Origin of the sequence: Nocardia cerradoensis NBRC 101014 (assembly GCF_000308535.1) — a bacterium.
In the GTDB taxonomy this organism is placed as follows: Bacteria; Actinomycetota; Actinomycetes; order Mycobacteriales; family Mycobacteriaceae; genus Nocardia; species Nocardia cerradoensis.
Window position 1 is genome coordinate 1 of record NZ_BAFW01000200.1, and the last position, 57671, is coordinate 57671.

At 67.9% G+C, this 57671-nt stretch carries 55 protein-coding genes and 1 pseudogene (1 of these 56 running past the window's edge); 25 read left to right on the plus strand and 31 right to left on the minus strand.

Annotated features, from left to right (window positions below):
* Nucleotides 1-107 precede the first annotated feature (107 nt).
* The 3 genes from ON23_RS21205 to ON23_RS21215 form a co-directional block, all read right to left on the minus strand.
* Nucleotides 108-1469, minus strand: coding sequence for an NAD(P)/FAD-dependent oxidoreductase (locus ON23_RS21205; RefSeq protein WP_039780292.1), 1362 nt, complete (start codon nt 1467-1469; stop codon nt 108-110).
* A 134-nt stretch (nt 1470-1603) separates the two neighbouring features.
* Complete coding sequence (locus tag ON23_RS21210) at nt 1604-2242, minus strand: TetR/AcrR family transcriptional regulator (RefSeq protein WP_157170259.1); 639 nt, start codon at nt 2240-2242, stop codon at nt 1604-1606.
* Nucleotides 2243-2379: 137 nt separating this feature from the next.
* The gene (locus ON23_RS21215; RefSeq protein ID WP_039780294.1) at nt 2380-3342 is read right to left on the minus strand and encodes a zinc-binding dehydrogenase; all 963 of its coding nucleotides are present in this window, start codon (nt 3340-3342) and stop codon (nt 2380-2382) included.
* Nucleotides 3343-3441: 99 nt separating this feature from the next.
* On the opposite strand from ON23_RS21215, the gene ON23_RS21220 reads away from it, so the two are divergent.
* Both ON23_RS21220 and ON23_RS39815 read left to right on the plus strand, forming a co-directional pair.
* Nucleotides 3442-4065: a TetR/AcrR family transcriptional regulator gene (locus ON23_RS21220; protein ID WP_039780295.1), complete on the plus strand. Its 624-nt coding sequence runs from the start codon at nt 3442-3444 to the stop codon at nt 4063-4065.
* Nucleotides 4066-4220: 155 nt separating this feature from the next.
* The gene (locus tag ON23_RS39815) at nt 4221-4295 is read left to right on the plus strand and encodes a 50S ribosomal protein bL37 (RefSeq protein ID WP_369801531.1); all 75 of its coding nucleotides are present in this window, start codon (nt 4221-4223) and stop codon (nt 4293-4295) included.
* A 105-nt stretch (nt 4296-4400) separates the two neighbouring features.
* Here the strand turns inward: ON23_RS39815 and rsrA are convergent, their stop codons facing one another.
* Together rsrA and ON23_RS21230 are read right to left on the minus strand one after the other, a co-directional pair.
* The gene (rsrA, locus tag ON23_RS21225; protein WP_039780346.1) at nt 4401-4667 is read right to left on the minus strand and encodes a mycothiol system anti-sigma-R factor; all 267 of its coding nucleotides are present in this window, start codon (nt 4665-4667) and stop codon (nt 4401-4403) included.
* Nucleotides 4668-4711: 44 nt separating this feature from the next.
* A complete protein-coding gene (locus ON23_RS21230) occupies nt 4712-5344 on the minus strand; it encodes a sigma-70 family RNA polymerase sigma factor (RefSeq protein WP_039780347.1) in 633 nt (210 codons plus the stop codon).
* Between the two features lie 463 nt (nt 5345-5807).
* Between ON23_RS21230 and ybaK the strand changes: the two genes are divergently transcribed.
* The 4 genes and pseudogenes from ybaK to ON23_RS21250 all read left to right on the plus strand — a co-directional run bounded on the left by ybaK (nt 5808) and on the right by ON23_RS21250 (nt 9265).
* A complete protein-coding gene (ybaK, locus tag ON23_RS21235) occupies nt 5808-6296 on the plus strand; it encodes a Cys-tRNA(Pro) deacylase (RefSeq protein WP_039780296.1) in 489 nt (162 codons plus the stop codon).
* 358 nt (nt 6297-6654) lie between these two features.
* Nucleotides 6655-6744: pseudogene (locus ON23_RS39365) on the plus strand (MarR family transcriptional regulator); the annotation flags it as partial.
* 250 nt (nt 6745-6994) lie between these two features.
* Nucleotides 6995-8779, plus strand: a complete 1785-nt coding sequence (locus tag ON23_RS21245; RefSeq protein WP_051043012.1) for an MDR family MFS transporter — start codon at nt 6995-6997, stop codon at nt 8777-8779.
* 147 nt (nt 8780-8926) lie between these two features.
* Nucleotides 8927-9265, plus strand: a complete 339-nt coding sequence (locus tag ON23_RS21250; RefSeq protein WP_039780299.1) for a hypothetical protein — start codon at nt 8927-8929, stop codon at nt 9263-9265.
* 27 nt (nt 9266-9292) lie between these two features.
* Here the strand turns inward: ON23_RS21250 and ON23_RS21255 are convergent, their stop codons facing one another.
* Complete coding sequence (locus tag ON23_RS21255; protein ID WP_039780300.1) at nt 9293-10150, minus strand: SOS response-associated peptidase; 858 nt, start codon at nt 10148-10150, stop codon at nt 9293-9295.
* Between the two features lie 147 nt (nt 10151-10297).
* Between ON23_RS21255 and ON23_RS21260 the strand changes: the two genes are divergently transcribed.
* The 3 genes from ON23_RS21260 (at nt 10298) to rsgA (ending at nt 14322) form a co-directional block, all read left to right on the plus strand.
* The gene (locus ON23_RS21260; protein ID WP_039780301.1) at nt 10298-11833 is read left to right on the plus strand and encodes an aldehyde dehydrogenase family protein; all 1536 of its coding nucleotides are present in this window, start codon (nt 10298-10300) and stop codon (nt 11831-11833) included.
* 171 nt (nt 11834-12004) lie between these two features.
* The gene (aroA, locus tag ON23_RS21265; RefSeq protein WP_039780303.1) at nt 12005-13324 is read left to right on the plus strand and encodes a 3-phosphoshikimate 1-carboxyvinyltransferase; all 1320 of its coding nucleotides are present in this window, start codon (nt 12005-12007) and stop codon (nt 13322-13324) included.
* Nucleotides 13321-14322, plus strand: coding sequence for a ribosome small subunit-dependent GTPase A (rsgA, locus tag ON23_RS21270; RefSeq protein WP_039780305.1), 1002 nt, complete (start codon nt 13321-13323; stop codon nt 14320-14322). Before aroA ends, rsgA begins: the two co-directional genes overlap by 4 nt.
* A gap of 10 nt (nt 14323-14332) precedes the next feature.
* Here the strand turns inward: rsgA and ON23_RS21275 are convergent, their stop codons facing one another.
* Nucleotides 14333-15019 (minus strand): winged helix-turn-helix transcriptional regulator, encoded by a 687-nt coding sequence (locus tag ON23_RS21275; RefSeq protein WP_039780307.1) that lies wholly within the window; start codon nt 15017-15019, stop codon nt 14333-14335.
* Between the two features lie 80 nt (nt 15020-15099).
* Between ON23_RS21275 and ON23_RS21280 the strand changes: the two genes are divergently transcribed.
* Nucleotides 15100-15930: a class I SAM-dependent methyltransferase gene (locus tag ON23_RS21280; protein ID WP_039780309.1), complete on the plus strand. Its 831-nt coding sequence runs from the start codon at nt 15100-15102 to the stop codon at nt 15928-15930.
* Nucleotides 15931-15969: 39 nt separating this feature from the next.
* On the opposite strand, the gene ON23_RS21285 is transcribed toward ON23_RS21280, so the two are convergent.
* Nucleotides 15970-16485 (minus strand): DUF4254 domain-containing protein, encoded by a 516-nt coding sequence (locus ON23_RS21285; protein ID WP_157170260.1) that lies wholly within the window; start codon nt 16483-16485, stop codon nt 15970-15972.
* A gap of 249 nt (nt 16486-16734) precedes the next feature.
* Nucleotides 16735-17679 (minus strand): NADP-dependent oxidoreductase, encoded by a 945-nt coding sequence (locus ON23_RS21290; protein WP_039780351.1) that lies wholly within the window; start codon nt 17677-17679, stop codon nt 16735-16737.
* A gap of 77 nt (nt 17680-17756) precedes the next feature.
* Between ON23_RS21290 and ON23_RS21295 the strand changes: the two genes are divergently transcribed.
* On the plus strand, nt 17757-18188 hold the full coding sequence (locus ON23_RS21295) for a winged helix-turn-helix transcriptional regulator (protein WP_039780310.1): 432 nt from the start codon (nt 17757-17759) through the stop codon (nt 18186-18188).
* Nucleotides 18189-18218: 30 nt separating this feature from the next.
* On the opposite strand, the gene secA is transcribed toward ON23_RS21295, so the two are convergent.
* Together secA and ON23_RS21305 are read right to left on the minus strand one after the other, a co-directional pair.
* Nucleotides 18219-21056 carry a preprotein translocase subunit SecA gene (gene secA / locus ON23_RS21300; RefSeq protein WP_039780311.1) on the minus strand — a complete coding sequence of 946 codons (2838 nt, stop codon included), beginning with the start codon at nt 21054-21056 and terminating at the stop codon, nt 18219-18221.
* Between the two features lie 277 nt (nt 21057-21333).
* Nucleotides 21334-21756, minus strand: a complete 423-nt coding sequence (locus ON23_RS21305) for an Rv3235 family protein (RefSeq protein WP_039780312.1) — start codon at nt 21754-21756, stop codon at nt 21334-21336.
* Between the two features lie 309 nt (nt 21757-22065).
* On the opposite strand from ON23_RS21305, the gene ON23_RS21310 reads away from it, so the two are divergent.
* The 6 genes from ON23_RS21310 (at nt 22066) to bluB (ending at nt 29003) form a co-directional block, all read left to right on the plus strand.
* Complete coding sequence (locus ON23_RS21310) at nt 22066-23487, plus strand: WS/DGAT/MGAT family O-acyltransferase (RefSeq protein WP_039780313.1); 1422 nt, start codon at nt 22066-22068, stop codon at nt 23485-23487.
* 40 nt (nt 23488-23527) lie between these two features.
* Nucleotides 23528-24079, plus strand: coding sequence for a DUF6912 family protein (locus ON23_RS21315; RefSeq protein ID WP_039780314.1), 552 nt, complete (start codon nt 23528-23530; stop codon nt 24077-24079).
* A gap of 84 nt (nt 24080-24163) precedes the next feature.
* Nucleotides 24164-25333, plus strand: a complete 1170-nt coding sequence (locus tag ON23_RS21320; protein WP_039780352.1) for a ferredoxin reductase — start codon at nt 24164-24166, stop codon at nt 25331-25333.
* A gap of 196 nt (nt 25334-25529) precedes the next feature.
* The gene (locus ON23_RS21325; RefSeq protein ID WP_039780315.1) at nt 25530-26930 is read left to right on the plus strand and encodes a fatty acid desaturase family protein; all 1401 of its coding nucleotides are present in this window, start codon (nt 25530-25532) and stop codon (nt 26928-26930) included.
* 96 nt (nt 26931-27026) lie between these two features.
* Nucleotides 27027-28283 (plus strand): fatty acid desaturase family protein, encoded by a 1257-nt coding sequence (locus ON23_RS21330; RefSeq protein WP_036504532.1) that lies wholly within the window; start codon nt 27027-27029, stop codon nt 28281-28283.
* A gap of 90 nt (nt 28284-28373) precedes the next feature.
* Complete coding sequence (gene bluB / locus ON23_RS21335) at nt 28374-29003, plus strand: 5,6-dimethylbenzimidazole synthase (RefSeq protein ID WP_039780317.1); 630 nt, start codon at nt 28374-28376, stop codon at nt 29001-29003.
* 9 nt (nt 29004-29012) lie between these two features.
* Here bluB and ON23_RS21340 read toward each other — a convergent pair whose 3' ends face one another.
* The 7 genes from ON23_RS21340 to ON23_RS21370 all read right to left on the minus strand — a co-directional run bounded on the left by ON23_RS21340 (nt 29013) and on the right by ON23_RS21370 (nt 37242).
* Complete coding sequence (locus ON23_RS21340) at nt 29013-30305, minus strand: acetyl-CoA C-acyltransferase (RefSeq protein ID WP_039780318.1); 1293 nt, start codon at nt 30303-30305, stop codon at nt 29013-29015.
* Between the two features lie 117 nt (nt 30306-30422).
* Entirely contained in the window at nt 30423-31157 is a 735-nt protein-coding gene (gene hpf / locus ON23_RS21345) for a ribosome hibernation-promoting factor, HPF/YfiA family (protein WP_039780353.1), read from the minus strand.
* Between the two features lie 263 nt (nt 31158-31420).
* Nucleotides 31421-32065, minus strand: a complete 645-nt coding sequence (locus tag ON23_RS21350; RefSeq protein ID WP_039780319.1) for a ComF family protein — start codon at nt 32063-32065, stop codon at nt 31421-31423.
* Nucleotides 32066-32101: 36 nt separating this feature from the next.
* Entirely contained in the window at nt 32102-33907 is a 1806-nt protein-coding gene (gene lpqB / locus ON23_RS21355) for an MtrAB system accessory lipoprotein LpqB (RefSeq protein WP_039780321.1), read from the minus strand.
* Nucleotides 33904-35841, minus strand: a complete 1938-nt coding sequence (gene mtrB / locus ON23_RS21360; protein ID WP_083904139.1) for an MtrAB system histidine kinase MtrB — start codon at nt 35839-35841, stop codon at nt 33904-33906. The genes lpqB and mtrB overlap by 4 nt, the downstream gene beginning before the upstream one ends.
* On the minus strand, nt 35838-36515 hold the full coding sequence (gene mtrA, locus ON23_RS21365; protein ID WP_030515021.1) for an MtrAB system response regulator MtrA: 678 nt from the start codon (nt 36513-36515) through the stop codon (nt 35838-35840). Before mtrA ends, mtrB begins: the two co-directional genes overlap by 4 nt.
* Nucleotides 36516-36594: 79 nt before the next feature.
* A complete protein-coding gene (locus ON23_RS21370; RefSeq protein ID WP_039780322.1) occupies nt 36595-37242 on the minus strand; it encodes a dTMP kinase in 648 nt (215 codons plus the stop codon).
* A gap of 165 nt (nt 37243-37407) precedes the next feature.
* Between ON23_RS21370 and ON23_RS21375 the strand changes: the two genes are divergently transcribed.
* Entirely contained in the window at nt 37408-37785 is a 378-nt protein-coding gene (locus tag ON23_RS21375) for a hypothetical protein (RefSeq protein ID WP_039780323.1), read from the plus strand.
* 69 nt (nt 37786-37854) lie between these two features.
* Here the strand turns inward: ON23_RS21375 and ahcY are convergent, their stop codons facing one another.
* From ahcY to ON23_RS21390, 3 genes are all read right to left on the minus strand, one after another.
* The gene (gene ahcY / locus ON23_RS21380) at nt 37855-39336 is read right to left on the minus strand and encodes an adenosylhomocysteinase (RefSeq protein ID WP_039780325.1); all 1482 of its coding nucleotides are present in this window, start codon (nt 39334-39336) and stop codon (nt 37855-37857) included.
* Between the two features lie 103 nt (nt 39337-39439).
* The gene (locus tag ON23_RS21385; RefSeq protein ID WP_039780326.1) at nt 39440-40144 is read right to left on the minus strand and encodes a response regulator; all 705 of its coding nucleotides are present in this window, start codon (nt 40142-40144) and stop codon (nt 39440-39442) included.
* Nucleotides 40141-41673 (minus strand): sensor histidine kinase, encoded by a 1533-nt coding sequence (locus ON23_RS21390; RefSeq protein WP_039780328.1) that lies wholly within the window; start codon nt 41671-41673, stop codon nt 40141-40143. The genes ON23_RS21385 and ON23_RS21390 overlap by 4 nt, the downstream gene beginning before the upstream one ends.
* A gap of 158 nt (nt 41674-41831) precedes the next feature.
* Between ON23_RS21390 and ON23_RS21395 the strand changes: the two genes are divergently transcribed.
* The gene (locus ON23_RS21395; protein WP_039780329.1) at nt 41832-43190 is read left to right on the plus strand and encodes a cation:dicarboxylate symporter family transporter; all 1359 of its coding nucleotides are present in this window, start codon (nt 41832-41834) and stop codon (nt 43188-43190) included.
* A gap of 8 nt (nt 43191-43198) precedes the next feature.
* Here ON23_RS21395 and ON23_RS21400 read toward each other — a convergent pair whose 3' ends face one another.
* The 8 genes from ON23_RS21400 to cofD all read right to left on the minus strand — a co-directional run bounded on the left by ON23_RS21400 (nt 43199) and on the right by cofD (nt 50289).
* On the minus strand, nt 43199-44302 hold the full coding sequence (locus tag ON23_RS21400; RefSeq protein ID WP_051043023.1) for an alkane 1-monooxygenase: 1104 nt from the start codon (nt 44300-44302) through the stop codon (nt 43199-43201).
* Nucleotides 44303-44660: 358 nt separating this feature from the next.
* A complete protein-coding gene (locus ON23_RS21405; protein ID WP_051043025.1) occupies nt 44661-45290 on the minus strand; it encodes a TetR/AcrR family transcriptional regulator in 630 nt (209 codons plus the stop codon).
* 42 nt (nt 45291-45332) lie between these two features.
* Entirely contained in the window at nt 45333-45518 is a 186-nt protein-coding gene (locus tag ON23_RS21410) for a rubredoxin (protein WP_030515012.1), read from the minus strand.
* 67 nt (nt 45519-45585) lie between these two features.
* Nucleotides 45586-45750: a rubredoxin gene (locus ON23_RS37000; protein ID WP_083904141.1), complete on the minus strand. Its 165-nt coding sequence runs from the start codon at nt 45748-45750 to the stop codon at nt 45586-45588.
* Nucleotides 45751-45962: 212 nt separating this feature from the next.
* Complete coding sequence (locus ON23_RS21415) at nt 45963-47189, minus strand: alkane 1-monooxygenase (RefSeq protein WP_051043027.1); 1227 nt, start codon at nt 47187-47189, stop codon at nt 45963-45965.
* 183 nt (nt 47190-47372) lie between these two features.
* Nucleotides 47373-47891, minus strand: a complete 519-nt coding sequence (locus ON23_RS21420) for an NUDIX hydrolase (protein ID WP_039780332.1) — start codon at nt 47889-47891, stop codon at nt 47373-47375.
* A complete protein-coding gene (locus tag ON23_RS21425; RefSeq protein ID WP_039780333.1) occupies nt 47888-49246 on the minus strand; it encodes a coenzyme F420-0:L-glutamate ligase in 1359 nt (452 codons plus the stop codon). Before ON23_RS21425 ends, ON23_RS21420 begins: the two co-directional genes overlap by 4 nt.
* Nucleotides 49247-49317: 71 nt before the next feature.
* Nucleotides 49318-50289 (minus strand): 2-phospho-L-lactate transferase, encoded by a 972-nt coding sequence (gene cofD / locus ON23_RS21430; RefSeq protein WP_189595073.1) that lies wholly within the window; start codon nt 50287-50289, stop codon nt 49318-49320.
* A 624-nt stretch (nt 50290-50913) separates the two neighbouring features.
* Here cofD and ON23_RS21435 point away from each other — a divergent pair.
* Nucleotides 50914-51147 carry a WhiB family transcriptional regulator gene (locus ON23_RS21435; protein WP_030515006.1) on the plus strand — a complete coding sequence of 78 codons (234 nt, stop codon included), beginning with the start codon at nt 50914-50916 and terminating at the stop codon, nt 51145-51147.
* Between the two features lie 370 nt (nt 51148-51517).
* On the opposite strand, the gene ON23_RS21440 is transcribed toward ON23_RS21435, so the two are convergent.
* Nucleotides 51518-51994 (minus strand): metallopeptidase family protein, encoded by a 477-nt coding sequence (locus ON23_RS21440; protein WP_167331878.1) that lies wholly within the window; start codon nt 51992-51994, stop codon nt 51518-51520.
* A gap of 150 nt (nt 51995-52144) precedes the next feature.
* Here ON23_RS21440 and ON23_RS21445 point away from each other — a divergent pair, with 150 nt between their 5' ends.
* From ON23_RS21445 to ON23_RS21465, 5 genes are all read left to right on the plus strand, one after another.
* Nucleotides 52145-52534: a DUF3499 domain-containing protein gene (locus ON23_RS21445; protein WP_039780359.1), complete on the plus strand. Its 390-nt coding sequence runs from the start codon at nt 52145-52147 to the stop codon at nt 52532-52534.
* 75 nt (nt 52535-52609) lie between these two features.
* On the plus strand, nt 52610-53992 hold the full coding sequence (locus ON23_RS21450; protein WP_039780360.1) for a phosphomannomutase/phosphoglucomutase: 1383 nt from the start codon (nt 52610-52612) through the stop codon (nt 53990-53992).
* Nucleotides 53993-54084: 92 nt separating this feature from the next.
* Nucleotides 54085-55284: an amino acid adenylation domain-containing protein gene (locus tag ON23_RS21455; protein ID WP_039780335.1), complete on the plus strand. Its 1200-nt coding sequence runs from the start codon at nt 54085-54087 to the stop codon at nt 55282-55284.
* Nucleotides 55284-56519 (plus strand): mannose-6-phosphate isomerase, class I, encoded by a 1236-nt coding sequence (manA, locus tag ON23_RS21460; protein ID WP_039780336.1) that lies wholly within the window; start codon nt 55284-55286, stop codon nt 56517-56519. Before ON23_RS21455 ends, manA begins: the two co-directional genes overlap by 1 nt.
* Nucleotides 56520-56611: 92 nt before the next feature.
* On the plus strand, nt 56612-57532 hold the full coding sequence (locus ON23_RS21465; RefSeq protein ID WP_039780362.1) for a cation diffusion facilitator family transporter: 921 nt from the start codon (nt 56612-56614) through the stop codon (nt 57530-57532).
* 66 nt (nt 57533-57598) lie between these two features.
* On the opposite strand, the gene ON23_RS21470 is transcribed toward ON23_RS21465, so the two are convergent.
* Nucleotides 57599-57671 carry the final stretch of a phytoene desaturase family protein gene (locus ON23_RS21470; RefSeq protein WP_039780364.1) on the minus strand. The gene runs 1379 nt beyond the window's last position, so the window shows 73 of its 1452 coding nt (coding positions 1380-1452); its start codon lies beyond the right edge, outside the window; it ends in the stop codon at nt 57599-57601.

The following is a 57671-nucleotide window of genomic DNA, read 5'->3' on the forward strand; positions in this document are numbered from 1 at the left end:
GATCCGCGTCGCCCATCTGGAAGCCTTCGACGGGACTCCGGTTCTCGACATCAAGCCCGTTTTGACCGCGTCCGCGGCGAACCGGTGAGGTAGGTCGTCCGCCGCGGTCAGTCGCTGTCGCAGAGCGCTTTCAAGGTCCGCGGGACTTCTTCGGCCGGCAGATAGCATCCGGTCTGCTCGAAACCGCCGATGGTGTGGGTGGTGTAGTCGCCGTAGCCGATGCGCAGGAAGTCGTCGCCGCTGAGGCCGTGCACGGTCCAGTCGAAGGCCACCCGAGCTCGTGCGACGAGCGTACGCAGCGCCATCAGGTGATATCCGCGCGTAACGAATTGTGCTGGGACACCGCGCAATCCGATCTTCAGCGGGCGCGCTACGGCGTCGGCGCCGCCGAGGTCGACCACCATGCCGAGGTCCTGGTGCCGGTACGGCGTGGGCCGGCCGCCCCGCAGCGCGGCCACCAGATTCCTGCCGAGGTGACGGCCCTGGCGCATGGCGTGCTGCGCGGTGGGAGCACACAGCGTGCCCGCATCGGCGGTCAGGTCGGGAACTGCCGCCGCATCGCCACAGGCCCACACACCGTCGAGTCCCGGCACGGTGAACTCGGCGTCGGCGACGATTCGGCCCTTGGTCGTCGCCGCGCCCAGATGGCCGGCGAGGGGGCTGGGGACGACACCTGCGGTCCACAGCACCGTCCGCGTCGGGATGAAGCGTCCGTTGGTGAGCTGAACACCATGGGCGGTAACCTCTTTCGCCGACGCGCCGGTGATCAGTTCGATGCCGCGTTCGGCCAGATTCCGCTTGGCCTGTTCCCCGAGTCGCTGTCCGAGTTCGGGCATGATCCGGTCGCCGTGCGTGACCAGATGCCAGCGCACCATGCCGGATTCCAGCTTCGGGAAATATCGGCGCGCGGCGGCCCGGGTGACCTTGTTGAGTACCGCCGCGGTCTCGGTGCCGGCGTATCCGGCGCCGATGGTGACGAAGTTCAGGCGCTCCCGGTCTTCCTCCTCACCGCCGCGCACGGCCGCGATGTCCAGCTGCTGCAGGACGTGGTCACGCAGGAACATGGCCTCGGCGAGCGTCTTCATCCCGAATCCGTACTCGTCGAGTCCGGGCACGTCGAGGACGCGGGTGATGCTGCCCGGAACGAGCACCAGATGGTCGTAGTCGAGGGCACTTTCGGTGCCGGCCGAGCCGCGCACCACGACCTGCCGGGTATCCGGATGCACCCCGATCGCCATGCCGGGAACCACCTCGGTGCGGCGCAGCACCCGCCGCAGCGACACCGTGATCGACCGCGGATTCAGCACACCCGAGGCGACCTGCGGCAGCAGCGGCAGATACAGCAACCCCGCATCCGGTGTCACGAGTTGGATGAACGCTTCCTCCGCGCCGAGATGACGTTCCAGGTAACGGGCACATTCGACGCCGGAGAAACCACCGCCGATGATCACGATCTTCGCGGGACTCACGAATTCACTCTACTGATCGCACCGAAAACGCAGGCCGGGGTTCTCCGGCCGGGCCGAGGCCGTGGTCCCGGCGGCGAAAGTCGAATCGGCTCAACACATCACCGGCGACAGCCGATCGCCGGGCGGTTCGCCCGCTAGGCGGTGGCGTCCGGGACCGGGCGGGCCGGGGGCTGCGGCGCCAGTTGGACACCGGCCAGACCTGTCCAGCACAGGCTGGCGGTGGTGGCCACGGCCTCGTGTTTGGGCAGGGGTTTGCCGGTGGCGACCCAGTCCCGCGCACAGGACTGGGCGATCGCGACCAACTCGGCCGTGATCAGCCAGCCGTGTTCGGCGCGCGGCAGCGGATGCGGTGCCAGCGCCCGGGCGAGCGTCTCGATACAGATGGTGGCGGCCTGATGCGCGATGCGCTGCGCCGACGGTTCGTCGGCCACGGCGGCACCGGCCAGCAGGGCGGCGCTGCGTGGGCGGATGTCGGCGAAGTCGAACACCGCCGCTACCGAGGCCTCCACGATCGATCGCATGCCCTCGGCGGGTTCGAGTGCGGCGGTGAGCGTCTCCTCCAGCTCCTGCATCGCCTCGTGCAGCACGGCCAGATACAGTTCCAGCTTGCTCGAGAACGACTTGTACAGGACGGGCTTGCTGATCCCGGCCCGGCAGGCGATCTCCTCCATGCCCGCGGCCCGATACCCGCACGCGGCGAACAAACCCGCCGCCGCGGCCAGGATCACCCGCCGGCGTTGCTGCCCGGCCTGCGTCATCTGTCTGTCCACCACCTGGCACCTCCTGCGCCCACGGTACCGACGCCCCGGCCCGGCACAACCGCGGCCCGCACGATCACGCCGTTTCGCCCTCCTACGCCTCGAAGAGGCAGTCACTCGAGGGCGCGCGAGCAACGCCCGCCCGGCCGCGCCTACGGAGCGAGGACTATTCGCCCGAACACTTCGCCCGCATCCATCTTCCGGTGCGCGAGAACGGCATCGTCCAACGGCAGGATCTCGTGGACCACTGTGCGAAGTTCGCCGCGCCCGGCGGCGGCGAACTGTTCCGCACGAACGGCGCGGCGGTCGGATTCGGCGACGGTGTCCGCGCTGAAAGTGGCGAAGGACAACGACTTTCGGAACGCGGCCATCATCTGCATGCCGAAGTCCGCCGGTGGGTGGCCGCCCACGACACCGACCGCCACCATGCGGCCGTTCGGATTCAGATGGGCGAAGAACGAGGGCAGGTCCGCACCGGCTACGACATCGACGATGACGTCGTATCCCGCCGGAGCGTCCGCACCTCCCTTTCCCGAGCGGTCCAGGACGTGGGTCGCGCCGAGTCCGCGCAAACGATCGCCACGGTCGGCCGACGAGGTCGTCACCGCTACCGCGCCGGCGCCGCCCCGAGACGCGAGCTGAACGGCGGTGACGCCGATACTGCCGGCCGCACCCCGGATCAGGACCGACTCGCCGGGACAGAAACGGGCGTGCGCCAGGGCGAAATGGGCGACCACTCCGGAACTCCCGAGTGTCACGGCATCGACCGAGGACAGGTCCGGCGGCAGCGGGAGGACGTCCTGCACGCGGGCGCTCGCCTGCTCGGCATACCCGCCGCCGAATCCGGTGAAGGCCCACACCCGCCGGCCGGTCCAGGAGGGGTCCACCTCGTCGCCGACAGCGGTGACGATGCCCGCGACTTCGCTGCCGGGAACATGGCCGGCTTCGAACCCGTAACCGCCGATCGTGCCTCGGCGAATCACGGCGTCCACGCCGCCGACGCCGATCGCCTCGGTGGTGATCAGCACCTGCCCGGCGGCCGGCGCCGGCGCCGGGAGGTCGACCACGGCCAGTCCCTCGGCGGGTCCGAATGTGCGGATGACTACTGCCTTCACTCGTCTGTCCTCGCTTCGGGCGATTCCGGACCGGTCGAGCCGTCCGGGCTGTGCTCGACGCTAACGGACGCCCCCGTCCGTTTAGCTAAAGTGAGAGTGATGCCCGACGATTTGCCTCACCCCCTGCGCTCCGATGCCCGCGACAACCGCGAACGCATCCTGGAGGTGGCCCGCGCGCTGTTCGCGACCGAGGGCTTGGACGTGCCGATGCGCGAGGTCGCCCGGCGTGCGGGAGTCGGCCCGGCCACGCTGTACCGGCGCTTCCCGACCAAACAGATCCTGGCCACCGAGGCGTTCGCGGAACAGATGCACGCCTGCCGGGCCGTGGTGGACGCGGGACTCGCGGAGCCGGACGCGTGGCGGGGCTTCTGCCTCGTGATCGAGAAACTCTTCGCACTGCACGCTCGCAGCCGAGGCTTCACCGAAGCCTTCACGGCCACCTTCCCGCACGCGCTGGATTTCACCACCGAACGCGAATATGCGTTGAAAGCCGTTGCCGCGCTGGCACATCGAGCCAAGGACGCCGGCCGGCTCCGGCCCGACTTCGTCGTCGACGACCTGATCCTCATGCTCCTGGCCAACCGAGGCATGCACATCGGCTCGCCGGCCACCCGGGTCGCCGCCTCGCGCCGCTTCGCCGCCTTCGTGATCCGAGCCTTCGCCACCACCACGGACACCACACCACTTCCCCCTGTCGCCCGCGTAGCACCCGCGATCCTCTGACGCACGCCGATACTGGAGGTGGCGCGGGTCACTGCTGTCTGGCTGCTCACCGGCCGATTGCCGGGCGGGCGGGCGGCGCATGTAACCTTTCCTCCCAGGAACTCGCACCTGAGGCGGGTTCACCCCAGCCTGGTGTGGTCAGAAGGGAGATACCGATGGGTAAGCGTGGGCGTAAGAAGCGCAGCCGCCGTAAGAATGCGGCCAACCACGGCAAGCGGCCCAACTCCTGAGCCGTCGCGCCGTGCGCCCCGGGACCGCCCAGCGGACTCGGTGCACTGCTGAAAACGACAATGCGGCACGCCATCATGGATGGCGTGCCGCATTCGTCTGTGCGGTCAGGACTCGCGGTCGACCCGGGTTTCGGTGATGGTGATCGACCGCCGGATGTCGAGAGTGAGCCGCTCGCGCAGCGATTCGGGGGCACGATCCCCACCGCATTTACGGCTCAGCAGGCGCTTGAGCTTCTCTTCCAGACCGTATGCCTCGATACACGGCGAGCAGTGGTCCATGTGGTGCTGCAATCGCGCCCGCGTGGCCTCGTCGCATTCGCCGTCGAGAATCAGCCAGACGTCGGTGAGTACCGCCGAACAGTCCAGTTCCATCTCGTCCCCGGCGCCCCGATCGTCGTGCTCGTGCCCACTCGTGCTCACTGGGTTACCTCCTGACGCGCCCCGTTGCCCGTTCGGTTCCGGTCGAACCCCCGCTCGTGCGCGACATCGGCCAACAGCCCCTTGAGCTGTTTGCGCCCGCGGTGCAGCCGGGACATGACGGTGCCGATCGGAGTCCCCATGATGTCGGCAATCTCCTTGTAGGGGAAGCCCTCCACGTCGGCGTAGTACACCGCCATCCGGAATTCCTCCGGCAGCGACTGCAGTGCCGCCTTGATGTCGTCGTCGGGCAGCGCCTCCAGCGCCTCCATCTCCGCCGAGCGCAGACCGGTGGAGGTGTGCTCGGCCGTGGCGGCGAGCTGCCAGTCGGTGATCTCGTCGGTGGGGTACTGCGCGGGCTGGCGCTGCTTCTTGCGATAGGAGTTGATGTAGGTGTTGGTGAGGATCCGGTACAGCCAGGCCCGCAGGTTGGTGCCCTCCCGGAAGGACCGGAAGCCCTGGTATGCCTTGGCGAAGGTCTCCTGCACCAGATCCTCGGCGTCGGCCGGGTTGCGGGTCATCCGCAGGGCCGCGCCGTAGAGCTGATCCAGCAGGGGCAGCGCGTCACGCTCGAAGCGCCGCGCGAGTTCGGCCTCGTCCGCCGTGGAGCGTACGGTCGAACCGCCGTCGATCTCCGCGTCCTCGGCGTCGCGAGCCTCGGCATCCTCGGACGCCGGGTCGTCGTCCACCGGGTCGTCGGGGATCTCGATATCCTCCGGTCGGGAACCGCCCGCGGTGTCACCGCGGGGGCGATCGGCCGCCAGTTCGTCGTCGCTCGTCACGGAAGTCCCTTCGGTCGCCGTAGCATCTGAATCTACCGCGCGCGAGGGTCGCCGATCGAACCCGGTATCCGGGACGATGATGTCGATCAGCGGGTACGACAGCGAGTCGCCGGTCGTTACCGGGCGTTCGTCGACGAGGACGGTCACCGGCATCTCCTTCGAACTTTTCCGATCTCGAGCGGCTGCGAAGGCCGCTGCGCTGTGCTGGCGGAACAGTGCAACATGCACGACCCCCACTGTGTTCCCGAGGACGCGTCACACCCGGCGCATATGCGATTGCCGGGTGTGAACCGGCGCCGCTAGGGTGACCGGCATGGCCGCATCGACACCCGCGATCCGGGCGCTGACCCAGGCGAAGGTGCCCCATGCGGTGCATTCCTATCCGCACGATCCGCGCAGCGAGTCCTACGGCGACGAGGCCGTCACCGCCCTGTCGGAGCGGGTGGGTGTGACGGCCGCGCAGATCTTCAAGACACTGATCATCGAACTGTCGACCGGCACGCCCGCGGTGGCGGTACTCCCGGTTCCGCAGTCGCTGTCGTTGAAGGCGGCGGCCGCGGCGCTGGGCGCACCCAAGGCGGCCATGGCCGACAAGGCGAAGGCCCAGCGCATCACCGGTTACGTCCTGGGCGGCGTATCTCCGCTCGGTCAGAAGCGCGCACTGCCCACGGTGGTGGACGAATCCGCCCTGACCTGGGATCGCATCCTCTTCAGCGCCGGCAAGCGCGGGCTCGAAATCGAACTCGCCCCCGCCGAGCTGATCCGGCTGACCGGCGCGGTCACGGCGTCCGTCGTCGCCTGATTTCTCGCAGCCTGATTCCTCGCAGCCCGATTTCTCGCAGCCCGATTTCTCGCAGCCTGATTTCACGCAGCCTGGGAGATCCGACCGGCGTGATCGGAAATATTTGTGAGTAACAACTAGTTGGTGTATACAAATAGTTGATTGATACAAGTAGTTTTCGACCGGTACGCGGTCGAGCGGGCGCGAGCGGGAGGTCCGATATATGGACAGCGAGCAGGTGATCGATCAGATCGCCCAGCAGCTGATTCGCCTGGGGCGGATCCGGGAGCGGACGAACGCCCAGGTGGCGGCCACCTCACACGGCGACGTCGACCTCTCGGCCTACCGCATCATCTTCCGCCTGCTCTGGGACGGCCCGATGCGCTCCGGCGCGCTGGCCGAGGCCATGTACTCCGACGCCTCCACGATCAGCCGCCAGGTAGCGGCCCTGGTCAAGCGTGGCCTGTTGCGCCGCGAGGCCGACCCCGGCGACGGCCGCGCCAGCGTCCTGATCGTCACCGACGCCGGCAAGGAGATGGCCGCCCAGCTGCGCGCGCGGCGCAACGAGATGATCGGCCGCATCCTGACCGACTGGAACGACCCCGACCGCGAGCAGTTCGCGGTCCTGCTGCACCGCTTCGTCGACGACTACGAAGCCGCGCGACCGGCGATACTCACCCTCCCTCCCCCACGGAAGGCCGTGCGACGGAGAAGAATTCGTGACCACGACCACCACCCAGGCCGCAGCCGGCACCGCACCCGACGCCGCGGGCTTCACGCACCGGCAGGTGCTGGTGATCATGAGCGGCCTGATCCTCGGCATGCTGCTGGCCTCACTGGACCAGACCATCGTGTCCACGGCCATCCGCACCATTTCCGACGACCTCAGCGGATATTCGCTGCAGGCGTGGGTCACCACCGCCTATCTCATCACCGCCACCCTCAGCACGCCGCTGTACGGGAAACTGTCGGACATGTTCGGGCGCAAGCCCTTCTATCTGGCGGCGATCGCCATCTTCGTCGCCGGGTCGCTGCTGTGCACCATGGCGCAGTCGATGTACGAACTGGCCGCCTTCCGCGCATTCCAGGGGCTGGGCGCGGGTGGGCTGATGTCGCTGGCGCTGACCATCATGGGCGATATCGTCTCGCCGCGTGAGCGCGCCCGCTATCAGGGCTACTTCCTGGCCGTCTTCGGCACCTCGAGCGTCGTGGGGCCCGTGCTGGGCGGACTGTTCGCCGGTCAGCCGGCCATTCTGGGCATCGACGGCTGGCGCTGGGTGTTCCTGGTCAACGTGCCGATCGGGCTGCTCGCCTTCGCCGTGGTCACCAAGGTCCTGCACCTGCCGCGCCGCCCGCATCCCGGTGTGCGCATCGACTGGTGGGGCGTGCTGATGCTCGCGGTCGGCATAGTCCCGCTGCTGGTCGTGGCCGAGCAGGGCCGGGAATGGGGCTGGGGCAGCCCGGACGCCATCGCCTGCTATCTGATCGGCGTGGCCGGCGTCCTCGGCTTCGTCGTGGTCGAGGCGAAACTCGGCGATCTGGCCCTGATTCCGCTGCGGATGTTCAAGAATTCGACCTTCGCTCTGGGCGTGGTCATTTCGTTCGTGGTGGGCGCCGGCATGTTCGGCGGGATCTCCTTGCTGCCGCAGTATCTGCAGGTGGTGCGCGGATCGAGCCCGACCGTCGCCGGACTCCAGATGCTGCCCATGGTGCTCGGCATGATGACGGCCTCGGTGATCGCGGGCCAGACCATCTCCCGCACCGGCCGCTACCGCATCTTCCCGCTGATCGGCGCCGGCCTGCTGACCCTCGGACTGTTCCTGCTGCACCTGATCGGCGCCGACAGCCCACTGTGGCTGGTGATGATCTTCATGGCGATCGCCGGCTTCGGCCTCGGCAACCTCATGCAGCCGCTCACGCTGGCCTTGCAGAACGCATTGCCGCCGAAGGATATGGGTGTATCCACCGCCGCGGCCACCTTCTTCCGGCAGATCGGCGGCACCCTGGGGGTGGCGGTCTTCCTGTCCATTCTGTTCGCACAGCTGACACCGCATATCAGCGACGAATTACACAGTGCGGCAACCCGGCCGGCCTACCAGCAGGCCGTGATCGACGGTGCGCACAGTAGCAATCCGGCCGACGCGGCATTGTCGAAAGGCTTGCTGTCACATGATGTTTCGGCAGCGGGCCAGGTGATGAGCGACAGTTCGGTGATCCAGCAGTTGAATCCGACGCTGGCCCGCCCGTTCCAGGTCGGTTTCGCCGATTCGATGGACACCGTCTTCCTGGCCGTCGCGGCCATCGCCGGGATCGCGCTGCTACTGGTCGTGTTCTGGAAGGAAGTGCCGCTACGCACGGCGGGCGGACTGCAGGCCGGTGCGGAGACCAGCGGGCCGCGTGTCCTGGTCGATGCCGACTCCGCTCCGGTGGGCGGCGAGAAGGCCGAACCGACCGCGACAGCGGTGCGGGCGGAGCCGGATCCGGCGGCGACTACACAGAGGTGATCCGGCGCGGGCGGCAACACTCCGCCGGACACGCTGCGCCACACCCACGATTCCCGCGAATTACCCGAAGCTCACCTGTCTCTGTGCGTTACTGGTCGAGCAGTTCGTTCTCCCCCGATTCGTTCCGAACCGAGGATGTGATGCGAAATGACCCATCGTCCGCGCGTACGTAGCCTGCTCGCCGCGACCGCCGGCGCCGCAATGCTCGCTCTGGGATCCGGTCTGCTGGCGGCAGCGCCCGCCGGCGCCGCCCCGAATGCGCCGGTCCCCGTCCACGATCCGAACTATCCGCTCGGCGGCGACGCCCAACATCCGGGCACGCCGGAGCAGGACCCACAGGCGGAGAAGGCCGAGAAGCTGGGCGGCCACGCCACCACCGACATCATCGAACTGGCCACCGACACCACCACGAAGATCGTCGAGATGGGCGCCGACGTCCTGAAATGTGGACTGAATATCGCGATGCCATCCGTGAAATGTGACTAGTGGCAGGCGAACAGCGCCGGGCCGGGTTCAGATCAAGCTGATCTGCCCGGCCTGTTCGCTGCCCGCGCCCGGTACCGGATCCAGCAGCTGCGGACCGTTGTTGCGCACCGAATTCACCAGCGGCGAGACCGGCCGCGCGACGATCGACGAAATCACCTGCGGCTCCGGGGTTTCCAGCAGTTCGTGCGGCGCCGGATGGTCGGGGTCGAGCCAGGCGTCCCAGTGTTCGCGCGGCATCATCAGCGGCATCCGATCGTGGATACGGGTCAGATCGCCCACCGCGTCGGTGGTGAGAATGGTGCAGGACAGCAGCGGGGCCATGTCCCGCTGCGCCGGATCGCGCCACACCGACCACAGGCCGGCCATGTACAACCGGTTCCCCTCCGCATCCGACATGTAGTACGGCTGCTTCACGGCCTTCCCGGACCCGGTGGGATGCGGTTCCGTGAGCCACTCGTACCAGCCGTCCATCGGAACCAGACAGCGGCGCTTCTTCACCGAATCCCGGAACGAGGGTGCGGTGGCGGCACGGTCGGCGCGGGCATTGAACAGCGGCTTGCCCTTGGCCGGAATCCCGGGTTCGGCAGCCTTGGTCCACACCGGGATCAGACCCCAGCGCATACGACGGATGCGTAGCGCCGGATCGTCGTCGGGATGGTCGTGGTCGTGGCGGCGCACGACGGTGAGAATGCGATTCGTCGGGGCGACGTTGTAGTTGGCGCCGTTTCCGGATTCACCGCCGGCACTCGTGCCGCCATCACCGCCGGACGCCGGCTTTCCCGCGGCGGCGTCGCCACTCGGCGGCCCGTCGACGGTTTCGTCGAGGGCGTCGAGTTCGACCGCCAGCCTGGCGGGATTCGCCGTGGTCGCATATCTGCCGCACATATCTCCATGCTGCCATTCCGGACCGACAGAATCCGTAGGCTCGGCTATACCCACACAAACGAGACGAAGCCAACTGAAGGCGATTGACATCACATCGCGAATGTGAGAACTTTTTGCCACAACTCTCTCATTAGGGGTCGCCGCACCATGTCCACCACCGAGTCCACCGCCGGCACCGCGTCGGCGCAGGCAGCCGAATCCGCTCGGCCCACCGAGCTCTCCTCACTCAATCCGGCCACGGGCGAGGTCATCGCCACGCACCCCATCGCCGACGACGATGCGGTGCGCGCGGCCGTCGCCAAGGCCCGCGCGGCCGCCGCGACCTGGGGCGGCCTCAGCTTCGCCGACCGCAAACGGGCGCTGCTGCGCTGGTCCAGCCGCCTCGTCGCCCGTGCCGACGAATTCTGCGATCTGATCCACGCCGAGAACGGCAAACCGCGCGACGACGCGTACCTGGAATTGATGCTGGCCCTCGAACACATCGCCTGGGCCGCCAAGAACGCCGAGAAGGTCCTCAAACCGAAGAAGGTCTCCCCCGGCGCCCTGATGTCGAATTTCGCGGCGTCGATCGAACAGCGGCCGCTGGGCGTGGTCGGGGTGATCGGCCCGTGGAACTATCCCGTCTACACCCCCAACGGCTCGCTCGCCTACGCGCTGGCCGCCGGTAACACCGTGGTGTTCAAGCCGAGTGAATACTCCACCGCGATCGGTAATTTCGTCGGCCAGGCCTTCGTGGACGCCAACCCCGACCTGCCCGAGGGCGTTTTCGTCACGATCAACGGCTTCGGCGCGACCGGTGCCGCGCTGGTGCGCGCTGGGGTCGACAAGATCGCCTTCACCGGCTCCACCGCGACCGGTAAGAAGATCATGGCCGCCGCGGCCGAAACACTGACTCCCGTGTTGCTGGAATGCGGCGGCAAGGACGCGGTGATCGTCGCCGCCGATGCCGATATCGCGGCGGCCGCCGACGCCGTGGCCTACGGCGCGACGATGAACAGCGGCCAGACCTGCGCCGGCGTCGAACGCGTCTACGTCGACAAGTCGATTCGCGAGCCGTTCCTGGCCGAGGTGAAGAAGATCCTGTCGAACGTACACGCCGGATCCGACGACAAGGCCTCCTACGGTCCGATGACCATGCCGTCGCAGATCGACATCGTGCGCCGGCACATCGAATCGGCTCTGGCCAACGGCGGCACCGCGGTGCTGGGCGGCCCGGAATCGGTGCACGCGCCGTATATCGAGCCGGTCGTGCTGGTCGATGTCGACGAGAGCTCGGACGCCGTCTCCGAGGAGACCTTCGGCCCGACCGTCACCATTCGCACCGTCGAGAACATCGACGAGGCGGTCGACCTGGCGAACAACTCGAAGTACGGCCTGGGGTCGGCGGTGTACTCGCGCAAGCACGGCCTCGAGATCGCCCGCCGCCTGCGCGCCGGTGCGACCTCGGTCAACTCGGTGCTCGGCTTCGCCGCCATCGCGTCGCTGCCCTTCGGCGGCGTCGGCGACTCCGGTATCGGCCGCATCCACGGTGCGCCCGGTCTGCTGGAGTTCACCAGCCCGCATTCGATCGCGGTGCAGCGCTTCACCATTCCGGGTATGGCGCTGCTGAGCTACAAGCGCACCGACAGCACGATGAAGCTGCTGCGCAAGGTGGTTCCGCTGCTGCACGGTCGCAACAAATAGATGTCTCTCGATCGGGCCCGCACCCAATGGTGCGGGCCCTTTCGCGTGCCGAAATCGGCCGTGGCTACCGGTGAGATCCCGCATGAGGCCGCGAATGTCCGAATCCAGCAAATAAACGAGCATACGTCGGAGATCACAAAACCGCGCTCCCTGCACACAGGGGCAGCTCTCATGCGCGAAGATGGTCCGGTGAGTTTCTGGCCCGCGCCCCACATCGACCATGCCGTGCACGCGACCGTCACCCTGCCCGGGTCCAAATCGATCACCAACCGGGCATTGATTCTGGCCGCGCTCGCGGACCGCCCCTCGACGATCACCGGCGCCCTGCGCAGCCGGGACACCGAGCTGATGATCGCGGGCTTACGCGCGATGGGCACCGAAATCACCGGTGACGGCGACACCCTCGCCGTCACCCCGCCGACGCAATTGCACAACGCCACCGTCGATTGCGGACTGGCCGGCACCGTGATGCGGTTCCTGCCGCCGGTGGCCGCGCTCGCGCACGGCGATGTCGTGTTCTTCGGTGACGAGCAGGCGCGGCTGCGCCCGCTGCACACGATCCTCGACGCGCTGCGCAGCCTCGGCGTCGACATCGACGGCAACACCCTGCCCTTCGTCGTCCACGGCGCCGGGACGCTGCGCGGCGGGTCGGTCACCATCGACGCCTCCGGTTCCTCGCAGTTCGTCTCCGGGCTGCTGTTGTCGGCGGCGCGGTTCGAGACCGGGATCACCGTGCAGCACGAGGGCGCGCCGCTGCCGTCCATGCCGCATATCGAGATGACGGTGCAGATGCTGCAGCAGGCCGGGGTGCGGGTGCAGGCGCCGGCCGATCCGCGCAAGGAACAGGTCTGGACCGTCGAGCCCGGACCGATCCACGCCGTCGACTGGGACGTCGAACCGGATCTGTCCAACGCCACGCCCTTCCTGGCCGCGGCAGCGGTCACCGGTGGTGAGGTGACGATTCCGCACTGGCCGCAGCTGACCACCCAGGCCGGTGATGTGATCCGCGAAATCCTGGTCCGGATGGGCGCCGAGGCGCGGCGCTTCGACGGCAAACTGACCGTGCGTGGCCCGCAGTCCCTCGCCGGTATCGATATCGACCTGCACGATGTGGGCGAGCTGACGCCGACCGTGGCCGCCCTGGCCGCACTGGCAGACTCCCCGTCGCGGCTGCGCGGAATCGCCCATCTGCGCGGACACGAAACCGATCGGCTGGCCGCGCTGACCACCGAGATCAACCGCCTCGGCGGCAACGTCACCGAAACCGAGGACGGACTGAGCATCGAGCCGGCCCCGCTGCAGGGCGGCCAGTGGCATTCCTACGCCGATCACCGGATGGCCACGGCGGGAGCGATTCTCGGCCTGCGCGTACCCGGCGTGAGTATCGAGGACATCGGCACCACCGCCAAGACACTGCCCGAATTCGTCACCCTGTGGGAATCGATGCTGACGGGTGCCGGCGCCTTATCGGGTGAGGGAGCGGCCCACTGAGGCGCCGGGAGTACGACGAATCCGATGTCCGGGTCCGCCCGGGCAGGGGTTCGCGTCCCCGCACCAAGACCCGGCCGGAACATCGAGACGCGGTGTCGGCCATGGTGGTTTCGGTGGACCGGGGCCGCTGGGGGTGCGTGCTCGGCGACGATCCGGATCGCCGCGTGGTCGCGATGCGGGCGCGGGAACTGGGCCGCACGCCGATCGTCGTGGGCGATCAGGTGGATGTGGTCGGCGATCTGTCCGGCCGGCCCGACACCCTGGCGCGGATCGTGCGCGTCGCCGATCGCCGAACGGTATTGCGCCGCACCGCCGACGACACCGACCCCTTCGAACGCATCGTGGTGTCGAACGCCGAGCAGTTGTTCATCGTCGTCGCGCTGGCCGATCCGCCGCCCCGCACCGGCTTCGTCGAACGCGCCATGGTGGCCGCGTATGCCGGTGGGCTGCAACCGATTCTGTGTCTGACCAAACACGACCTCGCCGCCGATTCCGAATTCGCCTCGGAATTCGCGGATCTGGATCTGACCATCGTCTACGGCGGCCGCGACGATCCGCTCGAACCCATTCGCGAGCTCCTGCGGGATTCGCTGACCTGCCTGCTCGGCCACTCCGGCGTCGGTAAGTCGACACTGGTGAATCGTGTTGTCCCCGAAGCGGAACGAGCCGTGGGGACGGTCTCCGGCGTCGGCAAGGGCCGCCACACCTCGACCCAGTCCGTAGCACTGCCGCTGGAAGGCGGCGGCTGGGTCATCGACACCCCGGGCATCCGCTCCTTCGGCCTCGCCCACATCTCGCCCGACGACGTGATCGCCGCCTTCCCCGACCTGTCCGAGGCCATCGAGGACTGCCCCCGCGGCTGCACCCACCTCGGCCCACCCGCCGACCCGGAATGCGCACTGGACGCACTCCCCGGCAAAGAACGACGGGTCGCCGCGATCCGACTGCTGCTGACGGCACTGAATTCCAACGATCCGTGGGTGCTCGGCAACGGCTGAGGTACGGTGCTCACTCGGCGCGTCCCGGGCGCGGAGTCGCCGCCAGGCTCGCCTGCCCGATCCACTGCGGTACCTGCCGCCGGATCGACGCCGGGGCCACGATCTGGGTCGTTTCGTCCCGTAGCGCGGTCGCCCAGCTCCGGTCGCCCCGCCAGATCTCGGTGAACTGCCGCAACGTGCTGCGGACGGTCGCCGCGACCTCGAATCCGGGATCGTAGTCGCAGATCGCCGCAGTACCACGCTCGACCAACAGCCACCAGTGCGCCTCCTTGCCGGGGACATCGGTGAACTCGACCGCCAGAACCGTCCGCTCGTCGGGCCACGCCCGGATCGGGATCGTGCGACGGATATCCCACAGCAACAGGTGCGGATCCAGATCCCGGTCGCCGAGATCGCCGATCCAGCGCACCCCCCACGCTCCGAGCGCCTCTACGACGGTCGACAGCTCTCGTCCGGCGTCGGTCAGGATGTAGGCGGCGCGTCCATCGACACCGATCTCGCGACGCAGTACCCCGGACCGCTCCAGCGAGCGCAGACGACGGGAGAGCAGAGCGGGCGACATCTTCGGATTGCCCCGCCGGAGCTCGTTGAAATGTGTACTGCCCAAGAGCAATTCGCGTACGACCAGCAAAGTCCACCGCTCGTCGAGGACATCCATTGCCTTGGCGATCGGGCAGAACTCCCCGTAGCCGGACACACAACCAGTAGACCACTCGGCGCGCGCCGGGTACAGATGTTGTACTGGCCGACGCTACCTCCGCCGCCGATGCTAGCGATATGACAGCTATCCATCACACCCAGCAATCACCCGTCGGCCTCACCGAACGCACACACGCGCTCTGGGCCCTCGGCGACTATCCCCGCGTCGCGGACACCGTCATCCCCGGCCTGGGCCGGCGCCTGGTTCGAGCCTGCGATATCCGTCCCGGCCGGCGAGTGCTCGATATCGCCGCCGGAGCGGGGAATGCGGCCATTCCGGCGGCCGAAGCCGGAGCGGACGTCATCGCCAGTGACCTGACGCCGGAAATGTTCGACGCGGGCCGGGCCGCGGCGGCCGCCCGCGGTGTCCACCTCACCTGGGAGACCGCCGACGCCGAGGCGCTGCCGTACGACGACGGCCGATTCGACGTCGCCATGTCCTGCGTCGGCATCATGTTCGCCCCGTCGCACCGGGCGGCCGCCGACGAACTGCTCCGCGTGATCGCGCCGAAGGCGACGATCGGGCTGATCAACTGGACACCGGAGGGATTCATCGGCGAAATGTTCGCCATCGCGAAGCGGTTCGCACCGCCTCCGCCGCCCGGTGCGCAATCGCCGCTGCTCTGGGGCACCGCCGACCACCTCCGGGAGCTGTTCGGCGACCGCGTCACCGACCTGCACATCGAGCGCGAATTCGCGACGGTGGAATGTTTCGCCGACGGGGACCGCTTCCGTGACTTCTTCAAGGCCAATTACGGTCCGACGGTCGCCGTGTACAAAGCCCTGGCCGGCGACCCGGATCGCATCGCCGAACTGGACCGCGCCCTCGCCGACCTGGCCGCTCGCCACGACCTCGGCGGCGGGCGGATGCGCTGGGAGTACCTTCTGGTCACCGCCCGGCGGGCGTGACGTGGTTCCGATTCCGGCGAGGGCGGGGACCGGCCGCGTTCACGCCGAGGTCGGCAGCCGGCGCTCGCCGTGCGTGATGGCCGCGGCCAGATCGTCGAAGCCGTTGACCAGTTCCGCCACCCGGAACCACGCCGCGTGTACTGCCAGATCGTCGGTGGCGGTTTCCAGCAGGTGTGCGGCGCGGGCGTACGCCGCCATGAGCCGATCGATCACGGAGCCGACGGTTTCGGTGTGGATCGCGGTGCCGTGCCGATGCTGTGGCACGTGGGCTTCGATCCATCGGTCGATCACGCGCACGGTCTCGCGGCGCGATACGTCGGCCGCGCGGCGATACTCGGCATCGTGCGACTGGGCCGCACCGGTGTGCAGTTCCGCGAGTTGGCGCGCGAGCGGATCCAGGGGATGCGCGGCCGGGCGCGAATCACGCACCATCCGCAGCAGCATCTCGGCGGTGGGCAGCTCGCCGATCACCTCGGCGCCCCCTCCCTCCAGCACCAGCAGCGGCGATACCGTGGCCACCCGGGCGCCCTCGGTATCCGGGAGGTCACCGGTCACCGCGAGCACCGCCTCCGGGCGCGGTAGTGGATACCGCACCGGAGCCCGCCGTCCCGGCGGACTCGGTGACGCGGTGTGGTGAGAATGGCGGCGTCGAACACATGGGCAGCTCCTGGTCGGTGTCGGCCTTCCGATGAAACCGACCGTATGCCCCGGATTAGCTGTTCGCTTGCATCCCGGTTCCCTCTGTTGAGAAGTCACAGACGGGACCGGCGCGGGGTGCTGACGAAGCACATAACCAGGCAGTGACTACGGCGTGAGCACCAGCCGTCCGCGCAATCCACCGGCGGACAACCGCTCGTGCGCCTCGGCCGCGCGCTCGAGCGGAAGGACATCGGCGACCCGCAACGTCAGGCCGAGCGCCGCGAGTTCGGCGAGCGCGGTGCCGTCGGCTCTGATCCATTCCTGATGAATTCTCATGCCGCGCAACGGAACAGGGGCCGGACCACCGGCCACTCCGGCGTACGCGCCACCGTTGCGGACCGCCGCCGTGGCACGCACACCCAGACCCGCGCCGTCCAATGCGCCATCGACACCTCCGGGAACCAGCGCGCGTATCGCTTCGGCGAGGTCGGCGCAGCTACGAGGCACGGTCCATTCGGCGCCGAGCCCGCGAACGAACGCCGCATCCTCCTCGGCGACCTGCGCGACGACCCGCAGTCCGCTCCGCACGCCCAACTCGACCGCGAAGCCGCCGACCGCACCCGCGGCACCGGTCACCAGCAGGGTCTCACCGGCGCGAAGGTCGAGCAGCGCGAGCGCCTGCTGGGCGGTCAGCGCATTCAGCGGCAGGGTGGCCGCCTCGGTCGCATCGACGTCCGGTGGCGCCGGAGCGACCGCATCGGTATCGAGGACCAGATACTCGGCGTAGGCACCCAGCGACCGGTCGAGCAGATCACGCAGCCCGATAACCCGTTGCCCCACAACGAATGTCGTGACTCCGGGACCGATACTGTCGACGGTTCCCGCGACGTCCCAGCCGATTCCGATGGTGTCGCGCGGTGCCATCAGACCCGCGGCGATCAGGGCGCCGCTGCGGGTCGCGATATCGACCGGATTGACCGCGGCCGCCTCCACCCGGATCCGCACCTGCCGCGGTCCGGGCTCGGGCACCGGCGCCCGCACCACCTCGAGTGCCTCCGGGCCACCCACCCGCCGAACGACCACTGCCCGCATGCTGTTCCGAGAACTCATGCTGCACAACATATGGAGAGCTACTCTCCATGGGGAAGTACGCACTCGAAGGTGCGTATCCCACCCGGAGGAGACCCGTGACCACCCGAACCGCCGCCCAACGCCGAGCCCAGGCGAGCGCCGACTACGACGCGTACCTGGCGCAATGCCCCGCTCGGCAACTACTCGACCGCATCGCCGACAAATGGGTGAGCCTGGCCGTCAACGCCCTCGCCGACGGCCCCCAGCGCTACAGCGACCTGCAACGCCGCCTCGCCAGCATCAGCCAGAAGATGCTCACCCAAACCCTGCGCAACCTCGAACGCGACGGCCTGGTCTCCCGCACGGTTACCCCCGCGGTCCCGGTCCGCGTCGAATACGAGCTCACCCCCCTCGGCCACTCCCTGCTACCGGTGATGCGCGCGGTCAAGGACTGGGCCGAGCAGAACATGGACCGGGTCCACGCGGCCCGCGAACACTACGAGCAGCAGACCGGAACCGCGCCTCACGACAGCGGCCGGCCCACCTGATCGGTGGGCCGGCCGCTTCGTGTGCCGAAATTACCGGCGGCGCTTGGTCTTCGCCGGCTTGCCCTGCTTGGCGCGGTCGCGCTCGGCCTCGCGCCGCTCGCGGCGGGTCATGCCGGTGGCGGGGGTGTCACCGTATTCCTGGGCGGCGCTGCGGACTTCGGCGTGGCCGCCCTCGTCCGGGCCGGAGAAGCTCAGACCGCGCGGGCCGGATTCGTCGATTCCCTTGGCGCGCAGGGCCGCCGGGGCGTTCTCGGCGGCGCCGTTGCCCTGGGGCACGGCCGGAGCGGGATGCATCGCGCCCACCGGGGAACGCAGGCCGGGGTCGACCGCGGGCTGCTGTTCGGGGGCCTGCTGGACCTCCACCTGAAGGTTGAACAGGAAGCCGACCGACTCCTCCTTCAAGCCCTCGAGCATGGCGGCGAACATGTCGAAACCCTCGCGCTGGTATTCGACGAGCGGATCGCGCTGCGCCATCGCGCGCAGGCCGATGCCCTCCTTGAGGTAGTCCATCTCGTAGAGGTGTTCGCGCCACTTGCGGTCCAGGACCGACAGCAGGACCTGGCGCTCGAGGTTGCGCATACTGCCGGGACCGGCCAGATCGTCGATCTCCTTCTCACGCCGCGCATAGGCGTCGTGGGCGTCTTCGAGAATGGCCTCGAGCAGTTCCTCGCGGCTCAGTTCGCCGATCTCGCCGTCCCCGGTCTCACCGGTCAGATCCTGGTATTCGATGCCGACCGAGTACAGCGTCTTCAGCGCCGTCCACAGCTTGGCCAGATCCCAGTCCTCGACGTAGCCCTCGGAGGTGGCGCCGTCGACGTAGGCGGTGATCACATCGGTGATCATCGACTGAACCTGGCCCTCCATATCCTCGCCGGCCAGGATGCGCTGGCGCTCGGCGTAGATGACGGTGCGCTGCTGGTTCATCACCTCGTCGTACTTCAGAACGTTCTTGCGGATTTCGAAGTTCTGCTGCTCGACCTGGGTCTGGGCGCTCTTGATCGCGCGGGAGACCATCTTGGCCTCGATCGGCACGTCGTCGGGCAGGTTGAGCCGGGTCATGATCGACTCCAGGGCCGCACCGTTGAAGCGCCGCATCAACTCGTCGCCGAGCGAGAGGTAGAAGCGCGATTCGCCCGGGTCGCCCTGGCGGCCGGCACGACCGCGCAGCTGGTTGTCGATGCGCCGCGACTCGTGCCGCTCGGTGCCCAGCACGTAGAGGCCGCCGGCGTCGCGCACCAGATCGGCGTCGTCCTCGACCTGCCGCTTGACCTGCTCCAGCGCGGGCAGCCAGTTGGCCTCGTAGTCGTCCGGCGTCTCGACCGGATCCAGGCCCTGGCGGCGCAGCAGCGTATCGGTGATGATGTCGGGGTTACCGCCGAGCACGATGTCGGTACCACGACCGGCCATATTCGTCGCCACGGTGACCGCACCCGGGCGGCCGGCCTCGGCGATGATCTGCGCTTCCTGCTCGTGGAACTTGGCGTTCAGCACGTTGTGCGGGATACCGCGCTTGGTGAGCAGCTTCGACAGATACTCCGAGCGCTCCACCGAGGTGGTACCGATCAGCACCGGCTGGTTCTTCTCGTGCCGCTCGGCGATGTCGTCGGCGACCGCGGCGAATTTCGATTCCTCGGTCTTGTAGATCAGGTCCGCCTGATCCATGCGGATCATCGGCTTGTTGGTGGGGATCGGCACCACACCGAGGCCGTAGGTCTGGTGGAGCTCGGCCGCCTCGGTTTCGGCGGTACCGGTCATACCGGACAATTTGTCGTACAGGCGGAAATAGTTCTGCAGCGTGATGGTGGCCAGCGTCTGGTTCTCCGGCTGGATCTCCACACCCTCTTTGGCCTCGATGGCCTGGTGCATGCCCTCGTTGTAGCGGCGGCCGACCAGAATGCGGCCGGTGAATTCGTCGACGATGATGACCTCGCCGTTGCGGACGATGTAATCCTTGTCGCGAACGTAGAGTTCCTTGGCCTTGATCGCGTTGTTCAGATAGCTGACCAGCGGCGAGTTGGCGGCCTCGTACAGATTGTCGATGCCGAGCTGATCCTCGACGAATTCGACGCCGGCCTCGTGCACGCCGATGGTCCGCTTCTTGATGTCGACCTCGTAGTGCACATCCTTCTTCAGAAGCGGTGCAATACGGGCGAATTCGGCATACCACTTACTCGACGCGTCGGCCGGGCCGGAAATGATCAGCGGCGTGCGGGCCTCGTCGATCAGAATCGAGTCGACCTCGTCGACCACGGCGAAGTTGTGCCCGCGCTGGACCAGATCGTCCAGCGAATGGGTCATGTTGTCGCGCAGATAATCGAAGCCGAATTCGTTGTTCGTGCCGTAGGTGATGTCGGCGCTGTAGGCCGCACGCCGCTCGGCGGGGCTCATCCCGGACAGGATCGCGCCGACCTGCAGGCCGAGGAAACGGTGCACCCGGCCCATCCACTCGGAGTCACGGCGGGCCAGGTAGTCGTTGGTGGTGACGATGTGGACACCGTCGCCGCTGATCGCGTTGAGATAAGCGGGCAGCACCGAGGTGAGCGTCTTACCTTCACCGGTTTTCATCTCGGCGACATTGCCGATGTGCAGGGCCGCGCCACCCATCACCTGCACCTTGTAATGCTTCTGATTCAGCACGCGCCAGGAGGCCTCACGGGCGGCGGCGAAAGCCTCGAGCAGCAACTCGTCCAGGGTTTCGCCGTCGGCGTAGCGCTGTTTGAATTCGTCGGTCTTCGCGCGCAGTTCCGCGTCGGTGAGATCGGCGTACTCGTCGTCCAGACTGAGAACTTCGTCGGCCAGATGCGCGAGCCGCTTGACGGTGCGACCCTCACCAAAACGTAGCAACCTCGTCAGTGTCAGCGCAGGCACGGGTCTCGTCAGTCCTCTGGTCGATGTTGTCGTCTTGCAGTGCTACATCTTCGGCACACCGCACTACTCGCGGCATACCGAAGCCCCCGCCTCATCGTATGGGCGAAATTCCCGGCGCGCGGATAAGCGGCATCGTCCATGGTAATGCGGCCTCCATCGTAGGCGCCGCCGCGCCAGCACATCCACGGACAGCAACGGCCCCTCGGGGCCCGGCAGTGATCGATCACACTTCGGCACGACACGCGCCCGTCACACTCGGCACGACACGCGCCCGCGATCACCGCATGCGCAGGGCACTCATCCGCCAACGCCCGCGGCGCAGCACCAGCCGCGCGGCGACGGCGAAACGGCGCTGCCCCCGCTCGTATCCGCCGCACACCTCCGCAGCACTCGCGGTGACCTCGGCGAGCTTCACGGTGACGAGCACCGCCGTACCGAGGCGGCGCTCCGCGGCGGCGGTGCGGGCGAGCGTTTCGACGGCGGCCAGCACGGTCGGCTCCACCACCGGACGCAACTGCCCGAGCGGACGCCGCCCGTCGATGACCTCGAGCACCAGGCGCAGCGACCGCTCAGCGAACTGCGCTGCGGCCGTGCCGATTTCGTTGCCACAGCACGTGCCGGACGACGCCGGCACACCCGCGCCGGAGCCCGGCGAGCGGCCGTCGTGCGCGGACCGGCGCGGGGTCCGCAGCCGCGGCACAACGGGTGCGGACGTCCTCCGATCGAGCGACTTTCCCGCAGTCACGCCACCGGAACTTCGCGGATCCAACGGCGGTTCGAATACCGGCGCGCGGCGGGCGCGACGGGTGTATACCGGGCTTGCAGAAGACTCGAGCATTCGACACTCCCCCTGGTCGGCATGCTTGGGCACGGATCGAACCAGCATGCCATGCGCGGCGACGACGACGGCGGAATTCCGACGCCGACGCGACAAGTCCCACACAGTCACGCACGCAAGGTTTGTGTCACTCCACAATGGAGAGCGGCAACGGAGAGGAGCTCGGACAGCGTGATCACGAGACTGACGCCGCAGGACGCGTCGTTCTTCCGGCTCGAGTCGAGCAGCAATCCCATGCACATCGGCTCTCTCGCGATCGTGCGCGTCGCCCCCGAGGATCCCGGCGACGGCTCCGCGTGCGTGGACTACCAAACACTGCTGGACCTGGTCGACAGCCGGTTGTCGATGGTGCCGCGTTACCGCCGCAAAGTGCGCGAGGTGCCGTTCAAACTGGGGCGTCCGATCTGGGTCGAGGACAGTCGCTTCGACCTCACCTATCACGTGCGGCGTTCGGCGCTGCCGGCTCCGGGCTCCGACGAACAGCTCTACGAACTGGTCGGGCGGCTGTCCTCGCGACCACTCGACCCGAGCCGCCCGCTGTGGGAGATGTACCTGATCGAAGGCCTGTCCGACGGCCGCTGCGCGATCTTCACCAAAACCCATTCGGCGCTGGTGGACGGCGATACCGCGCTCGAGATCGGGCACGTCATCCTCGACTCGGGGCCCTCGCCGCGGGTGGTCGCGCCCGATACCTGGGTGGCCCTCCGCGAACCCGGCGAGGTGGAACTGCTGGGCATGTCGCTGGCCGAAATGGCGACCCAGCCCGCGGCGGCGTGGGAAGTCGTGCGCGACGCCGGCGCCAACGCGTCGGCGGTGGTGGCGGCCGCGGGTAAGGCCGTCGACGCCGCGGTCAGCCGGGTGCGCGCGGCCGGGCGGACGGCACCGGACAGCCCCTTCAACACCTCGATCTCGCGATGCCGCCGATTCGATATCGCACGGACCGACCTCGACGACTATCGCCGGATACGAAGACACTTCGACTGCTCGATCAACGACGCCATTCTGGCCGTGGTGACCGGCGCCTTGCGGATCTTTTTGCAGTCGCGGGGTGAGGTTCTGGTCGAATCGGCGGTGCTGCGGGCGGTGGTGCCGATGTCGGTCTACGTCGACGGGCCGCCCGACGACACGTTGCGCCCGGCCAGCGAGGTCTCCTCGTTCCTGATCGATCTGCCGGTGGGAGAGCAGAATCCGGTGATGCGGTTGTCGCACATCTCGCACGCCACGGCCGAGAATTCCCGGCACGGCCGCGCGGTACGGGCGCGCACCCTGGTTCACATGGCCGGCTTCGCCCCGGCAAGCCTGCACGCGATGAGTGTGCGGGCGGCGAGTACGTTCGCAGAACACACATTCAATCTGGTGATCACCAACGCGCCGGGTCCGCAGCGGCCGATGTACATCGGCGGCGCGCGGATGCTGGAGATGTATCCGGTATCGCCGTTGCTGCGCAATCAGGCGTCGAGCATCGGAATCACGTCCTACGACGGACGTGTGTTCTACGGTCTCAATGCCGACCGCGAGGCGATGGCCGATATCGCCGTACTGGCGGCGGCGGTGCGCGAATCCATGGAGGAGATGCTCGGTGCCTGCGTCTGATCAGGGCAAGCTACGCGTCTATGTCCCGGCCACCATCGCCATGCTCCGGGAGTTGGTGGCACAGCGCGAAATTCGCGCGGTGAACGACACCGCCTTCGCGGTCACCCCCGCGCTGCGCGAGGCATACGCCTCCGGCGACGACGAGGAACTGGCCGAGGTGGCGATGGGTGAGGCGGCGCGCGCATCGCTGCGCCTGCTGGCCGAGGAACGCGAATCCGCGCTGCTGCACGCCGACGACGGCGACGCCGAGCCCGCCGGCACCGATCCGGACGCCGCCGAAGACGGCGAATCGTCGTATTCGGCCCCGGTCTACCGCCGGGCCGTGATCGCCGCGGATGTGACGGGCACGACCCTGCGCCCGGATCTCGACGATGCGGTGGTCCGGCTGTCGGGGCCGATCACCTACCAGCGCATCGCCTCGGTGCACGTCGACCTGGCCGAGGCCGAACCGCAGGTCGCGAAGGCCGTCGACGTCGTCGACGCGGCCGATCTGGGCGATCCGGACGCGGAATTCGTGCTGGGCGACGCGGAGGACCACCAGCTGGCTTGGTACGCGGCACAAGAGTTGCCGTTCCTGCTCGACCTCCTCTGATCCGCCCGCTAACCTACGATGCCGTAACCTTGGCTCGAAGGGTGCGCCGCAGGCGCGTGATCACAGGAAATGAGCATTCGCACGATGGTGTCGAAATCGGTACAAGGCCTGCGGGCATGGCTCGAGGCCCCCGTCGCCGACGCGAAGATGGCCGGACGGACGCGCCTGGACGCGCTGCGCGGAGCGGCCGCCCGCATCACCACCCCGCTGCTGCCCGACGATTATCTGCATCTGGTGAATCCGCTGTGGTCGGCGCGGGAGCTGCGCGGACGGATCGTCGAGGTCCGCAAGGAGACCGCGGATTCGGTGACCCTGGTGATCAAGCCGGGCTGGGGTTTCGATTTCACCTTCACCCCCGGCCAGTACATCGGCATCGGTGTCCTGGTCGACGGACGCTGGCACTGGCGGTCGTATTCGCTGACCTGCCCGCCGGACTGGACCGCCCCGGACAACCGCGCCGAACGGGTGATCTCGATCGCGGTGAAGGCGATGCCGGAGGGCTTCCTGTCCAGCCACCTGGTCAACGGCGTGCCGCAGGGCACGGTCGTCCGCCTGGCCGCGCCGCAGGGCGGGTTCGTGCTGCCGGAACCGCCGCCGGCGAAGGTGTTGTTCATCACCGCGGGCAGCGGCATCACCCCGGTGATGGCCATGCTGCGGACCATGGATCGCCGCGCCGCCGACCGCACCGACGGCGACGCGATGGACGACATCGTGCACATCCATTCCGCCCGGACCGCCGAGGACGTCATGTTCGGCGCGGAACTGCGGGCGCTGCACGACAAGCATCCGGGCTTCACCGCCCATATCCACCTCACCGGTGAGCAGGGCAAATTCGATCTGGCCGACCTCGATGCGCGGTTCCCCGACTGGCGCGAGCGCGAGACCTGGGCCTGCGGTCCGGCCGGACTGCTCAACGATGTCGAAAAGCATTGGGCCGCCGCGGGTATCAGCGACAAACTGCATGTCGAGCGGTTCGAGGTGGAACGGTCGGCGGTCGGTGAGGGCGGCACCGTCACCTTCGCTCGCACCGATCGCAGCACCGAGGTCGACGGCGCCACCAGCCTGCTCGAGGCCGGTGAGGCCGCGGGCGTGCAGATGCCGTTCGGCTGCCGGATGGGTATCTGCCAGACCTGCGTGGTCACCCTGACCGACGGGCACGTGCGCGATCTGCGCAACGGCGCCGAACATCAGGCCGGGGAGAAGGTGCAGACCTGCATCTCGGCCGCGGCCGGAGACTGCACCCTGGACGTGTGAGACGCGTTCCGGTGGTGTTCACCCGCTCGCCCCGCGGCGGCGCGAGCGATCACCACCGGTAACCGATACCCTGAAGAGGACCAGACCGAGACCTCCCACCGAAGCGCAGCGGAGGCAATCCGATTCCGGCCCGCCGACGCTAGGCAGAGGCATTCATTTCGACACCGCCGGAGCGAAGCGGAGGCATTGCAGGACCGTGGCCATCACCGACATCAAGGCGTATTCGCATCTGACGGCTGCCGATATCGAGACACTGGGGCAGGAACTCGACACCATCCGCCGCACGGTCGAGCAATCGCTGGGTGAGCGCGACGCCGCCTACATCCGGCGCACCATTCGCGCCCAGCGCACGCTCGAGGCTGCGGGCAGGGCGGTCCTGTTCGCCGGCCGCAACAAATGGGCCTGGGTCGTCGGCACCGCGATGCTGTCGGTCGCCAAGATCATCGAGAACATGGAGCTCGGGCACAACATCAGCCACGGGCAATGGGACTGGATGAACGACCCGGAGATCCACTCCACCAGCTGGGAGTGGGATATGACCGGGACCTCCGGGCAATGGAAACGGGCGCACAACTTCTCGCACCACACCTATACCAACATCGTCGGCATGGACGACGACGTGGGCTTCGGCATCCTGCGCATGACCCGCGACGAAGAGTGGAAGCCGATCAATCTCGCACAGCCGGTGGCGAATCTGATTCTGGCCGCACTCTTCGAGTGGGGTATCGCCCTGCACGATCTGAAGATCGAGAAACTGCAGGCCGGAGTTCCGCGCGGCGATCTGCTGTCCGAACCCAACCGGCAGTTCCTGCGCAAGGCCGGCCGCCAGGTCGCTAAGGACTTCGTGGTCTTCCCGCTGCTGAGCGGCCCGGGCTGGAAAGCCACGCTGAAGGCCAACGCGACCGCCAATCTGATCCGCAATCTGTGGGCGTACGCGGTGATCTTCTGCGGGCATTTCCCGGACGGCGCAGAGAAATTCACCCAGGAACAGTTCGCGGACGAGACCCGGGCGGAATGGTATCTGCGGCAGATGCTGGGCAGTGCCAACTTCCAGGCCGGCCCGGCGATGGCGTTCATGAGTGGCAACCTCTGCTACCAGATCGAGCACCATCTCTTTCCGGACATTCCGAGCAATCGGTATCCGGAGATCGCCGAGCAGGTCCGTCAACTCTGCGACAAATACGACTTGCCGTACACCACGGGATCGCTGGGCAAACAATATGCGCTGGCATTCCGCACGATTCACAAACTGGCGCTGCCCGATCGATTCCTCCGCCGTACCGCCGACGACGCCCCGGAGACGTCGTCGGAACGCAAATTCTCGCTGCTGCCCCGTCCGTTGCCGGCCGGCACCGAGGAGCCGCTGTTCGGTGTCGACCCCCTCACCGGGCGGCGACAGGGATTGCGGTCGGCACTGGTCGATGCCAAGGCCGCATTGCGCGAGAAGGCCCGGCAGGAAAAGGCGGCGCTGCGCGAAGCGAAGCTCGCCCTGCAGGAAAAAGCTCGGGCCGAGAAGCAGATACTCCGACGCCGCGGACTGCGCGGACGAGCGACTGTTCGGGTCCGGTTGCGGCAACAGCGAAAGCGACTAACCTAAGCCATATCGGGCACGATCACAATGCGGTATACGCCACAGTTGTAATCCGATCCGGAGATAACCTACGGGACCGTAACCTACGGTAGTGTAACCAGCATGGCGATCTCGGATGTCAAGGAATACGCCCACCTCACCCCCGAGGATGTGGAAGCGATCGGCGCGGAGCTGGATGCGATCCGCCGTGAAATCGAGGCCTCCCGAGGCGAGACCGACGCCCGCTACATCCGCAACGTGATCCGTTTGCAGCGCGCCCTGGAAATCGGGGGGCGCGCCACGCTGTTCGCCAGTTTCCTACCGCCGGCCTGGCTGGCCGGCACGGCGATGTTGTCGGCCGCCAAGATCATCGAGAACATGGAGATCGGCCACAACGTCATGCACGGCCAATGGGACTGGATGAACGATCCGGAGATCCACTCCTCCAACTGGGAGTGGGACAACGCCGGCCCGTCCGAACACTGGAAGATCACGCACAACTACCTGCACCACAAGTACACCAACGTGCTGGGTATGGACGACGACATCGGCTACGGCCTGCTGCGCGTGACGCGCGATCAGCGGTGGTCGCCGTTCTACCTCGGGCAGCCGGTCTACAACCTGCTGCTGCAGATGTTCTTCGAATACGGCGTGGCGATCCAGCATTTGGAGCTGGGCAAGGTCGCGAAGAAGAAGTGGGCGCCCGATTCGCCGGAACGTCGGCAATTCGAGCAGGACCGCAAGCTCGTGCTGAAGAAGGTCGGCAAGCAGGCGGCCAAGGATTACCTGATCTTCCCGCTGCTGACCGGACCGGCCTTCCTGTCCACGCTGACGGCCAATATCACCGCGAATATCGTCCGCAATGTGTGGACCAATGCGGTGATCTTCTGCGGCCACTTCCCGGACGGCGCGGAGAAGTTCACCAAGGGCGATGTGCTCAACGAAACGCAGGGCGAGTGGTACCTGCGTCAGATGCTGGGCAGCGCCAATATCACCGGCGGCGCGGTCATGCATTTCATGACCGGCAACCTCTCCCATCAGATCGAGCACCACCTGTTCCCGGACCTGCCGAGCAACCGGTTGCGGGCCATCGCCGTGCGGGTGCGGGAATTGTGTGACAAATACGATCTGCCCTACACCAGCGGCTCGCTGCCGGTGCAGTACGCGAAGTCGTGGCGCACCATCATCAAGCTGTCGGTGCCCAACAAATATCTGCGGCGCGGCACCGACGACGCCCCCGAAACCAAATCGGAGCGCGCGTTCGGCGGCATCGGCACGGTCGACCCGGTGACCGGGCGCCGGCGCGGATTGCGCACCGCGCTCAAGGAAGGCAAGCGCCGGGTGGCGGAACGTCGGCAGACGGTCGGCTCGGCCGCCTGAGGCGATCACCGAAATCGAAGGGGCTCCACGGAGACGATCTCCGTGGAGCCCCTTTCGTCTGCCGGTGTCCGGGCCTGATTGACTGAACCGGTGTCACCGCAAGAATCCAGCATCTACGACGTGATCCGGCGGCGCCGCGATGTGCGTGCCGAATTCACCGGCGATCTCGTCGACGATGCGACCCTGCTCCGGATCCTCGACGCGGCCCACCGCGCACCCAGTGTCGGCAATTCGCAGCCATGGGATTTCGTCGTCGTGCGTGACCCGGCGACGTTGACGCGGTTCGCCGCACATGTCGCCGGCAAACGCATCGAATTCCGGGATTCGTTGCCTCCGGAACGGGCCCGCACCTTCGAACCGATCAAGATCGAGGGCATCACCGAGAGCCGGACCGGGATCGTCGTCACCCACGACGACAGTCGCGGCGGACCGCAGATCCTCGGTCGCGCGACGGTCCCCGAAACCGGTTTGTACTCCACCGTTCTCGCGATCCAGAACCTGTGGCTGGCCGCCACCTCCGAAGGGGTGGGCGTCGGCTGGGTGAGCTTCTACGACGCCCCCTTCCTCACCGACTTGATCGAGCTGCCCGCCGGCATCCGTCCCGTCGCGTGGCTGTGCGTCGGCCCCGTGCGCGAATTCCAGCAGACGCCGGATCTGGAACGGTTCGGCTGGCGCGACCGGCGTCCACTCGGCGACGCGATCCACTGGGAGCGGTACTAGCGCCCCGCGCTACACCCGTTCGAGGACGGCGGATGCGCCGTGGCCTCCGGCGGCGCAGATGCCCAGCAGCGCGGTGCTCTTCCCGGTGAGTGCCAGTTCGTTGGCCATGGTCGTCACCATGCGGGCGCCGGTGGCGCCGAACGGGTGGCCGAGCGAGACCGAACCGCCGTGCACGTTGAGAATCTCCGGATCGACCTCGCCGACGGCACTGTCGCGGTCCAGCCGCGACTTCGCCCACGTATCGCTGCCGAGGGCCGACACCACCGACAGGGTCTGAGCGGCGAAGGCCTCGTGGATATCGATGAGATCCACGTCCGACAGCGCGAGGCCGGCCTTGTCGAGCGCCCGCGGCATGGAGATGGCCGGACCGATCAGCACCTGATCGGACGGGTCGACGCTGACGAAACTCCAGGACCGGAAGGCCGCCAGCGGTTCGACACCGAGGGCACGCGCCTTCTCCTCACTCATCAGCAGCACCGCGGCCGCCCCGTCGGTGAGCGGGCTGGCGTTGCCCGCCGTCACCGTGCCGTCGCGCTGGAAAACCGGGGCGAGGGTCGCCAGCTTCTCCACACTGGTGTTCGCGCGCACGAGTCCGTCCCGGGTGACCGTCTTGCCGTCCGCGGTGGCGACCGGAAGGACTTCCCGGTCGAACCGGCCGGATTCGATCGCCGCCGCCGCGCGATGGTGCGAGCGGGCCGCGAAGACGTCCTGTTCTTCCCGGGTGATGCCGTGGATGCGGGCCATCTTCTCCGCCGACTCCCCCATCACCTCGCCGGTGGTGCGCTCGGCGATCTTCGGACGGCGCGGCAGCAGATCCGTGAACGGCGCCAGCTGCGCCACCGCGGACAGGTAATCCCTCGGCTTCGGCTTGCCCAGGGCCAGCGGCGCGGCCGCGTGCACCATCTTCTGCGGCAGCTTCACCTCGGCATTACTGGTCGAATCACTGCCACCGGCGACCATGATGTCGTATTCGCCGCGCTCGATGGCGGCCGCAGCAGCGGTCACGGCCTGAAGTCCGGAGGCGCACGCGCGGGTCACGGTATAGCCCTCGCACCCGTGATCGAGACCCAGATCCAAGGCGATCTCCCGCGCGACGTTGGGCGCCGCACTCGGCAGGATCACCCCGCCCCACACCATCGCCTGCACCTGATCCTTGGGCAGTCCGGTCCGTTCGAGCAGACCGCCGACCGCCAGGACACCGAGGTCGATGGTGTCCATTCGGGTGTAATCGGTGAAGGCGCGCAGGAACGGGGTGCGAGCACCGGCGACGATGACGGCGCGACGAGAACGCTTTGTGGCCATGCGCTTACAGTAGGGCGAGCAAGATTCCGATACAAGGTGTCACGGTAATCTCGCCGGTCCCGAGCACGGCGAACGGCCGGGGCGTTTCGGCCCCGGCCGTCCGGCTTCCGACACTCGCTATGCCAGCCTGATCAACCCGTAGTCGAAGGCATGGCGGCGGTACACCACCGACGGACGATCGGTCTCGCGGTCGTGGAAGAGGAAGAAGTCGTGGCCGACGAGCTCCATCTGATACAGGGCGTCGTCCACCGACATCGGAGTCGCGGAATGGACCTTGGTGCGCACGATATGGCCCGGGCCGGCGTACTCGCCCGATTCGGTATCGGTGCGGTCGGCCGACTCGGATCCGTCGGTGCCGGCGGGCAGGGTGTCTTCCACCAGGGCGGCTGTCGCTTCGGCGACGGATACCGGCGTCTTCTCTCCGTAGTGCACCCGGCGGCGGTCCTTGCTGCGCCGCAATCGGGCCTCGAGTTTGACCACCGCGGACTCCAGTGCGCCGTAGAAGCTGTCGGCACAGGCTTCGGCCCGGACCACCGGGCCCTTGCCGCGCACGGTGATCTCGACACGCTGACAGTTCTTGCGCTGGCGGCGGTTTCTTTCGTGGAACAGCTCGACATCGAAAAGGTAGATCGACGGGTCGAAACGTTCCAGGCGGGAGAGTCGGTCCGCGACGTGAATGCGGAAATGATCGGGTACCTCGACGTTACGTCCCTTGACCACGACGTCCGCATCGGGCGTCCGAGGCACATCCGAAATAGTCTGTTCGGCTCCGTTCAGTTCACCGGAACCCAGCTGGGTGCCCGTACCGGTCGAGGGATCTGCTTCTTTCACTGAAGGTCGTGAAGTCGTCACGCGTACCTCCCGGATCTGGCCGCACAACCGATTCATGTGCGGCGGGTTAGCAACCGCACCGAGCCGGACGGAGAGAGGGTTGCGCGGGATTCGGAAAGGGCTTGCAGACTGCCACCCGTGGCCCGCCACTCATGCCGGAAAGCTCGGTACGAAGTCGTCCGAGTCGCCACCTCCAAACTCTGGGTTCGGGTGTCAGATCGCTCTGTCAGCAACGCTATTACGCCGACGATCGGTCCGCCACTGTTCACGCAAATTTCTCCGACTCACGCGGCGCATGTCACCATCACGGCACGCACGTTCACCCCGGCAGCGGCCAGTACCCGCACCGATTCCGCCGCGGTCGCCCCCGTGGTGAGGACATCGTCTACCAGCACGATGTCGGCGGCCGCCAGGGTGACCAGCACCGAGCTCGCATCGATGCGGCCGGCGATCCGGCCCGCCAGGTTGTCCCGGCGTGCCCGCGCGCTCAATCCGACCGAGTCGCGCACCCCACCGCGCGCCCACAGCACGGGTGCGAGATGGCAATCGGACAGCCAACCGGTGGCGACGCGTGCCGCCCGCAGGACCGGATCACCCCCGCGGCGCCGTGCCGCGACCCGGCGACTCGGCGCCGGGACCAGAATCAGCGGACGGCCGGGAGCGCGCAGCAGGCCCAGGCCACGGGCCAGTGCGCGACCCAGCGGTGCGGCCAGATCCCGGCGGCCCGACTCCTTGGCCGCCACCACCGCGCGCCGGGCCGGACCCGCGTATCCGCTCAACGCCCAGCACGGCACCCCCGGATCGGTGCGCGGCCACACCCGCATCGGCTCCGCGCTCAGTGCGGCGGCACAGTCCTCGCACCATCCGGTTCCGGCCGACCCACATCCCCCGCAGTACTGCGGCAGGACCAAATCCAGCAGCGTCCGCATCGGCCCAGTGTGGCCGAGGGCACCGACAGGTGGCGACTAACCCGGCAACACCGGAATCGCGTTGGCGCCCAAGCCCTGAACCTCTCGCCAGAAGCGTTCCGTATTGGGCTCCACCGATTGCAGCTGCATGACCGCGCGGGAATCGGCGACGTACTGCTCGTCCGGGGAGGCGCTGACCACGCGCACCGGGGTGGTCAGGTTCCGGCTGGTGAACGGATTCGGCTGCGATCCGTCGATGACGACCGACTGCACCGGATCGACGCTGCCCTCACGAGCCACGATCAGGGTGTCGGCGCCGAGCCAGTCGGCCGAGACCGCGGGCGTGCTGAGGCTCACCGCCACCGGCTGCGGCGACGTGAGGGCGAACTTCCCGTCGCCCCGGGGTACCACCACCGCGACATAGACCTTGCCGCCGATGATCATCGCCGCCCGCGCGCCGGTGCGGGAGATCCGCAGCTCGGTGATGGGCAGCCGCGGCGGAACCGATCCGGAGGAACTGGCCGCCGCCACCGCGAACAAGTCCGAGGAGTCGACGTCCTGAACCGACACGTTGCCGTTGGCCTGATCGTGCACGGCCCGGATGACACGGTTGCCGTCCACGACCACCCACGCCGACCCACCGTCGAAGGCCCACGACGGCCGCGTGAAGCTGTTGCCCTGGGCCACCGGGAAGGCCGTGCCGTCGTGGCTGCCGATGATCAACGTCTGCGCCGGAGCCGGCGCGGGCTGGCCGCTGTCGGCCACCGCCGCGACGAGTTTGCCGTCCTCGGACAGGCCGACCGACTGCAGATTGCGTGCGGCCCCGAAATATCCGGGTACCGGCACGACGGAGGTATCGGTCACCTTCATCAGCGCACCGTCGCGCACCACGTGCAGCCCGATCTTGTTGTGCGCCCGATTGATCACGTTGTAGTTGCCGACGTCGGCGACCGACCATCCGGATTCCGCATGCCGCTCGTCGAGCGGCTTACCGTCGCCGAACAGGAAGTACGGGCCCAGGATGTCGGCGCTCGACAGGGTCAGCACCACCTGGGCGGCGAGCAGTTCCCGGCTGTGTGGATCCAGTCCCCCAGTGCCGGTCAGGTCGACCCGGACGCCGCCGAGGCCCACGCCCACACCCTCCACGTCGCCGTTGGCCTTGCTGATGCCCCGCACGGTCACCGGATCGGCCAGCATGTTGCGCACGGCGGGCGCGAGGGCCTCCTGCGGCCCCTGCGAGAGCAGCGACAGCAGGACCCTGGTGAGCTGCTCCTTCCGGGCCGACACCCACCGCAGGTCCGGAACCATCGCGGTCCCCTCGGGGTTGGCGAAGTTCACCGTGAAGCGCCGATAGGACTTGTAGAAGGCGTTGCTGTCGATCGCGACGCCCGCGGGCAGGTCGTCGATCCGCCACTCGCCGCCGACCTTCGTCATCTCGATCTTGCTCTCGAGCAGATTGTCGACCGGACTGTAGGCGCCGTCGGCCTCGAGCTGCCCGACCTTGCGCGCGCGGATCTGATAGGTCGCCGTATTGTCCGACCGCGATTCGCGCAGCGTATCCGGCTTGTCGACGATGACCGTGCTGGCGGTGTCGTCCCAGCTCTGCGCGGCCGCCGGGGTGAGGTACTGCCGAGCCGTCCGATGATGGTCGGTCGGGTCGGCGGTCGCCTCCAGGAAGTCGTGCAGCAGCAGATCCGGGTCGCGCCCGACGATCGGCGGATGCGGCCCGGTCGAGGTCGGTTCGTGGTTGAGCGTGCCCAGCGCCTGCGGAGCCGAGGAATCCGGCAGATTGGCGCAGCCCGCGAGAACCAGCACGCAGCTGAACAGCGCGGCGAGCAGCGTTGCCAGACGGGTGCGATTCATGGATTGATGTCCTCTTTGTCGGCGCGTGCGGTGTCGTCCGAACCGCCCGCGCTCTCCCCCGCCGGATTCGGCGATCTCCGCTCGGCCGCCGGTTCACCGTCCGGCGAGTCCGGCGAGTCCTCCTCCGCCGGCGTCGTACGGGCCGACGGTTCGGCATCGGCATTCGCTTCGACGGTACCGGGAACGTTCGCCGGGCCGTCGGGCCCGTCGGCCGGCGTCGCGCTCGCGGCCGGGTTCGCCGGGTCGGGCGCATCGCCCGCCGGATCGGCTTCCGGGGCCGGATCCACCGGGTCGCCCGCCGCGCCCACCGAACCGGCGGGCAGGTCGGCCAGCCGCCGCTTGGGCGGTTCCAGCGACAGCGGGCTCGCGCCGAGCTTGCGTCCGCGCACCAGCGGCAGGGTCAGGCGGAAGCTCGCGCCCACGCCGGGTTCACCCCAGGCCTCGAGCCGCCCGTCGTGCAGATTCGCATCCTCGACACTGATCGACAGACCGAGGCCGGTACCGCCGGAACGCCGCATCCGCGAGGGATCGGACCGCCAGAAGCGATTGAAGACCAGCTTCTCCTCGCCGGGCCGCAGCCCGACGCCCTGATCGCGAACCACCATCGCGACGGCGTTGGCGTCGACGTCGCCGCGCATCCGGATCAGGACCGGTTTGTTCTCGCTGTGGTCGATGGCGTTGGCGAGCAGATTGCGCAGCACACGCTCGACGCGGCGCGGATCGACCTCCGCGACCAGCGGTTCCTCGGGCAGATCCACCACCAGTTCGCAGCCGGATTCCTTGGCCAGATGCCGGACCGTGGAGACCGCCGCCCGCGCGCACATCCGCACGTCCAGCGATTCGATCTGCAATTCGGCCACACCCGCGTCGTGGCGGCTGATCTCGAGCAGGTCGTTGAGCAGGCCCTCGAACCGGTCCAGCTCGGTCACCAGCAGTTCGGCACTGCGCGCCAGCGCCGGATCGAGTTCGTCGCTGGATCCGTGGATGAGGTCGGCGGCCATCCGCACCGTGGTGAGCGGGGTCCGCAGTTCGTGGCTGACATCGGAGGTGAAGCGGCGTTGCAGATTGCCGAACTCCTCCAGCTGAGTGATCTGATTGGACAGACTTTCGGCCATCTCGTTGAACGACATGGCGAGTCTGGCCATATCGTCCTCACCCCGGACCAGCATCCGCTCCTTGAGGCGGCCGTCGGCGAAGCGTCCGGCGATCCGGGCGGCCGAGCGGATCGGCAACACCACCTGCCGGGCCACCAGCGCGGTGATCGCGGCCAGCAACAGCAGCAGCACGATGCCGCCGATCAGCATGGTGCCGCGCATCAGGCTCAGGCTGCGCTGCTCGTTGTTGAGCGGGAAGATCAGATAGACCTCGAGCGTCGGCACTTCCGAGCTCGGGCTGCCGATGATCAACGCCGGCCCGCGATATCCGTCCGGATCCGAGATCGTCGCGAACTGGTAACTCACCTGGTTCTGCTGGACGAACCGGCGCAACTCGGCGGGGACCTCCAGCATCGGCCCGGCGGTCACCTCCTGCTGGCCGTCGCCGACCATCGCCAAGGCCACGTTGTAGGTTCCGGCCCCGCCGGTGGCGGAACTGCTGCCGCCGGAGGAGAGCGCGCGCACGGCATCCTGCAACCGGACCGCCTGGGTGCTCGAATCGGAGACACCCGTCAGCTGCGCCTCGACGGTATTGCGGGCGCGGCTCATCTCCTCAACGGCCGCATTGACTTTCGCGTCCAGAAGGCGGTCGGTGATCTGACTGGTCAGCACCACACCGAGGATCGTGATGACGATCAGCGACAGGGTGAGCGTGGAAACCACCACGCGCAACTGCAGCGATCGCCGCCACGTGTGGCCCAGCGATTCTCCGACGGATTTGAACCAGGCCACCACGGCTGCCAGCAGCCGCTCGACGCGGCTTCTGGAGCCTGCGATCACGGCGGTCCGGCCTTGTAGCCCACGCCACGAACGGTCAGCACGATCTCAGGGTTCTCGGGATCCTTCTCGACCTTGGCCCGCAGTCGCTGCACGTGCACGTTCACCAGGCGGGTGTCGGCCGCGTGCCGGTAACCCCACACCTGCTCGAGCAGCACCTCGCGGGTGAAGACCTGTCGCGGTTTGCGCGCCAGGGCCACCAGCAGATCGAACTCGAGCGGCGTCAGCGAGATCTGCTGACCGCTGCGGGTCACCTTGTGGGCCGGTACATCGATGACGATGTCGGCGATCGACAGGAGTTCGGCCGGCTCGTCGTCGGTACGGCGCAACCGCGCCCGCACCCGCGCGACCAGCTCCTTCGGCTTGAAGGGTTTGACGATGTAGTCGTCGGCACCCGATTCCAAGCCCAGGACGACGTCGACCGTGTCGGTCTTGGCCGTCAACATCACGATCGGCACACCGGAATCGGCGCGCAGCACCCGGCACACGTCGATACCGTTCATGCCCGGAAGCATGAGGTCGAGCAGCACCAGATCCGGGCGTAGTTCCCGGACCGCGGTGAGCGCCTGCGTGCCGTCGCCGACCACATGGGGGTCGAAACCCTCGCCGCGCAAGACGATCGTGAGCATCTCGGCGAGCGCCATATCGTCGTCGACGACCAGAATCTTCGGCTTCATAATTACTATGTTGTCATCTCTCCGGCTCGGAACGGGCAACCACGCCAACACTGGTTACATTACCGACGCACATGCCACCCTATCGGCCAATCATTTCCGCCAGTCGTTCGGTGAGTCGGACCGGATCGTCCTGCGGCGCATGGACCCACCACGGCCCGTGCCACCGCGATTCGGCCAACACACGATAAACCGCCGCCGTACGCTCCTGCAGCGATATATCTCGTTCATAGGCGTCCAGCGCGCGGGCGGTGTCGAGTTCACCTCGGCGCCGGGCGCGTTCGATCGCCAGCTCGGTCGGCACGTCGAGCAGTACCTGGATATCGGGCACCGGCAGTTCGAACCGGCCGAACTCCAATTCCGCTACCCACGAACTCGTTTCGCCGTCGGCCTGCTCGCCCGCCCGCGCGGCGCTGTAGGCGGCGTTGGAGGCGACGTACCGATCGAGCAGCACAATATCGTTGTCCGCCAACAGTTTCGACAACTCGTCGCGGGCCTCGGCGCGATCCAGGGCGAACAGCAGCGCCATCGCGCTCACGGATGCGGCCACATCGCCGTGCCGGCCACGCAACGCCTCGGCCGCCAGATCCGCGTGGATCGACCGGCCGTAGCGCGGGAAGGCCAGTGTGTCCACGCGCAGCCCGCGGTCGCGCAGGCCCGCGACGACGGCGTCGATCAACGTCCGCTTACCCGCGCCGTCGAGGCCCTCTACCGCGATGAGTGCACCCATAACGTGCAGGTTACAACTTTTGCGTCCGCCCTGTTCCACGCCCCTGCGACGCGTTATCGGAAACGCCGACATTTCAGAAGACGCTACTTTTGGGGGCGCCGCACCGGATAACGGCCGCGACGCCGCGCGAGATCAAGGAAGCGTCCCGAAAACAGGAAGGCGCCCATGCTCATCTCACGCGTATTACATACCGCCGCAGCGACTCTCGCGATCACCGCGGGCCTCGCCGCCGGTGTCGCGGCGGCCGCACCGCTCCCGCTCGAGCCGGTCGCTCCGGTCGCGGGCACCTCCGGAAGTGCGGATTCCGCGACCGACGGCGGCGTCGGCAGCAGCGTCATCGACCTGTTGAAACTGCTCGGCGACATCAGCCACGGATGCACCCCGGGCACCGTCTGTGCCGCCGCCGCGGCGACGGCCCGGACGCCGGAGGCGAACACCGCGATCGCCGACACGCCGCTCGGATCCGGCTCGGCGAGCGGTTCGAACGAGCCGGGCTCGGTGCTGTGCTGGTTGCTGCACCCCAGCCCCACCTGTCAGATCTGAGCATCGCGGGCACCCGAGACGGTTGTCCTGCCGGGCTCGAAAGCACCGGCGGGACAACCGTTTCCGACCTCAGTACCGGTAGTGCTCCGGCTTGAACGGGCCCTCGACATCCACGCCGATGTACTCGGCCTGGTCCTTGGTCAGCTTGGTGAGGGTGCCGCCCAGCGCCTCGACGTGGATGCGCGCGACCTTCTCGTCCAGCACCTTCGGCAGGCGGTAGACCTCGTTGTCGTACTGCTCCGGCTTGGTCCACAGCTCGATCTGCGCGATGACCTGGTTGGAGAAGCTGTTGCTCATCACGAACGAGGGGTGGCCGGTGGCGTTGCCCAGGTTCAGCAGCCGGCCCTCGGACAGCACGATGATCGACTTGCCGGAATCGAAGGTCCACAGGTCGACCTGCGGCTTGATGTTCAGCTTGGTGGCCCCGGAGTTCTCCAGCGCCGCCATATCGATCTCGTTGTCGAAGTGACCGATATTGCCCAGGATCGCCTGATCCTTCATCGCCTTCATGTGGTCCAGGCCGATGATGTCCTTGTTGCCGGTCGAGGTGATCACGATGTCGGCATCCGCGATCGCCTGCTCGACGGTGACGACGTCGAAGCCGTCCATGAGCGCCTGCAGCGCGTTGATCGGGTCGATCTCGGTGACCTGAACACGTGCGCCCTGGCCGGCCATCGACTCCGCACAGCCCTTGCCCACATCGCCGTAACCGCAGATCAGCACCTTCTTCCCGCCGATCAGCACATCGGTGCCGCGGTTGATGCCGTCGATCAGCGAATGCCGGGTGCCGTACTTGTTGTCGAACTTGGACTTGGTGACCGAGTCGTTGACGTTGATCGCCGGGAAGGTCAGCTCACCGGCGGCGGCGAACTGGTACAGCCGCAGCACGCCGGTGGTGGTCTCCTCGGTGACACCCTGCACCGATTCGGCGATCGCGGTCCACTTGCCCGCGTCGGCGGCCAGGCTCGCGCGCAGCAGGTTGAGGAACACCTTGTATTCGGTGGAATGCGACTCGTCCTCGGGCGGGACCACCCCGGCCTTCTCGAACTGGGCGCCGCGCAGCACCAGCATGGTGGCGTCGCCACCGTCGTCGAGGATCATGTTGGCGGGCTCGTTCGGCCAGGTGAGCATCTGCTCGGCCGCCCACCAGTACTCCTCCAGGGTCTCGCCCTTCCAGGCGAAGACCGGCGTGCCCTTGGGCTCGTCGATCGTGCCGTGCGGGCCCACCACGACCGCGGCGGCCGCGTGATCCTGGGTGGAGAAGATGTTGCACGACGCCCAGCGCACCTGCGCACCCAGTTCGACCAGGGTCTCGATCAGCACCGCGGTCTGGACCGTCATATGCAGCGAACCGGAGATGCGCGCACCCTTCAGCGGCTGCACCTCCGCGTACTCGCGCCGCAGCGCCATCAGACCGGGCATCTCGTGTTCGGCCAGTCGAATCTCCTTGCGGCCGAACTCGGCCAGCGACAGATCCGCCACCTTGTAGTCGATGCCGTTGCGGACATCGGGAGTCAGGTTCGTCTGAGCGGAAAGTTCTGAGGTCGTCATGCGCCTGGATCAGCCTCTCGGTGGATGTCGGTTCGACAACTCAGGCTAGTCGCTCACACGCGTTCGGTGTACGCCGACGGGGTGCGTCTGCCCCGGCCGCGCATCACCGGCGCCAGACGTATCGGACCTGGGGCCGGCCCGCGCGGCCGTAGTCCGACCGGCGTTCCACCACGCCGTCGGTCGCCAGCTGCTCCAGATAGCGCCATGCCGTGACCCGCGAAACGCCCACGGCACGGCCGGTTTCGGTCGCCGACAGCCCGTCCGGCGCCTCGCGCACCGCCCGTGAGATCTCCTGGAGTGTCTGCGGCGCAATACCTTTCGGGGCGGCCGCTTTGGGATCGGCGGTGCGCAGCGCGCTCAACGCCCGATCGATGTCGTGCTGGGTCAGCGTCGCATCACCGGCCGGCAACGCGGCCCGGAACTCCAGGTAGCGCTCGAGCTTGTCGCGAAAGGCCGCGAAGGTGAAGGGTTTCAGCAGATACAGCGCTATCCCGTGCGCGACCGCGGCGCGCACCATCTCGAGGTCACGCGCCGAGGTTATGGCGATCACATCGGGTCGCGGCCGCAAGCGGGCCAGGGCGGCGGTCACCTCGAGCCCGCCGATATCCGGCAGACCCAGATCCATCAGCACCAGATCGATCGGAGTTCCCGCCGCGGCGGCCTGCGTGGCCGTGCGGATCGCATCCCGGCCGGTGGCGGCCACACCCACCGGCTCGAATCCCGCCACCCGCGCGACATACGAGTGATGTGCCTCGGCGATGCGCGGTTCGTCCTCCACGATCAGCACCCGGATCGGCGGCCTCGTCATCGCACCGGAATCCTCACCACGACAGCCGATTCCGGGCTGCGCTCGGCCCGCAGCGTGCCGCCGTATCGGGTCACCAGCCGCCAGACCAGCGCCAGGCCGAGTCCGTGGTGTTCGGCCTTGGTCGTATATCCCCGTTCCATCGCCTGCGCGAAAGCCTCCTCCGACATTCCCGGCCCGCTGTCGGCGACCCTGACCACCAGCGCCGACGCATCCGAGCGAACGGAGACCTCGACCCAGGCGTCCGGATCCTGCGCGACCGCGTCCACCGCGTTGTCCACGAGATTTCCCACCAGGGTGACCACTTCCTGCGCGGTCAACGGCGCGACCGAGTCCAGCGCGGTGTCCTCGGCGACGGTCAGCTCCACGCCGCGTTCGATGGCCCGGTCCACCTTGCCGAGCAGCAGCGCCACCAGGACCGGCTCGTGGACCGCATCGGTCAGGCGGTCGATGAGTGCCTGCGACAGCCGCAGTTCGGCCGTCGCGAAGTCGACAGCGCGATCGACATGGCCCAGCTCGACCATCGTGATCACCGCGTGCAACCGGTTGGCCGCCTCGTGCGCCTGCGCCCGCAGCGATTCGGCCAGGCCGCGCGCGGAATCCAACTCGCCCATGATGTCGCGGAGTTCGGTGTGGTCGCGGATGGTGAGGACCGTGCCGAGGCGCCGCCCCGCCCAGGAGACGACGTCCTGATTGACCACCAGCACGCGGGCGGCCGTCACATGCATCTCGTCGCGGACCACCGTGGCGTCGAGGTGGCGCAGCGACACCGGCAGATCGGCGCGGCGCACCGGGCCGTCGGGCAGTTCCAGCAGGCGTCGGGCCTCGTCGTTGACCACCGCCGCCTCCGGGTCGTCGCGGTCGAACACGATGAGCCCCTCGTGCACGGAGTGCAGCACGGCATCGTGATGTTCGTAGAGCGTCCGGAGTTCGGCCGGGCCCAGTCCCTGGGTCTGGCGCAGCAGCCGGCGGCGCAGCAGGAATGCGCCCAGCACCGCCAGCAGCAGACCGGCGCCGGCCGCACCGAGGATCAGCGGCAGCTGCGCACTCACCTGATCGCCGATGCGGGCCCGGGTCACGCCGGCCGAGACCAGGGCGACGACCCGGCCGGTGTCGTCGACGACGGGGGTGACCGCCCGGATCGACGGGCCCAGCGATCCGGTGTAGGTCTCGGTGAACGTCTCCCCGGCCAGCGCACGATCGATGGTGCCGCTGAACGGCTGTCCGATCCGGCTGACATCGGTGTGGGTGTAGCGGGTGCGGTCGGGTGCCATCACGACGATGAAATCGACCCCGGTCCGCTGCCGGATCCGTTCGGTCACCGGCTGCAGCACGGCCGTGGGGTCCGGCGTGCGCACCGCGGCCGTCGTGGACGGCGCCTGGGCGAGGGCGACCGCGATGCCGGTCACGCGGCGTGCCGTCGCATCGTCCTGTTCGCGGCGCACCTCCCATACCGCCAGCGCCGATCCGACCGCGATCACCACCACCAGGACCGCCAGCTGCACCACGAAGACCTGGCCGGCCAGCGTCATGCCCCGGGCGCGCCGCGCAGGCGAACGAGGGGTCCGGCCTTTCGCCCGCAACGGTCCTCCCGTGAACGAAACGTACGTAATGGTGACCGAGGTCACGGTCACCCCCATCATCACAGTACGAACCCGAGGGACATATCGGGCAGCACCGGAGGCACATCATGAGCGACTCGACACGGACGCACCGTCGCGACCGTACCCATTGGCTCTATCTCGCCGTCATCGTGGCGGTCGTGGCCGGCGTACTCGTCGGCTGGCTGGCGCCCGGCTTCGGGAAGTCGGTGGGCGAGCTGGGCACCATATTCGTCAACCTGATCAAGATGATGATCTCGCCGGTCATCTTCTGCACGATCGTGCTCGGTATCGGCTCGGTGCGGGCCGCGGCGCGGGTCGGCAGGATCGGCGGCCTGGCGCTCGGCTACTTCCTGATCATGTCGACGGTGGCTCTGACGATCGGTCTCGTGGTCGGCAATCTGCTGCAGCCGGGCAGTGGGCTCAACGTCCACGAACACGTCGGCGCGGCCGCCGGCTATGTGAAGCAGGCCGAAAGCAGCGGCGGCACCTGGCACTTCCTGGAAAGCATCATCCCGACATCGCTGCTGTCGTCGCTGACCGCGGGCAGCGTGCTGCAGACCTTGTTCGTGGCCCTGCTCGTCGGCTTCGCCGTACAGGCGATGGGTACTCAGGGCGAACCGATCCTGCGCGCGGTGGGGCTGGCGCAGAAGCTGGTGTTCAAGATCTTGACCATGATCCTGTGGCTGGCACCGATCGGCGCCTTCGGCGCGATCGCGAACGTGGTGGCGGCCACCGGGCTGGATGCGGTGAAACAGCTCGCGGCATTGATGCTCGCGTTTTATCTGACCTGCCTGGTCTTCGTCTTCGGCGTACTCGGTGCGCTGCTGCGGGTGAGTTCGGGCGTGTCGATCTTCAAGCTGGTGCGCTACCTGGCGCGCGAATATCTGCTGATCTTCTCCACCTCGTCCTCCGAATCGGCGCTGCCGCGGCTGATCGCGAAGATGGAACACCTCGGGGTCGAACGCTCGACCGTGGGCATCGTGGTACCGACCGGATATTCGTTCAACCTCGACGGCACCGCGATCTATCTGACGATGTCCTCGCTGTTCATCGCCGACGCGATGGGTAAGCCACTCTCGCTCGGACAGCAGATCGGTCTGCTGGTGTTCATGATCGTCGCCTCCAAGGGCGCCGCCGGGGTGACAGGAGCGGGACTGGCCACCCTGGCCGGTGGTCTACAGAGCCATCGCCCGGACCTGCTGGACGGTGTGGGCCTGATCGTCGGCATCGACCGATTCATGTCCGAAGCCCGCGCCATCACCAACTTCTCGGGCAATGCCGTCGCCACCGTCCTCGTCGGGACCTGGACCAAGACCATCGACGACGTCCGTCTGCGCGCCGTGCTCGACCGGGAACTGCCCTTCGACGAGACGACGATGGCCGACAGCGAACCCGCCGAGGCATCCGGAACGCCCGCCGAACGGACCGAACTGGTCGCCGTCTGACGCCGCGACTATCCCGCGAGCCGGTAGACGGCCAGGGTGCGCTCCCGCTTGCGCGGCGCGATATTGGCTCTGCCGAGATCGCCCGCGTAGTGCGCGGCGACCTTCGGATCCATCACCCGTCGCCACAGCGGCGGGACCGTGGCCAGCAGGATCATCGTCGCGTAGCCCGCGGGGAGTTGCGGGGCCTCCTGGGTACTGCGCAGCGTCTGGTACCGGCGGCCCGGATTGGCGTGGTGGTCGCTGTGGCGCTGCAGGTGGAACAGGAAGATGTTGGTGACCAGCCGATCGGAGTTCCAGCTGTCGGCCGGCGAGCAGCGCGCCCAGCGGCCACCGGGCAGACGGCGGCGCAGCAACCCGTAATGTTCGACGTAGTTCACGGTTTCCAGCAGCCCGAAGCCGATCACGGCCTGCAGCAGCAGATACGGCAGCATGCGGGGGCCGAACACCGCCAGCAGCGCGCCGTAGAGCACCACCGTCATCGACCACGCCTGCAGGATGTGGTTGCGCACGTTCCACCAGCCGAGGCCCTTGCGATGCAGCCGGTCACGTTCCAGCCTGATCGCCGAGCGCAAACCGCCGAAGATGCTGCGCGGCAAGAACATCCACAGCGATTCGCCCAGGCGGGCGCTGGCCGGATCGTCCGGGGTGGCCACCCGCGCGTGGTGGCCCTTGTTGTGTTCGACGAAGAAATGCCCGTATCCGGACTGGGCGAGCGCGAGTTTGGCCAGCCACCGCTCCAGCCGTTCCACCCGATGCCCCAGCTCGTGCGCGGCGTTGATGCCGATACCGCTGACGAAACCGAGCGTCGCCGCCAGCCCCAGCTTGTCCACCACGTCGAGTTCGTGACCGGACCACATGTAGGCCGCGATCACCAGTCCGGCCAGCTGGATGGGCAGGAACAGATAGGTGCACCACCGGTAGTAGCGATCGTGGGAGAGCCGCTCGTAATCCTCGTCGCGCGGGTTCGTGCCGTCCTCGCCGACGAACCAGTCCAGCAGCGGTATCACGATCAGCACGATGATCGGCCCGATCCACCAGAACGCCTCGATGCCGGTCCGCGCGACCAGCTGGGAAGGGAGCAATGCGCAGCCCGGGGCGATCAATCCCAACATCCACAGATGTTTTTTGGGATCAGCCGAACCCGAGCGTTTGCCGACCGTTTGCACTGATTGCCCCACTCGAACGTACCTGGACTCCTGCCAGGTAAATATGTAGCGGCTCCGAGGCCGTTACGCCCGGTTCAAACCCGCAAAGTGGTAACCGTTACACACGGGGACCCGAAGTCACAGACAGCGCGGGCCTGAATCCACTGCGCCGCACCGGGTGAGCAACCGCCGTTTCCGCGGGGACCACGCAGGTCAGCGACTATTCGCCCCCGTCGTCCCGGCCATGGAAGGCCGGCGCGGTTGTCGGCCGGCATCCCAACCGGCCCCGCGACAAATCGTTATCCGTCACAGGACGGATTTCGGGCTAGCGGCCGCCGGTTCGGTCCCGGGCGGCGAGAATCGCCTCCACATACGGTGCGAGCAGGCTGCTCAACTCCTCCGGGGCGTCACGATGCAGTGCGGCCGGAGTCGGAATGTAGCTGATGGCGATGCGCACCAAGGCGTGAGCGAGCACATCCGCCTGCGCCGCCGACGCCCCCACCCAGCTGTTTTCGAAGGCCGCGCCCAAGCGCCGGGCGGCATGCTCGATGAGCGGCCCGGCATCGAGCGTGATCAATCGCAGCAGATCCAGCTTGGCCTCACCGACCACCAGGGACTGCACCAGCGGGTCGGCCGCACTGTCGAGGATGAAATTTGCCAGACCTTCGCGGAACGCTGCCCGCGCATCGCCGACGTTGTCGGCGATGGCCGTTCCGACATGGTCCACCAGCTGATCCGCCAGCCGCAGCGCATAGGCCTGCGCCAGTCCCGTCCGGGAGCCGAATTCGTTGTACAGGGTCTGCCGGCTCACCCCGGCCCGCGTCGCGACGTCGCCGAGCGTGATCTTGGCCCAGTCCCGCTCGATCAGCAGTTCCCGCATCGCATCGAGAACCGACGTGCGCAGCAGGGTGCGCGCCGCTTCCTGGTACGGGACCCGGGATCCGTTACGCGGCATACCCGCGACGGTGTCACGGGCGGCTTCCGCAGTCAAAACGACTCACGAACGTTCGATCTCGACCATGAAGAAGTCGGCCTTGGCCGCCCCACAGTCCGGACACGTCCAGTCGTCGGGAATGTCCTCCCAGCGCGTCCCCGGCGCAATCCCCTCGTCCGGCCAGCCCTGCTCCTCGTCGTATTCGAAGCCGCACTGGATGCACTGAAAAATCCGATAGGGCCGACTCACCGTGCCTCCTGTGTCATGCGGGACACCCGCACCCGGTCGGCACGGCGAGCCGCTGCGCGATTGTCGCTCACCGTGCCTCCTCGAAATCGATCTTCTCCCGTACCCCGCAGTCCGGGCAGCACCAGTCGTCCGGCACCGACTCCCACGGGGTGCCCGCCGGAAATCCTTCCCGCGGAGCACCTTTCGCCTCGTCGTAGACGTAATCGCAGACAGGGCAACGATAGGCCCCCATCACCGCGCCTCCTGTGTCATGCGGGACACCCGCACCCGGTCGGCACAGCGAGCCGCTGCGCGATTGTCGCTCACCGCGCCTCCTGTGTCATGCGGGACACCCTCACCCGGTCGGCACGGCGAGCCGCTGCGCGATTGTCGCTCACCGTGCCTCCTGTGTCATGCGGGACACCCGCACCCGGTCGGCACGGCGAGCCGCTGCGCGATTGTCGCTCACCGTGCCTCCTGGTAACGCGCGAGGACCTTGTCTCGCTTGCTCGGCTGCAGGTTCGCCTGCGTGAGGTCGCCGTCGTAGTGGGCCACGACGCGCTTGTCCATCACGCGCCGCCACAGCGGCGGGAAGTAGGCGAGCATGATCATGCTGGCGTAGCCGCTCGGCAGATTCGGCGCCCCGTCCCAGCTGCGCAGTGTCTGATAGCGCCGGGTCGGATAGGCGTGGTGATCGCTGTGCCGCTGCAGGTGGTAGAGGAAGATGTTGGTGACGAGGTGGTCGCTGTTCCAGCTGTGCCGCGGTGTCGGCCGTTCGTAGCGGCCGCGGTCCGTGCGCTGCCGCAGCAGACCGTAGTGCTCCAGATAGTTGACCGCCTCCAACAGGCTGAAGCCGACCACCGCTTGCAGCACCAGATACGGCAGTACCTCGAGTCCGAAGCCGGCCACCAGCGCCGCGTAGAGCACCAGCGACATCGCCCACGCGCTGAGCACATCGTTGTGCAGGCTCCACGGGCGCTTCCCGAGCCGTTCCAGCCGGGCCCGCTCGAGCCCCCACGCGGAGCGCAGACTGCCCCATACCGTGCGCGGCCAGAACGCCCAGAACGACTCGCCCACACGGGAACTCGCGGGATCCTCCGGCGTGGCCACCCGCACATGATGGCCGCGATTGTGCTCGATGTAGAAGTGGCCGTAGAACGTCTGCGCCAGCGCGATCCGCGACAGCCAGCGCTCCAGATGCACCTTCTTGTGCCCGAGTTCGTGCGCGGTGTTGATGCCGATGCCGCCGACCATGCCGACCGTCAGGGCCAGGCCGATCTTGTCCACGACGGTCAGGCCGCCGTCGATGCCGAGCCAGCTCAGGTTGTCCGCGGTGATCAGATAGCACGCCATGACCAGCGACGCGTACTGGAACGGCAGGTAGATGTAGGTCAGGTAGCGGTAGTACCGGTCGTTCTCCAGATACTCCATGACCTCGTCCGGCGGATTCTCGCCGTCGGCGCCGAAGAACAGGTCGGCGGCGGGGATGACCAGATAGATGAGGATCGGGCCGAGCCAGAACGGCACCTTCGCGAGGGTGTGCCAGCCCAGTTCGTTGAGCCCCCAGATGAGCGGGAGTCCGATGATGAACAGTCCCGTCGGCGCGAACAGGCCCCACAACCACAGATAGCGCTTGCGGTCACGCCAGCCCGAGTCGAGCAGGCCGTCGGCGGTTCCGGCTTCGGTCGACATCGTCGTCTCCATTCGATACAGCTGCCACATTCACTGTGATGTGGGTAACCATTACCGTGGACAATATGCCGACACCTGTCGGGCGTCTATACATTTTTGCCGATTTGTAAACGCGTTGTGACAGTGCACGACGGACGAGCGGGACGGGCTGCGGCGCACCCCGTCCCGCCGTCGATGATCGATTCAGCGCAGCAGTACGTCCGAATCGGCGGGCAACGCGTCGACCGGCCACCACCGCAGATCCGTCGACTCCGCGCTGCGCACCGGCACCGCGCCGCGCGGCGCGCGGATCTTGAACAGCAGATCCAGGTGACGAGTCGGCACCCCGAGCGAGCAGGTGATCGGGTGCGCCTGCGCGCCGTACAGCCCGGGCTCGACCTTCAGCCCGGCGATCCCGGACTCCTCGGTCGCCTCCCGCAGCGCGGCGTCGACCACGGTCTCGTCACCCGGCTCGCAGTGACCGCCCAGCTGGATCCACCGGCCGACCCGCGGATGCAGCGTCAGCAGCACCTCACGCTCGTCGTGGGAGAACACCACCGCCGAGGCGGTGATGTGGCCGGGGGCGTGTTCCCGGAGACAGCCGCGCGGCGCCGAACCGAGGAATGCCAGCATCGCCTCCCGCACGGACTGTTCCGGATGCGTTGCGGGCTTCCAGTTTTCCAGCAACTCGGTGGCCGAGGCATGCAACGACTCGGCACTCACAGCTCGACCAGACCCGTTCCCGCCTCGCGCGGCGGGCGCGGCGACAGCTCCTCCTCCGGATAGCCGACGGCTATGGCGCCCAACGGATTCCAGTCCGGTGCCAGTCCCAGAACCTCGCGGGTCACCTCGGGCGCGAAGATGGTCGAGCCGATCCAGCAGCTGCCGACACCGCGTGTGGCCAGAGCGACCAGCAGCCCCTGCACAGCCGCACCGACCGCGACGGTGAACATGGTCGACTCGGCGGCACGGCGGCGCTCGTCCGGATAGTCGTGCGCGCCGTCGGGGACACAGAACGGAATGATCACCTCGGGTGCGTCGAACAGGATCCGGCCGCGTGCGACCCGGCGCTCCACCCGCTCGGGATCGAGACCGTCGGCACCGAGGTCGTTACGCCATTGCGCCGCCATCGAATCCAGCAGACGCGCACGCAACTCCGGCTGCCGCACCCACACGAATCGCACCGGGCGGGTGTGATGCGGAGCGGGCGCGGTGAGCGCGTCGCCGACCGCGGCGCGAATCACCTCGGGATCGACCGGGGTCTCGGCGAAGGTCCGCACCGAGCGGCGCAGCAGCAGCGCTTCCCGGCGGCCCCGCTCGATCGCCTCGGCGGTGCCGAGCCAGAACAAATCCTCCTCGCCACCGCGCAGCAGATCCTTGGCGGTGGATCCGTCGTCGTGCGGAGTCAGCCCGCGTACGACCGCGACCGGCACGCCGCCCAGTTTGCCCTTCGCCAGATCCGCTGCGGCGGCGAGTTCGTCGGCCACCGCCACCTGGGTGACCTGCAGCTCGTTCCCCTGCCCGTCGACCGCGCCGGCGTAGTCGTGCACGACGCGCAGACCGGCGGCACCGATCGCGGCGTCGGTCTGGCCGATGCGCCAGGCCCGGCCCATCGTGTCGGTGATCACCACCGCGACGTCGACGCCCAGCCGCTGCGCCAGCGCCGCCCGCAGTGCCGCGGCGCTGGCATCGGGATCGGTTGGCAGCAGGACCAATTCGCCCTGTTCCACATTGGAACCGTCGACCCCGGAGGCAGCCTGCACGATGCCGAGGTGATTCTCGGTGATGAGGGTGCGCCCCTTGCGCGCCAGCACCCGCACCGCCTCGGCGTCGACGAGTTTGCGCCGCACGGCATCGCGTTCGTCCGGATCCCGCGGCGCCTCGACGATGCGTCCCTCGGCCTTGGCGACGATCTTGCTCGTCACGACCAGCACGTCCCCGTCGACGAGCCAGGGGGCCTGGGCCGCAATGTGTTCCGCGACATCGTCACCCGGCCGGAATTCCGGTAGCCCCGGCACGGGGATGATCGTGATCTCCCCGCCGGGCGCATGGTCGGTGTGTCGCACCTGATCGCTCATGCTGTGCTCAATTTCGGCATGAGCTGGGCGCTGCGTGGTTACGCTCCGCTCCCGCCTCCGCGCCTGATCGCTCATGCCGGCACCCCCGCGATGTCGAGCGCCTCCCGCACCATCGCGGCGGTGGCGGCGGGATCGGTCATCAGCAGCGGCACACTGCGCACCTGGACACCCGGCACATCGGCCTCGTCGGTCGAGTGGATGAGCCAGCCGTCGAGGATGCCGGTGTCCGACCGGGCGCCGAAGTGCCGTCCGATGGCCTCGGCCGAGGTTTCCACTCCGATCACCTCGAGGCATTCATCGGCCATGCCGCGCAAGGGTTTTCCCCCGATCACGGGCGATAAACCGACGACTTTGGCGGAGGTGGTCCGCAGCGCGCCCCGGATACCCGGCACGGCGAGGATCGCACCGATGCTCACCACGGGGTTCGAGGGGGCCAGCAGCACCACATCAGCACCCTCTATGATTTCCGTCACACCAGGGGCAGGTTTGGCTTGATCCGCCCCGATTGTGACGAATCCATGGGTCTCGACGTTTGCTCGGTACCGTACCCACCACTCCTGGAAATGAATCGCGCGGCGTTCGCCAGGGCTGTCGGGGTCAGTGATCACAACATGCGTTTCGCACCGATCGTCCGTTGCCGGGAGAAGTTTCACTCCGGGCTGCCAGCGATTGCACAGCGCTTCGGTAACCGCCGAGAGCGGGTATCCCGCGCGCAGCATTTCACTGCGCACCAGATGCGTCGCGATATCGCGATCTCCGAGTCCGAACCAATCCGGTTGGGCGTGGTATTTCGCCAGTTCCTCCTTGGCGTGCCAGGTTTCTCCCACCCGGCCCCAGCCGCGCTCGGTATCGATACCCCCACCCAGCGTGTACATGCAGGTGTCCAGGTCGGGACAGATGCGTAAACCGTGCATCCAGACGTCGTCGCCGACGTTCACCAGCGCCGTTACATCCGCCTCCGGCAGCAGTTCCCGCACACCTTGTAAGAAGCGCGCGCCGCCGACTCCACCGACCAACACCGCAATGCGCGGTTTACGATCAATCCGCTCGATCTCGGCCGCGATGTCCGCTTGTTCTCCAGTCACATCCGCACAGCCTATGCGGTGCCCGGAAGCGGGGGTTCGCGTGCGTATTTGCTGGTCATTTGCTACTTCGAGGTTACCGAACCGCGTCGAAGGCGGCCTCGGATAGTAACGGAATTGTGTCGGCAGCTTGACCATCGACGCGTCCGGCGTGTCTAATCACAGACATGTCATTCCGGGTCCGCGCGAGAGCCTTTGGCGCAGACCGCGTTTCGAACGCATGTTCGCATCGGAACGACAAGCTCGGGGATGTCCGCGGGACTACGTCGCGGTGTGGGACCGTCGGTGGGCACGTCCGGTCCGACGGAAAAATCATTCTGCGCTAACACACAGTGAGGAGGCGGAGCGATGGCCGAGGAGCTGGCCCCGTCGGGCATTCCGGGCGGTGTATCGCAAACCGATTCCACAGCATGCGCAGCACCAAGCGACTGCGCTGACAGCCGGAACGACGAACGAGAGGGGGGCAGCACGGTGACCAACGAATCGGGATCGCTCAACAGAACTCCGCAAGGAGGGCAGTGGGCGCGCACTCAGCGCAAACCCGAACCACCGCAGCTGAGTCTCATCGTCACCGACTTCGATGCGATGTTCGACACCATCGAAGAACAGTGGCAGGAACGGGCGCTGTGCGCCCAAACCGATCCGGAAGCCTTCTTCCCCGAAAAAGGCGGCTCCACAAGGGAAGCCAAACGGATCTGCATGGGCTGCGAGGTCCGCGACGAGTGCCTGGAATACGCACTCGCCCACGATGAGCGGTTCGGTATCTGGGGCGGTTTGTCCGAACGCGAACGCCGCCGCCTCAAGCGCGGCATCAGCTGAACTCACCCGCCTCTCCGGGGATTCAGCGTGCCGTGAGAGCCGGGTGGGTGTTGCTTCGGGCCGGCGGTCGTGGGGCTGGTCGGGTTCTGGGCGTGCCCGGTGAGTTACCCATGTGCTCGCGAAATCTGTTGTCCGGTTTCCCTGTTCGCCTCGCTTCGCTTCGGCGGGGCGGGGCGGGCGACGGGAAGTGGACGCCCGGCACTCGTGATCGGTTGCCCGGCACTCGTCATTGGTTGCCCGGCACTCGTTCATGGCCGCGTGGCACTTCGTTCTTGGTTGCCCGCCGTTCGTTCTTGGTTGCCCGCCGTTCGTTCTTGGCTGCCCGGCGTTCGTTCTCATCGGCGAACGCGGGGACCGGCCGCGTCCGCGCCTACTCCCCTGTCGGGTCGATGATCTCCGGGTCTACGCCCAGGTAGGTGGCTATCTGCTGGACCAGGACTTCGCGCAGGAGGTCCAGCAGGTCTTCCGGGTCGTGGGCGCGGAGTTCGAGGGGTTTGCGGAACAGGACCACCCGGGCTCGGGTGGCTACGTTGTGGCGGTCGACTCCGGCCGGGATCAGGCGGGAGAGCGGGACCGGGCCGTCGGCGACCACCTCGTCGGGCCAGGTGACCGAATCCGGGTGCAGCGGACGGATCTTGGGGACGTCGTCGACCGCGATGTCGAGTTTGGTCAGGCGATCGTGCCAGCGGGCGTCCAGCGGCGCGAATGCCTCCAGCACCAGGCGGTCGAACTGCTGGCCGCGGGTGCGGCGCGCGGGCGCCGACGGCGGCAGCATCGGTCCGCGCACGCCGCGGCCGCGGCGAACCACCGAACGGGTCGTCACCGGCCGCCTCTTCGATCGGGTCATACCTTGCGACAGTAGTCACCGCGCCGGCGGCGGGGCCACGTGATCTCCCCGGAGCCGGAGCCCCGCCGTGCCCCGAAGTGGCCGGGGACCGGCCCGCGTGTCTGTCTGCGACACACGGCGTGGGGGGTTAGTCTGCTGGATGTGATTCCCATGCGTCGTTGCTGCCGCCCAGGCTGCAAGAATCCGGCCGTCGCGACGCTCACCTATGTCTACTCGGACTCCACCGCAGTCGTCGGCCCCCTCGCCACCGTCGCCGAACCGCACTCCTGGGATCTGTGCGAAACCCACGGCTCCCGCATCACCGCCCCCAAGGGCTGGGAACTGGTCCGGCACGAAGGTGGATTCTCCTCCAGCACACCGGACGACGACGACCTGACCGCACTGGCCGAGGCCGTCCGCGAAGCCGGGATGCGACGCCGCCCACCGGAACCCGAACAGCGCGGCTACAGCGAGTACGCCCCGCCCCCGGCGCGCCCCCAGCGGCCCGGCCGCACCGGCCGCCGCGGCCATCTACGGGTGCTTCCCGATCCCCCGAACTGAGCCCGCACCACACGCGGCACACGCGCGACCGGCCTGAAGCCCGGGCGAGCCCGCGGCCCTATTAGGGTGTTGGTCATGACAGTCGCCCGGTCTGCCGAGTCCGTTCACGCAGTTGTCAAGGCATACGACGTTCGCGGGGTTGTCGGGGAGCAGATCGACGCGGCATTCGTCCGCGACGTCGGCGCGGCCTTCGCCCGGCTGATGCGCACCGACGCCACCCCCGCCACACGCATCGTCATCGGTCACGATATGCGCGACTCCTCCCCGGAACTGGCCGCCGCCTTCGCCGACGGCGTCCTCGATCAGGGCCTCGACGTGGTTCACATCGGGCTCGCCTCCACCGACGAGCTGTACTTCGCCTCCGGTCATCTGCAGTGCCCCGGCGCCATGTTCACCGCCAGCCACAACCCCGCCCGCTACAACGGCATCAAGTTGTGCCGGGCCAACGCGTTGCCGGTCGGGCAGGAGACCGGGCTCGCGACCATCGCCGACGAGCTCGTCGAGGGCGTGCCGGCCGGACCGGGCAGCCGCGGCACCGCGACCGAACAGAACTTGCTCGAGGCCTATGCCGAATTCCTGCGCGGGCTGGTCGATCTCGGCGCGATCCGGCCGCTGAAGATCGCTGTGGACGCCGGCAACGGGATGGGCGGCTATACGGTCCCCGCCGTGCTCGGTGCGGTGCCGCAGCTGACCATCGCCCCGCTCTACTTCGAACTCGACGGCTCGTTCCCCAATCACGAGGCGAACCCCCTGGACCCGAAGAATCTGGTCGACCTGCAGAAGTACGTCCGCGAGACGGGCGCCGACATCGGCCTGGCGTTCGACGGTGACGCCGACCGCTGCTTCGTCGTCGACGAGCGCGGCGAACCGGTCTCCCCCTCCGCGATCACGGCGCTGGTCGCGGAGCGCGAACTGGCGAAAGAGCCGGGCGCCACGATCATTCACAATCTGATCACTTCGCAGGCCGTGCCCGAACTGGTCACCGAACTCGGCGGCACGCCCGTGCGCACCCGTGTCGGCCATTCCTTCATCAAGCAGCAGATGGCCTCGACCGGCGCGATCTTCGGCGGCGAGCATTCCGCCCACTACTACTTCCGCGACTTCTGGGGTGCCGACTCCGGTATGCTGGCCGCTCTGCACGTGCTGGCTGCCCTGGGCGAGAAGGACCGGCCGATGTCGGAGCTCGCGTCCTCGTACGCGACGTACGCGGCCTCCGGCGAGATCAACTCCACAGTGGCGGATGCGCAGGAGCGAACCCTGGCGGTGGTCACCGCATTCGAAGGGCGCGCGCAATCGGTGGATCGGCTCGACGGCGTGACCGTGCGGCTGCCCGGACAGGCGTGGTTCAATCTGCGCGCATCCAACACCGAGCCGTTGTTGCGACTCAACGTCGAAGCCCGTTCGCAGGAGGAAGTAGACGCACTCGTGACCGAGATTCTGAGCATCGTGCGCGGCTGACTGGAATAGTGGAATCACAGGGCTTGGATTCGCCCGGGGACAACGACATCCCCCGGCGTGGTGACCCGATTGAGGGGAGGTGGCAACGCCCGATGATCGCAGGGACACCCGTACTCGACCTCGATGACGTCGCCTCGTTGGAGGCCGCGGATTCCGGGGGAATTTTGCGTTCGGCCGCCTCCGGGGGCGCCCAGGTGCGTGCGACCGCGGCCGCCGTCGCCGAGAACGCGCTCGGCCGGCTCGACGGTCTGCGGCCGCGAAGTCTGGTGCTGGTCTCCGGCACCGGGCGCGCGGCCCGCGCGGCCACTCTGCTGCAGGCCGCGTTCGGCGACCGCGCGGGGCTGCCCATCATCAGCGCCACCACGATTCCGCAATGGGTCGGTTCGCTGGACGTGGTGGTCGTCGCCGGTGACGACTCGGCCGACCCGCGACTGACCGGCGCCGTCGACCGAGCGCTGCGCCGCGGCGCCGAAGTCGTGGTCGCCGCGCCCGACGAGGGTCCGATGCGGGCCGCGGCCGCCGGACGCGCGGCCATGCTGCCGCCGCGGATCCGCGTGCTCGACCACAACCGGATGCTGCGATTCGTCGCCGTCGGCATCGCGGTGCTGCAGGCCGTCGACCCCGTGCACATCGGGCCCCTGGTCCCGAACCTCGACGAACTCGCCGATGTGCTCGACGCCGAGGCGCTGCGCGACGGCCCGCACCACGAGGTCTTCCACAACCCCGCCAAAACCCTCGCCGCGCGGATGCGGGAACGGCGGCTGGTGCTGACCGGCGATTCCCCCGCCGCCGCGGTGGTGGCCGAGCACGGCGCCGAGGTGCTGTTGCAGACCGCGGGACAGATCGCGGCCGCCGTCGACCTCACCGAAGCCGTGGCCGCGAACGCGCGGCTGATCGAATCCGCGGAGGCGACCGCGCCCGGTTACGATCCGCTGTTCCACGACGAGCAACTGGACGGACCGGCCCCGGTCGATCGGGCCCGGGTGTTCGTGGTGAGCGCCGACGGCGATCAGGTCGCGGCGCGGCGCCGGCTGGCCGTCTTCGGCGCGGGCGCGGGCATCGTCGACGCCGATCTGGTCAACGTCGACATCGAGCTGATGCGCACCGAGGCGAGTGTGCCACGCGATACCGATGCGGGCGAACCCCCGGCGCCGGCGGCCGGCCGCGGCAGCGAGGTCGAACAACTGGCGGTGCTGGTGCTGCGGCTGGAAATGGCCGCCGCCTATCTGCGTCTGCTCGGCGGCCCCCCAGCCGCGAGCCGTCCCGCCCACTACGACGGGGGCCACTACTAGTGCACGAACTCGTTGGTGCGTTGCGTTCCTATGCCTGGGGATCTCGCACCGCACTCGCTCAGCTGTGCGGCCGGGAGGTTCCCTCCCCCCATCCCGAGGCCGAATTGTGGTTCGGCGCCCATCCCGCCGACCCGGCGAAGGTCCTCGCCGACGGCGCCGGACGCTCGCTGCTGGAACTGCTCGAGGCCGAGCCGAACCGGGAGTTGGGTACGGTCGCATCGGCATTCGGCGGCCGCCTGCCGTTCCTGCTGAAGATCCTGGCCGCCGAGGAACCACTGTCGCTGCAGGCCCATCCCAGCGCCGATCAGGCCCGCTACGGATTCGAACGGGAGAACCACACGCGGGTGCCGCTGGATTCCCCCATGCGCAACTACCGCGACGACTCCCACAAACCCGAACTGGTGGTGGCACTCGACCGCTTCGAGGCGCTTGCCGGTTTCCGTGATCCGCTGCGCACCGTCGACCTGCTGAACTCCCTGGCCGTGCCGGAACTGGTGCAGTACACCGAACTGCTTGCCGCCCAGCCGGATTCGGGCGGCCTGCGCACCCTGTTCACCACCTGGATCACGCTGCCGCAAGCCATGCTGGCCACCCTGCTGCCGAAGGTCCTCGACGGATGTGTGCGCTATCTCAAACAGGTCGACCCGCTCGAATCGCCCAGGCAGGCCAAGGAATTCGCGGCCGAAGCGCGCACCACGCTGGAGCTGGCCGAAGCGTATCCCGGTGATGCCGGAGTGCTGGCGGCCCTGCTGCTGAACCGGTTGACGCTGGAACCCGGACAGGGCCTGTTCCTGGCCGCCGGCAGCCTGCACGCCTATCTGCGCGGCATGGGCGTCGAGATCATGGCCAATTCGGACAATGTGCTGCGCGGCGGGCTCACCCCCAAGCACGTCGACGTGCCCGAGCTGCTGCGGGTGCTGGATTTCGAACCGCTGCGCACGCCGATCATCGACCCCGAACCGGTCGACGAGAACTCGTTCCGGTACCCCACGCCCGCAGCGGAATTCGCGCTGCGCCGCTTCGAGTTGACCGAGGACGCCGCGGCGGTCGACATTCCGCGGGTCGGGCCGGGCATCATGCTGGTGACCGCCGGCACCGTGGTGCTGTCGCAGGCCGGGAACGAATTGCCGATCGCCGCCGGCAGCGCCGCGTGGATCTCGGCCACCGATACCGATATCCGGGCGCGGGCCCTCGGCGGCCCGGCGCAGCTGTTCTGCGCGTGTGTGGGCGAGTGACCACGCGGCCGGTTCGGCCGCTTTAGTAGATTGATCGAACAAATCGGACATCTACCGGCGTGCGCCGGGGACGGAAGGACCGGGGCTGCACCATGTCTGCTGGTGGCGGAAAGAAGGCGATCTTCGCGGCGTTGAGCGCGAATGCCGGTATCGCGGTGGCGAAATTCGTCGGCGCCGCGATCACCGGTTCCGGATCGATGCTGGCCGAGGCCGTGCACTCGGTGGCCGACACCGGTAATCAGGGACTGCTGTTGCTCGGGCAGAAGCGTGCCGAACAGGAGGCCGACGATCTGCATCCGTTCGGCTACGGACGCAACCGCTACTTCTACTCGTTCGTCGTGGCACTGGTGCTGTTCTCCCTCGGCTCGATGTACGCGATCTACGAGGGTGTGCACAAGATCCAGCATCCGGAGGAGTTGACCTCCCCCATGGTGGCGATCGTGATCCTGGCTATCGCGGCGGCGCTCGAGGGCTACAGCTTCATGACCGCGATGCGCGAATCCGCACCGCTGCGCGAGGGTGCGAGCTGGTGGCGGTTCATCCGCAACTCGCGCAGCCCCGAGCTGCCCGTGGTGCTGCTCGAGGACACCGGCGCGCTCATCGGCCTGCTGATCGCGCTGGCCGCGGTGGTGCTGACGGTGGTGACGGACAACGCCATCTGGGACGGCATCGGCACCCTCGGTATCGGCCTGTTGCTCGGTGCCATCGCGGTGGTGCTTATCGTGGAGATGAAGAGCCTGCTGATCGGTGAGGGCGCGACGCCGGCGCAGGACGCGGCGATCCGCGCGAAGCTGGTCGACGGTGAGCGCATCGACCGGGTCATCCACCTGCGCACCGAATACCTCGGCCCCGAGGAGATGCTCGTCGCGGCGAAGGTGTCGATCGTGCCCGGACTGGAGATCGCCGATATCGCCGCCGCGATCGACGACGCCGAAGCCCGGGTCCGGGCGGCCGTCCCCGCCGCTCGGGTCATGTACATCGAGCCGGATCTGTACCGCACCCAGCCGGTGTAGACCGCGGCGGACGGCTGAGCACCGAGGAGCACTGTCCCGGGGCTGGTGCGAGGCGCGGCGTGCGGCTCAGCCCGGCGCGCCGAGCAGGACGGCCGGGTCGATGCGGATGCCGAATCGCTCGCGCAGCGCACGGGTCGCG

What these genes read in the sequence shown, in the direction of transcription:
- ON23_RS21220 (WP_039780295.1), top strand. Translation starts at nt 3,442, where the DNA reads ATGCCCGACGATTTGCCTCACCCCCTGCGCTCCGATGCCCGCGACAAC.
- rsrA (WP_039780346.1), bottom strand. Translation starts at nt 4,667, where the DNA reads ATGGAACTGGACTGTTCGGCGGTACTCACCGACGTCTGGCTGATTCTC.
- ybaK (WP_039780296.1), top strand. Translation starts at nt 5,808, where the DNA reads ATGGCCGCATCGACACCCGCGATCCGGGCGCTGACCCAGGCGAAGGTG.
- ON23_RS21250 (WP_039780299.1), top strand. Translation starts at nt 8,927, where the DNA reads ATGACCCATCGTCCGCGCGTACGTAGCCTGCTCGCCGCGACCGCCGGC.
- ON23_RS21255 (WP_039780300.1), bottom strand. Translation starts at nt 10,150, where the DNA reads ATGTGCGGCAGATATGCGACCACGGCGAATCCCGCCAGGCTGGCGGTC.
- ON23_RS21260 (WP_039780301.1), top strand. Translation starts at nt 10,298, where the DNA reads ATGTCCACCACCGAGTCCACCGCCGGCACCGCGTCGGCGCAGGCAGCC.
- aroA (WP_039780303.1), top strand. Translation starts at nt 12,005, where the DNA reads ATGCGCGAAGATGGTCCGGTGAGTTTCTGGCCCGCGCCCCACATCGAC.
- ON23_RS21280 (WP_039780309.1), top strand. Translation starts at nt 15,100, where the DNA reads ATGACAGCTATCCATCACACCCAGCAATCACCCGTCGGCCTCACCGAA.
- ON23_RS21290 (WP_039780351.1), bottom strand. Translation starts at nt 17,679, where the DNA reads ATGAGTTCTCGGAACAGCATGCGGGCAGTGGTCGTTCGGCGGGTGGGT.
- ON23_RS21315 (WP_039780314.1), top strand. Translation starts at nt 23,528, where the DNA reads ATGCTCCGGGAGTTGGTGGCACAGCGCGAAATTCGCGCGGTGAACGAC.
- ON23_RS21320 (WP_039780352.1), top strand. Translation starts at nt 24,164, where the DNA reads ATGGTGTCGAAATCGGTACAAGGCCTGCGGGCATGGCTCGAGGCCCCC.
- ON23_RS21330 (WP_036504532.1), top strand. Translation starts at nt 27,027, where the DNA reads ATGGCGATCTCGGATGTCAAGGAATACGCCCACCTCACCCCCGAGGAT.
- ON23_RS21340 (WP_039780318.1), bottom strand. Translation starts at nt 30,305, where the DNA reads ATGGCCACAAAGCGTTCTCGTCGCGCCGTCATCGTCGCCGGTGCTCGC.
- ON23_RS21350 (WP_039780319.1), bottom strand. Translation starts at nt 32,065, where the DNA reads ATGCGGACGCTGCTGGATTTGGTCCTGCCGCAGTACTGCGGGGGATGT.
- lpqB (WP_039780321.1), bottom strand. Translation starts at nt 33,907, where the DNA reads ATGAATCGCACCCGTCTGGCAACGCTGCTCGCCGCGCTGTTCAGCTGC.
- mtrA (WP_030515021.1), bottom strand. Translation starts at nt 36,515, where the DNA reads ATGAAGCCGAAGATTCTGGTCGTCGACGACGATATGGCGCTCGCCGAG.
- ON23_RS21370 (WP_039780322.1), bottom strand. Translation starts at nt 37,242, where the DNA reads ATGGGTGCACTCATCGCGGTAGAGGGCCTCGACGGCGCGGGTAAGCGG.
- ON23_RS21375 (WP_039780323.1), top strand. Translation starts at nt 37,408, where the DNA reads ATGCTCATCTCACGCGTATTACATACCGCCGCAGCGACTCTCGCGATC.
- ahcY (WP_039780325.1), bottom strand. Translation starts at nt 39,336, where the DNA reads ATGACGACCTCAGAACTTTCCGCTCAGACGAACCTGACTCCCGATGTC.
- ON23_RS21385 (WP_039780326.1), bottom strand. Translation starts at nt 40,144, where the DNA reads ATGACGAGGCCGCCGATCCGGGTGCTGATCGTGGAGGACGAACCGCGC.
- ON23_RS21390 (WP_039780328.1), bottom strand. Translation starts at nt 41,673, where the DNA reads ATGACGCTGGCCGGCCAGGTCTTCGTGGTGCAGCTGGCGGTCCTGGTG.
- ON23_RS21395 (WP_039780329.1), top strand. Translation starts at nt 41,832, where the DNA reads ATGAGCGACTCGACACGGACGCACCGTCGCGACCGTACCCATTGGCTC.
- ON23_RS21400 (WP_051043023.1), bottom strand. Translation starts at nt 44,302, where the DNA reads ATGTTGGGATTGATCGCCCCGGGCTGCGCATTGCTCCCTTCCCAGCTG.
- ON23_RS21405 (WP_051043025.1), bottom strand. Translation starts at nt 45,290, where the DNA reads ATGCCGCGTAACGGATCCCGGGTCCCGTACCAGGAAGCGGCGCGCACC.
- ON23_RS37000 (WP_083904141.1), bottom strand. Translation starts at nt 45,750, where the DNA reads ATGGGGGCCTATCGTTGCCCTGTCTGCGATTACGTCTACGACGAGGCG.
- ON23_RS21415 (WP_051043027.1), bottom strand. Translation starts at nt 47,189, where the DNA reads ATGTCGACCGAAGCCGGAACCGCCGACGGCCTGCTCGACTCGGGCTGG.
- ON23_RS21425 (WP_039780333.1), bottom strand. Translation starts at nt 49,246, where the DNA reads ATGAGCGATCAGGTGCGACACACCGACCATGCGCCCGGCGGGGAGATC.
- ON23_RS21435 (WP_030515006.1), top strand. Translation starts at nt 50,914, where the DNA reads ATGTTCGACACCATCGAAGAACAGTGGCAGGAACGGGCGCTGTGCGCC.
- ON23_RS21440 (WP_167331878.1), bottom strand. Translation starts at nt 51,994, where the DNA reads ATGACCCGATCGAAGAGGCGGCCGGTGACGACCCGTTCGGTGGTTCGC.
- ON23_RS21445 (WP_039780359.1), top strand. Translation starts at nt 52,145, where the DNA reads ATGCGTCGTTGCTGCCGCCCAGGCTGCAAGAATCCGGCCGTCGCGACG.
- ON23_RS21450 (WP_039780360.1), top strand. Translation starts at nt 52,610, where the DNA reads ATGACAGTCGCCCGGTCTGCCGAGTCCGTTCACGCAGTTGTCAAGGCA.
- ON23_RS21455 (WP_039780335.1), top strand. Translation starts at nt 54,085, where the DNA reads ATGATCGCAGGGACACCCGTACTCGACCTCGATGACGTCGCCTCGTTG.
- ON23_RS21465 (WP_039780362.1), top strand. Translation starts at nt 56,612, where the DNA reads ATGTCTGCTGGTGGCGGAAAGAAGGCGATCTTCGCGGCGTTGAGCGCG.